The organism is Sphingobacterium sp. UGAL515B_05 (genome assembly GCF_033097525.1).
Taxonomy (GTDB): domain Bacteria; phylum Bacteroidota; class Bacteroidia; order Sphingobacteriales; family Sphingobacteriaceae; genus Sphingobacterium.
Map to the genome: position 1 here is coordinate 2,768,233 of NZ_CP109907.1, position 57,671 is coordinate 2,825,903.

Annotated in this window: 42 protein-coding genes, 2 tRNA genes and 3 rRNA genes (2 of these 47 only partly in view); 34 read left to right on the forward strand and 13 right to left on the reverse strand. The window is 40.6% G+C overall.

What is annotated here, in order from left to right; genetic code table 11:
* On the forward strand, positions 1-1,788 hold the 3' portion of the coding sequence (locus tag OK025_RS11085) for a TonB-dependent receptor plug domain-containing protein (protein ID WP_317669512.1). The gene continues 537 nt to the left of window position 1, outside the view; only the last 1,788 of its 2,325 coding nucleotides appear in the window; its start codon lies off the left edge, out of view; the stop codon is at positions 1,786-1,788.
* 99 nt (positions 1,789-1,887) lie between these two features.
* Here the strand turns inward: OK025_RS11085 and pth are convergent, their stop codons facing one another.
* From pth to OK025_RS11100, 3 genes are all read right to left on the reverse strand, one after another.
* Positions 1,888-2,451: an aminoacyl-tRNA hydrolase gene (pth, locus tag OK025_RS11090; RefSeq protein ID WP_075994222.1), complete on the reverse strand. Its 564-nt coding sequence runs from the start codon at positions 2,449-2,451 to the stop codon at positions 1,888-1,890.
* Between the two features lie 81 nt (positions 2,452-2,532).
* Positions 2,533-3,129, reverse strand: coding sequence for a 50S ribosomal protein L25/general stress protein Ctc (locus OK025_RS11095; protein WP_075994221.1), 597 nt, complete (start codon positions 3,127-3,129; stop codon positions 2,533-2,535).
* A gap of 522 nt (positions 3,130-3,651) precedes the next feature.
* Positions 3,652-4,608, reverse strand: a complete 957-nt coding sequence (locus OK025_RS11100) for a ribose-phosphate pyrophosphokinase (protein ID WP_046672755.1) — start codon at positions 4,606-4,608, stop codon at positions 3,652-3,654.
* Between the two features lie 803 nt (positions 4,609-5,411).
* Between OK025_RS11100 and OK025_RS11105 the strand changes: the two genes are divergently transcribed.
* From OK025_RS11105 to OK025_RS11155, 11 genes are all read left to right on the forward strand, one after another.
* A complete protein-coding gene (locus OK025_RS11105; protein ID WP_317669513.1) occupies positions 5,412-8,426 on the forward strand; it encodes a DUF2723 domain-containing protein in 3,015 nt (1,004 codons plus the stop codon).
* Between the two features lie 148 nt (positions 8,427-8,574).
* Entirely contained in the window at positions 8,575-9,975 is a 1,401-nt protein-coding gene (locus OK025_RS11110) for an APC family permease (RefSeq protein ID WP_317669514.1), read from the forward strand.
* Between the two features lie 246 nt (positions 9,976-10,221).
* Positions 10,222-10,785 carry a bifunctional pyr operon transcriptional regulator/uracil phosphoribosyltransferase PyrR gene (pyrR, locus tag OK025_RS11115; RefSeq protein ID WP_317669515.1) on the forward strand — a complete coding sequence of 188 codons (564 nt, stop codon included), beginning with the start codon at positions 10,222-10,224 and terminating at the stop codon, positions 10,783-10,785.
* A gap of 96 nt (positions 10,786-10,881) precedes the next feature.
* Entirely contained in the window at positions 10,882-11,820 is a 939-nt protein-coding gene (locus tag OK025_RS11120; RefSeq protein WP_317669516.1) for an aspartate carbamoyltransferase catalytic subunit, read from the forward strand.
* 381 nt (positions 11,821-12,201) lie between these two features.
* Entirely contained in the window at positions 12,202-15,240 is a 3,039-nt protein-coding gene (locus tag OK025_RS11125) for a tetratricopeptide repeat protein (RefSeq protein ID WP_317669517.1), read from the forward strand.
* A gap of 6 nt (positions 15,241-15,246) precedes the next feature.
* Positions 15,247-16,989, forward strand: a complete 1,743-nt coding sequence (locus OK025_RS11130; RefSeq protein ID WP_075994216.1) for a TonB-dependent receptor — start codon at positions 15,247-15,249, stop codon at positions 16,987-16,989.
* A gap of 40 nt (positions 16,990-17,029) precedes the next feature.
* Positions 17,030-18,478, forward strand: coding sequence for a hypothetical protein (locus tag OK025_RS11135; protein WP_317669518.1), 1,449 nt, complete (start codon positions 17,030-17,032; stop codon positions 18,476-18,478).
* Positions 18,479-18,503: 25 nt separating this feature from the next.
* Positions 18,504-19,211, forward strand: coding sequence for a MotA/TolQ/ExbB proton channel family protein (locus tag OK025_RS11140; RefSeq protein ID WP_317669519.1), 708 nt, complete (start codon positions 18,504-18,506; stop codon positions 19,209-19,211).
* Positions 19,211-19,621, forward strand: a complete 411-nt coding sequence (locus OK025_RS11145) for an ExbD/TolR family protein (protein WP_046672748.1) — start codon at positions 19,211-19,213, stop codon at positions 19,619-19,621. Before OK025_RS11140 ends, OK025_RS11145 begins: the two co-directional genes overlap by 1 nt.
* A 58-nt stretch (positions 19,622-19,679) precedes the next feature.
* A complete protein-coding gene (locus OK025_RS11150) occupies positions 19,680-20,507 on the forward strand; it encodes an energy transducer TonB (RefSeq protein WP_317669520.1) in 828 nt (275 codons plus the stop codon).
* A gap of 11 nt (positions 20,508-20,518) precedes the next feature.
* Complete coding sequence (locus OK025_RS11155; RefSeq protein ID WP_317669521.1) at positions 20,519-21,823, forward strand: folylpolyglutamate synthase/dihydrofolate synthase family protein; 1,305 nt, start codon at positions 20,519-20,521, stop codon at positions 21,821-21,823.
* Positions 21,824-21,937: 114 nt separating this feature from the next.
* On the opposite strand, the gene OK025_RS11160 is transcribed toward OK025_RS11155, so the two are convergent.
* Both OK025_RS11160 and OK025_RS11165 read right to left on the reverse strand, forming a co-directional pair.
* Entirely contained in the window at positions 21,938-22,957 is a 1,020-nt protein-coding gene (locus tag OK025_RS11160; protein ID WP_070561234.1) for an asparaginase, read from the reverse strand.
* Positions 22,958-22,969: 12 nt separating this feature from the next.
* Positions 22,970-23,737: a TatD family hydrolase gene (locus OK025_RS11165; protein WP_070561233.1), complete on the reverse strand. Its 768-nt coding sequence runs from the start codon at positions 23,735-23,737 to the stop codon at positions 22,970-22,972.
* A 361-nt stretch (positions 23,738-24,098) separates the two neighbouring features.
* On the opposite strand from OK025_RS11165, the gene OK025_RS11170 reads away from it, so the two are divergent.
* From OK025_RS11170 to OK025_RS11180, 3 genes are read left to right on the forward strand one after another with little or no spacing between them, the layout of a single operon-like run.
* Positions 24,099-25,493, forward strand: coding sequence for a TolC family protein (locus OK025_RS11170; RefSeq protein WP_317669522.1), 1,395 nt, complete (start codon positions 24,099-24,101; stop codon positions 25,491-25,493).
* A gap of 1 nt (position 25,494) precedes the next feature.
* Positions 25,495-26,451 (forward strand): HlyD family secretion protein, encoded by a 957-nt coding sequence (locus OK025_RS11175; RefSeq protein WP_317669523.1) that lies wholly within the window; start codon positions 25,495-25,497, stop codon positions 26,449-26,451.
* 11 nt (positions 26,452-26,462) lie between these two features.
* Positions 26,463-27,635, forward strand: coding sequence for an ABC transporter permease (locus OK025_RS11180; RefSeq protein ID WP_317669524.1), 1,173 nt, complete (start codon positions 26,463-26,465; stop codon positions 27,633-27,635).
* An 80-nt stretch (positions 27,636-27,715) separates the two neighbouring features.
* Here OK025_RS11180 and OK025_RS11185 read toward each other — a convergent pair whose 3' ends face one another.
* The 3 genes from OK025_RS11185 to OK025_RS11195 form a co-directional block, all read right to left on the reverse strand.
* Positions 27,716-28,738, reverse strand: coding sequence for an FKBP-type peptidyl-prolyl cis-trans isomerase (locus OK025_RS11185; RefSeq protein ID WP_070561229.1), 1,023 nt, complete (start codon positions 28,736-28,738; stop codon positions 27,716-27,718).
* 23 nt (positions 28,739-28,761) lie between these two features.
* Entirely contained in the window at positions 28,762-29,772 is a 1,011-nt protein-coding gene (locus OK025_RS11190) for a DHH family phosphoesterase (protein ID WP_070561228.1), read from the reverse strand.
* A gap of 118 nt (positions 29,773-29,890) precedes the next feature.
* On the reverse strand, positions 29,891-32,530 hold the full coding sequence (locus tag OK025_RS11195) for a hypothetical protein (protein ID WP_317669525.1): 2,640 nt from the start codon (positions 32,528-32,530) through the stop codon (positions 29,891-29,893).
* A gap of 412 nt (positions 32,531-32,942) precedes the next feature.
* Here OK025_RS11195 and OK025_RS11200 point away from each other — a divergent pair, with 412 nt between their 5' ends.
* From OK025_RS11200 to OK025_RS11220, 5 genes are all read left to right on the forward strand, one after another.
* Positions 32,943-33,332 (forward strand): DUF423 domain-containing protein, encoded by a 390-nt coding sequence (locus OK025_RS11200; RefSeq protein WP_317669526.1) that lies wholly within the window; start codon positions 32,943-32,945, stop codon positions 33,330-33,332.
* A 241-nt stretch (positions 33,333-33,573) separates the two neighbouring features.
* Positions 33,574-36,057, forward strand: coding sequence for a primosomal protein N' (gene priA, locus OK025_RS11205; protein WP_317669527.1), 2,484 nt, complete (start codon positions 33,574-33,576; stop codon positions 36,055-36,057).
* Positions 36,058-36,291: 234 nt separating this feature from the next.
* Positions 36,292-36,948, forward strand: coding sequence for a protein-L-isoaspartate(D-aspartate) O-methyltransferase (locus OK025_RS11210; protein ID WP_317669528.1), 657 nt, complete (start codon positions 36,292-36,294; stop codon positions 36,946-36,948).
* A 105-nt stretch (positions 36,949-37,053) separates the two neighbouring features.
* A complete protein-coding gene (locus tag OK025_RS11215) occupies positions 37,054-38,877 on the forward strand; it encodes a MutS-related protein (RefSeq protein ID WP_317669529.1) in 1,824 nt (607 codons plus the stop codon).
* Positions 38,878-38,945: 68 nt separating this feature from the next.
* A complete protein-coding gene (locus OK025_RS11220) occupies positions 38,946-39,347 on the forward strand; it encodes an acyl-CoA thioesterase (protein ID WP_317669530.1) in 402 nt (133 codons plus the stop codon).
* A gap of 161 nt (positions 39,348-39,508) precedes the next feature.
* Here OK025_RS11220 and OK025_RS11225 read toward each other — a convergent pair whose 3' ends face one another.
* A complete protein-coding gene (locus OK025_RS11225; protein WP_317669531.1) occupies positions 39,509-39,883 on the reverse strand; it encodes a DUF779 domain-containing protein in 375 nt (124 codons plus the stop codon).
* Between the two features lie 120 nt (positions 39,884-40,003).
* The gene (locus OK025_RS11230; RefSeq protein WP_317669532.1) at positions 40,004-41,506 is read right to left on the reverse strand and encodes an aldehyde dehydrogenase family protein; all 1,503 of its coding nucleotides are present in this window, start codon (positions 41,504-41,506) and stop codon (positions 40,004-40,006) included.
* 173 nt (positions 41,507-41,679) lie between these two features.
* Between OK025_RS11230 and OK025_RS11235 the strand changes: the two genes are divergently transcribed.
* Positions 41,680-42,582, forward strand: coding sequence for an AraC family transcriptional regulator (locus OK025_RS11235; RefSeq protein WP_317669533.1), 903 nt, complete (start codon positions 41,680-41,682; stop codon positions 42,580-42,582).
* 1 nt (position 42,583) lies between these two features.
* Here the strand turns inward: OK025_RS11235 and smpB are convergent, their stop codons facing one another.
* Entirely contained in the window at positions 42,584-43,039 is a 456-nt protein-coding gene (smpB, locus tag OK025_RS11240) for an SsrA-binding protein SmpB (RefSeq protein WP_317669534.1), read from the reverse strand.
* Between the two features lie 410 nt (positions 43,040-43,449).
* On the opposite strand from smpB, the gene spt reads away from it, so the two are divergent.
* The 13 genes from spt to OK025_RS11305 all read left to right on the forward strand — a co-directional run bounded on the left by spt (position 43,450) and on the right by OK025_RS11305 (position 55,723).
* Entirely contained in the window at positions 43,450-44,649 is a 1,200-nt protein-coding gene (spt, locus tag OK025_RS11245) for a serine palmitoyltransferase (RefSeq protein ID WP_312792860.1), read from the forward strand.
* 11 nt (positions 44,650-44,660) lie between these two features.
* Positions 44,661-45,782 (forward strand): hypothetical protein, encoded by a 1,122-nt coding sequence (locus OK025_RS11250; RefSeq protein ID WP_317669535.1) that lies wholly within the window; start codon positions 44,661-44,663, stop codon positions 45,780-45,782.
* Positions 45,779-46,771 (forward strand): NAD-dependent epimerase/dehydratase family protein, encoded by a 993-nt coding sequence (locus tag OK025_RS11255; protein ID WP_317669536.1) that lies wholly within the window; start codon positions 45,779-45,781, stop codon positions 46,769-46,771. Before OK025_RS11250 ends, OK025_RS11255 begins: the two co-directional genes overlap by 4 nt.
* A gap of 9 nt (positions 46,772-46,780) precedes the next feature.
* The gene (locus OK025_RS11260; protein WP_317669537.1) at positions 46,781-47,473 is read left to right on the forward strand and encodes a CDP-alcohol phosphatidyltransferase family protein; all 693 of its coding nucleotides are present in this window, start codon (positions 46,781-46,783) and stop codon (positions 47,471-47,473) included.
* Positions 47,473-47,871, forward strand: coding sequence for a GtrA family protein (locus OK025_RS11265; RefSeq protein WP_317669538.1), 399 nt, complete (start codon positions 47,473-47,475; stop codon positions 47,869-47,871). The genes OK025_RS11260 and OK025_RS11265 overlap by 1 nt, the downstream gene beginning before the upstream one ends.
* Positions 47,872-48,792: 921 nt before the next feature.
* Positions 48,793-48,954, forward strand: coding sequence for a hypothetical protein (locus tag OK025_RS11270; protein WP_317667786.1), 162 nt, complete (start codon positions 48,793-48,795; stop codon positions 48,952-48,954).
* Positions 48,955-49,067: 113 nt separating this feature from the next.
* Positions 49,068-50,597, forward strand: a 16S ribosomal RNA gene (locus OK025_RS11275).
* A 120-nt stretch (positions 50,598-50,717) separates the two neighbouring features.
* Positions 50,718-50,791, forward strand: a tRNA-Ile gene (locus OK025_RS11280).
* Positions 50,792-50,802: 11 nt separating this feature from the next.
* A tRNA-Ala gene (locus OK025_RS11285) sits at positions 50,803-50,876 on the forward strand.
* Between the two features lie 228 nt (positions 50,877-51,104).
* Positions 51,105-53,986: ribosomal RNA gene (locus OK025_RS11290) — 23S ribosomal RNA — on the forward strand.
* A 126-nt stretch (positions 53,987-54,112) separates the two neighbouring features.
* A 5S ribosomal RNA gene (rrf, locus tag OK025_RS11295) occupies positions 54,113-54,224 on the forward strand.
* Together the 16S, 23S and 5S rRNA genes with 2 tRNA genes alongside form the textbook arrangement of a ribosomal RNA operon.
* Positions 54,225-54,361: 137 nt before the next feature.
* A complete protein-coding gene (locus tag OK025_RS11300; RefSeq protein ID WP_317669539.1) occupies positions 54,362-54,646 on the forward strand; it encodes a hypothetical protein in 285 nt (94 codons plus the stop codon).
* 135 nt (positions 54,647-54,781) lie between these two features.
* Entirely contained in the window at positions 54,782-55,723 is a 942-nt protein-coding gene (locus tag OK025_RS11305) for a TIGR01212 family radical SAM protein (protein ID WP_120333202.1), read from the forward strand.
* A 152-nt stretch (positions 55,724-55,875) separates the two neighbouring features.
* Here the strand turns inward: OK025_RS11305 and OK025_RS11310 are convergent, their stop codons facing one another.
* Together OK025_RS11310 and OK025_RS11315 are read right to left on the reverse strand one after the other, a co-directional pair.
* The gene (locus OK025_RS11310) at positions 55,876-56,343 is read right to left on the reverse strand and encodes a nucleoside triphosphate pyrophosphohydrolase family protein (RefSeq protein WP_046671593.1); all 468 of its coding nucleotides are present in this window, start codon (positions 56,341-56,343) and stop codon (positions 55,876-55,878) included.
* Between the two features lie 94 nt (positions 56,344-56,437).
* Positions 56,438-57,671 carry the 3' portion of a pseudouridine synthase gene (locus OK025_RS11315; protein WP_317669540.1) on the reverse strand. 374 nt of this gene lie beyond the right edge of the window, so the window shows 1,234 of its 1,608 coding nt (coding positions 375-1,608); its start codon lies off the right edge, out of view; it ends in the stop codon at positions 56,438-56,440.

Below are 57,671 nucleotides of genomic sequence, written 5' to 3' on the forward strand. Positions count from 1 at the left end.
TTTGAAATGATATTGGTGTGTTGTTGGTACAATCCTTTCGTCTGGTTCATGCGCAGAGCCATTCGCCAAAATTTGGAGTTCTTGACTGATCAACAGGTTCTCGATAAAGGAATTGACAAGCAGACGTACCAATACAGCCTATTGAATGTGTCCAAAAAGGGCACTTCAGTAGGATTGAGCAATCAATTTAATTTTAAACTTTTAAAACGTCGAATTATGATGATGAACAAGAAGCGATCATCGAAAATAGAACTGAGTAAATACGCCTTTCTTTTACCTGTATTTTTATTGACGGGAGCAGCATTTACGGTAAGTAAAGCGGAGGGAAGCATAGAAGGGGTAGTTGAGAAAGTAAATGAGACAGTATTACCTATTCAGTTACCAACAGTTGATTTACGATCTCAGACAGATCAATCAAATATGAAAACTACTGTATTGGCGGATACTTTGGCTAAAGCAAATCAAGTGGCGACGAGAGATTTTAAGGAAATCAAGAGATCTGCTATTGATTTTTCTAAAAATCAAAAGTATTTTGTGGATAATAAATTGGTCTCTAAGGCTGAATTTTTGGCTATTCCTGAAGGAAAACTGGCGAAGTACTGGTTTTCGAATGACAGTGATATGATCAAGTATCGGACGAAGTCTTCAATTGATATTTCTGGCGGAGCAATTTTGGCCAATACTGTTGAAATGCAACAACATTCGGATATAGCACAAAAAAAATTACGCTGTGTTATGAATGGTATTGTGCAGGAAAAAACTTTTACTGTGGATGATATCGATCCTAATGCTATAGCGTCAGTCTCGGTATTACAAGGTAAGGCTGCTATTGATAAGTATGGTAAAGATGTTGGGAAAGATGGTATCCTTGAAGTGAATTTGAAGGAAGGAGCTCATATTGGTAAAGATATGACCAAACTCAAAGGTCTTACGATTGGGGTGACGTATCGTGATGATCTGCTAACGAATGATAAGTCAACTGATGTGGTGTACGTTATTGATGGCAAAAGGGTAGATCAAAAAATGGTGAAGGAGTTGGCCCTGACGCCGGATGGAATCGCGACACTATCGGTGTGGAAGGATGCTGAAGCGATTAAGAAATATGGTGAAGATGCTAAGAATGGTGTTTTAGTTATTACGACAAAAAAATGGGCTCGTGAGAATCCGGATAAGGTGAATAATAAGTTTCGTTTCATAGGGCAGGAAAATAAAAAAGGGGATGATGTCGTTACCGTCGTTGGCTATAAGAGAGACAACAGTGTGGATGATAAGATTAGTTCGACGATTGGTTCTAAGAAAAACGAAGGACAGGGTGAAAAAGTTGTTGGCGTGGTTGGTTATAAGAAAAGTGAGACATTGGATGACGCGAAACAAATTACTTTGATGGATAAATCAGAAACGGCTAATCTTGAAGCAAAAACAATTGGTCTCTTAGCGAACAAACAGGCAAGTCAGTCGATCGGAACAGATTTTCCATCGGTCAGAATACGTGGTTACGATGGAAAAGTCAAGCCATTAATTGTGGTTGATGGGGCTGTTAAGAAGGAGGCCAGTTTGCAAAGACTTGATTCGAAAGATATTGAATCTATAGAGATTTTGAAAAATGCAAGTGCGACTGCATTGTATGGGAGTGCAGGCAAAGACGGTGTCATTATCGTTACGACCCGAATGAAAGCAAGCGAGCAGAAAAACGATGTGCAGGCGAATGGAAAATTAAAAGAGAAGATAAGCGGAGCGATTAAGATGGAGATAGAAAAAGAAAAGATCAGGGTAGAAAGCAGTAATTAATGTGAAATTCTCTGATTTATAAAAAAAAGACCGATTATCGGTCTTTTTTTATAAATCAGTATCAATACACAGTACGTCAGTCTGCTTTAGTGACTTCTACTATTTTGTGTTTAAATTAGTCATCGTCAGCTCGATGCCGATATTGACAAAACTTTGGATCATTTTAACGGAATGGTCAATTAAAGCCGGTAGTTCAGCTTGTTCTTCTTTGTCAAAAGGGCCCAGTACATAATCTACTTGTCTACCTTTTGGGTAATTGTCTCCGATGCCGAAACGTAAGCGCGGATAAACCTGTCCGCCACAAAGCTGCTCAATGGATTTAAGTCCGTTATGACCGGCGCTGCTTCCTTTGGGTTTCATCCGTAGCGAACCAAATGGAATGGCCAGATCATCCACAATCACCAATACATTCTGAATAGGAACTTTGCATTGTTGCATGTAGTAATTAACAGCCTTGCCACTTAAGTTCATGTAGGTCGTAGGTTTAATCACAGTGACATTGTGCCCCCTTTGCTTAAATTCGCTATAATAGGCCAACTTGAGCAAGGAGAAACTGGCACCAGCCTGTTTAACAAGCTCGTCGGCAACCATAAACCCTATATTATGTCGTGTATCGGCATATTCACTGCCAATGTTGCCCAATCCAACGATAAGATAATTCATGCTGCAAAAATAAAAATTTTAATAAACAAAAAAGCACCGAAATTCGGTGCTTTCTGTAGTATTTTAAGAATCTTGTTCAGATTATTTTTTACCACCTTTAGATGCTTTCGCTGCTTCTTGTTCAGCTTGACGCAATGCACGAGACATGATTACTGATACGATTGTATCATCAGCATTGTTTAATACTTTTGCGTTTTCCAATTGAATTTGACCTACACGAACTGATTTACCAACTTCTAAAGATTCCATTGGTACAGCAATTTCTTGTGGTAGGTTTGCAGGTAATGCTTTTACGCGTAAATTACGTAATTTTTGAACTAATTTACCCCCCATTTTAACACCTGGAGAAGTTCCTGTTAATTTGATAGGAATATTCAATGATACTTCTTTATCATCAAATAATTCTAAAAAGTCAACGTGCGTAACTAAGTCAGTTAATGGGTGGAATTGTGCGTCTTGAACGATAGCTCTTTTAGTTTGACCTTCAATGTTTAATTCAACAATGATTACGTCTGCAGTGTAAAGAACTGGTTTCAAATCAGCTGCGGATACAGAAAGAGCTGTTTGCTCTGTACCACCGTAAAGTACTGCTGGTACTAAACCTTGGTAACGCAATTCTTTTGCATCTCTTTTCCCTACGTTCTGTCTTACAGAACCGCTAATAGCAATTGATTTCATCTTTTAATTTTTTATAAATTTGAGGTGCAAAGATAATCTAATTTCTGATATTATCAAAAAAAATACGGCCGCTATTAGTTCGGAAACAGGCACTTATTCTATGTTTTCGATTTTTCCATGTTCGTGACTATGCCTAGACACGGCTACTTGTTTACCCGAAAGCATGACTTAATTGATGCCACTTCCATCTTTAAAAGGGAAATAAAACTCTTTTAACTCGGGTATAACAAGGGGTTAACTGGGGTAGACCCCTGCTATACCCCTGTTAACCCCCTGTTAACCCCCTGTAAATCCCCTGTTATTATCGAATTTGACAGCAGTCAATTGCTAACCTATATACTCAATAAAAATGCCCATCCGTCTATGGTTAAAAGATAAGAACCAAGCGAAAGAGTGTTTTTAAATGTTTGTTGTTTTTTGGGAGAAGGTGGGGTGGTGGCGCAATACAAAAAAAAGACCCTGGCCGTTGAGCTAAATGCTTTCTGTACCAGGGTCCAATATCTAGGATGTAAAACTCAAAGATTATTCTACTTCAAATAAATCAGAGATTGAAGAGTGCTGATTTACACTTGTGATTGCTTTTGCAAATAAATCAGCTGTTGATAATACTTTGATTTTGGTCGATTGTTTTGCTTTTTCTGGATCTAATTGAATGGTATCGGTTACGATCATTTCTGACAAGACCGAGTTTTCAATTGTTTCATATGCCTTGCCTGACAACACAGCATGTGTACAAACAGCTCTTACAGATTTTGCACCATTTTCCATAATCAGTGCTGCTGCTTTTGAAAGTGTACCAGCAGTATCGCAGATATCATCGATCAAAACAACGTCCTGACCTGTTACGTCACCGATGATAGACATCGATTCGATTTCGTTTGCACGTTTACGACGTTTGTCACAGATAATAACTTCTGCATTGAAAAATTTAGCAAATGTACGTGCTCTATATGAACCACCCATATCTGGTGAAGCAATCGTTAGATTTGGAAGTTTTAACGATTTGATATAAGGAACAAAAATGATAGAGCCATCTAAATGGTCAACAGGGATATCGAAAAAACCTTGGATTTGTGCTGCGTGCAGGTCCATCGTCATGATGCGGTGGATACCAGCTGCAGTCAACAGATTGGCGATCATTTTTGCGCCAATTGCAACTCTTGGTTTGTCTTTTCGATCTTGTCTTGCGAAACCGAAATAAGGGACTACCGCTGTGATATAATGCGCTGAAGCTCTCTTCGCTGCATCTGTCATCAATAATAATTCAAAAAGATTGTCGGTAGGTTGGTTGGTAGATTGGATAATGAATACATCGCTTCCGCGAACTGACTCATTGTAGAAAGGTTGAATTTCACCGTCGCTAAAACGTGACAATGTTTTGTCTCCTAGTGGTTTCCCGTAAGATTGTGCGATTTTTTCGGCCAGTTCTGTAGTGCCAGAACCTGCAAATAATTTAACCGTGTTGAATTGCAAAGGCATGGTTTTGTATATTTATGTTGGGTTATTGTATTGTCGTTTATTCAATATTTTTATTCCCTTACTATTTTTTAAAGTTAAACATTAAAAAAAATGGATTGTTTTCACAATCCATATACTCTTAACTTTAAAAGTTGTCCGACCTGGATTCGAACCAAGACAAACAGAACCAAAAACTGTCGTACTACCCTTATACTATCGGACAATGTCTCTAAAAAGTCAACGTTACCGTCTTTTTCTTTTTGACGACGCAAAGATAGAGATTTGTTTTAAAAATCAAAATGCAAATTTAAAAAAATCTTAACCCTTTTATAAATAATAAGCCTTGCATATAACGCAGAAAAGGCTTGCATCTGCAAGCCTTTTCTATTGTTTGTTGTCCGACCTGGATTCGAACCAAGACAAACAGAACCAAAAACTGTCGTACTACCCTTATACTATCGGACAAACAATTCAAAAGTGATTGCTATCGTGATGATGTCGTTCACATTTGATGATGCAAATATACGGACTATTCTTATTTCTGCAAATAAAAATGTGTTGTAAAGTGTATTGGGGCTGATTTTCAAAGAAATAATTTTTTTTCGACCATGGAAATTCGGTTTGCTAGCCTTTTTTCAATAAGCGGATCCGTCGACAAAAGTGTACGCCTGCAGTTGGACATGCTTTCCTTTCAGCCAATATTGGATCGGGTAATGAAATTTTTTCAATTAATATGTGTTAAAAAATCAGAATAAAGTTCATTTCTTATTAACTTATCCTTATTTTCGAGCCGTATTAATAATACTTTTTACAGTTATCATTTTATGAACTATACTAAAATCAACAATCTTTTAGGATGGATATGTGCGCTAATAGCAACTGTAGCGTATGTCATGACTGCCGAACGATCGACGAGTTGGTGGGACTGTGGCGAGTTTATCGCTTCGGCCTTTAAACTTCAAATTGTGCACCAGCCAGGAGCACCTTTATTCTTAATGATTCAAAATATATTCTCAAACCTTGCTGGTGGAGATGTTACACGAATTGCTTTCTGGATGAACGTAGGATCGGCGGTATGTAGTGGTCTGACCATTTTGTTTTTATTTTGGACAATTACAGCTTTAGCAAAGAAAATCGTTGTAAAAGGTGTTGATGGATCATATACATCCACCGATTTAATCAAAATATTCGGCTCGGGCGCTGTTGGTGCACTGGCTTATGCTTTTACGGATACTTTTTGGTTCTCAGCAGTAGAGTCCGAAGTATATGCCATGTCTTCTTTATGTACAGCCGTCGTATTTTGGGGTATTCTAAAATGGGAAAATCATGCCGATGAAGCTGGTTCGGACCGCTGGTTAATCTTTATCGCTTATGTGATGGGGCTTTCTATTGGGGTACACTTGTTGAACCTTCTGGTAATTCCGGCAATTGCTTTGGTCATTTATTTTAAACGTTCAAAAACTGTAACATCCTCGGGGGCGATCAAAGCTTTCTTAATTGGTGTCGTTGTTTTGGCGCTGATTTTATGGGGTATTATTCAATACACTGTTAAAGCCGCCGCATATTTTGATCTGTTCTTTGTGAATAGTTTGGGAATGGGCTTCGGTACCGGATTTAACCTTTTCATGATTTTAGCGGTAGCTCTTTTCGTATATGGGATCTGGTATTCGATCAAAAAGGTAAAACCCATGTTAAATCTGATCTTAATCAGTGCAGCATTTATCATTTTTGGATATAGTTCCTTTGCCATGATCATGGTGCGCGCCAAAGCGAATCCGACGTTAAATAACAGTGACCCAGATAATGCATTCTCTTTTGTGAGTTATCTTGGACGTGAGCAATATGCAAGTGAGCCACTTTTGAATGGACCTACATTTGATGCACAAGTGGTTGATGCCGAGCCTACATATACGTACAGAAAAGATAAGGACAAGTATACCAAAGTGGAGAACGGTATGGACTACAAATACGATAAAACGATGTTTTTTCCACGTGTTTACAGTTCAAGGGATCAAGGACATATCGAATACTATCGTGATTACTTAAAAATTCCGGAAGGCCAATCGCCGACTTTCGGTGATAACCTGAAGTTCTTTTTCAGTTATCAGATCGGACATATGTACGGCCGTTATTTCTTATGGAATTTTGCCGGTCGTCAAAATGACCAACAAGGGCAGGGTTCATTTACCGAAGGTAACTGGATTTCAGGTGCTAAACCTGTTGATCAGTTGCATGTTGGTGGACAGAATGCCATTCCAGATTCACTGAAAACTGATCCTTCAAACAATAAATATTATTTCTTGCCTTTGATCATTGGTTTAATCGGTGCATTCTGGCATTTTGGAAAGAGACAACGCGACGCAGGAATCGTGGGACTGTTGTTTTTCTTTACAGGATTAGCAATTGTACTCTACCTAAATCAAAGTCCACTTCAACCACGTGAGCGCGACTATGCGTATGCAGGTTCTTTTTATGCCTTCGCCATCTGGATCGGGCTCGGTGTTTTCGCCATTGCGGATTATCTGAGCAAAAAAGTGGATGGTAAAATTGCCGCCGGTGCTGCTACAGTAGCCTGCCTATTGGGCGCTCCAGTATTGTTGGGCTTCCAAAACTGGGATGATCACGATCGTTCGGAGAAAACAACTGCCCGTGATCTTGCTAAAAACTATTTGGCGTCATGTGCACCCAATGCGATTTTATTTACTTATGGTGATAATGATACCTATCCTTTATGGTATGTTCAGGAAGTCGAAAATTATCGTCCGGATGTACGTGTCGTAAACTTAAGTTTGTTGAGTTCGGACTGGTATATGCGCCAGATGAAACAAAAAGTGAATCAGGCAGATGGTTTACCGATCAATATCGATGATGAAAAGTTCAAGAAAGGTGTTCGCGAAGTGCTTTATTATCAGGATATGAAAGTTCCAGGACATGTGGATCTGGATTTGATCATGCAGATTTTATTGTCTGACGACCAAAAGAACAAATTGGAATTGAGAGGTGGTAAGTTTGAAAACTTCCTGCCAACCAAAAACTTTAGCCTTCCGGTGAATAAAGAATCTGTTCTGAAAAATAATGTCGTCCCTAAAGCTTGGCAAGAATCTATTGTTGATACCATGAGCTGGACCTACAATAGAAATTATATCTCTAGAGCTGAATTATCTATCTTAAACGTGTTATTGAATAACGATTGGAAACGTCCAATTTATTTTGCGGCAACAGTTCCAAATGATAACTACCTTGGTTTAGATAAATATTTAGTACAAGAGGGCTTCGCGCTGCGCTTGATGCCGATTGCAACTCCTGCCGGAGCAGAAGGTACATTGGTTGATACACAGTCTGCTTATAAAGACATTACTACGAAATACCAATGGGGTAATATGGCACATGCTTCCTACCTGGATCCTGAATCTTACCGCATGATTACCATGATTACAAATACAGTAATGGGTGGTACAGCGACACAGTTGATGATGGAAGGTCATAAGGATGAGGCGCGTAAAGTCGCTGTTGAAACTTACGAGAAAATGCCAAAACGTGTTTATTTGATGCGCGATATTTTAGGCTATATTCCAATTGTCAATGTGTTGTATGAAACTGGTGAAACGAAGCGTGCAAATGAAATCGTAAACCGTAACCTGAAGTTTATGACCCAAAACATGCGTTGGTATCAGGATATTGCACAAACAAAACCTGAGCTGGAATATTCAAATATAGGTACAGCATTACGTGCTTTGGGGGCCTATAAGAGTATCTTGGCCTCTACCTCGGAAAAACAATTGCTACAGCAAGTGACTGATTTAGAAAAATCGTATAAACAACAGTATGGTGTTGAGTAACAATTAGAGACATCATTTTAAACGAAGGAGCTGCCCTTTACTACAGGTATTCGAAAGGAAATACACTTTTTGATGCGATGTAGGAAAGGGCGGCTTTTTTTTGATTATTTTTTCTTAGCTTAACGCCATATAAAACCAACCTTAAGTTATGATGAAACGTCAATTAAAATTGTGGGATGCAGTGATGCTGGTCATGGGGTCGATGATCGGAAGCGGTATTTTTATTGTATCGAGTGATATGATGCGGCAGCTTGGATCCGGATATTGGTTGGCGATCGTTTGGTTATTGACCGCATTAGCAACTGTTGCGGCGGCAATCTGCTATGGCGAATTGTCGTCTATGTATCCGAAGGCTGGGGGACAATATACCTATCTGACAGAAATATTTGGGAAGCCAATTGGCTTTTTATACGGCTGGAGTTTATTTACAGTCATTCAAACGGGAACGATAGCAGCTGTAGCTGTCGCCTTTGGTAAGTTTACAGCCTACCTTATTCCGCAGTTAAATGATGCAGCACCCCTATTTCAGCGTGGAGAGTTTAAGATTACCTGGATACAGATTGTCGCTATGGGTGTTATTATCCTCCTCACCTTTATTAATACAAGAGGGATCAAGAGTGGAAAAGCTGTTCAATCTTTCTTTACTTCAGCAAAAATCATTGCGCTGGTTTTATTGATTTTAGGTGGCCTGTTCTTGATTAAAGAAAATCATTTTTCAGAAAATATGGCGTATGGCTGGGACTCTTTCCAAAATTTGAAAGGTGCTGGCTGGTCTCAGATCTCGGGGGGCGTACTGATGGGGGCTTTAGCTGCTGCGATGGTGGGTTCGGTATTTAGTAGTGTGGCCTGGGAAAATGTAACGTTTGTTTCCGGAGAGATTGTCAATCCACAGCGTAATGTTGTTCGGGCATTGGTTATCGGAACAAGTTTGGTGATGTTGCTCTATATAAGCTGTAATTACATTTACCTGGCGGCATTAAATCGAGAGGAAATTGCTTTTGCGGCAAATGATCGTGTTGCCATAGAGGCGGCTGAAAAAATATTAGGACATACGGGCACGATAGCGATGGCGATTTTGGTCATGATCTCGACCTTTGGTTGCGTTAACGGGCTCGCGCTATCAGGTGCGCGAGTTTTTCAAACTATGGCAAAAGATGGATTGTTTCTGAAACAAGCGATTCCCAATAACAAATATGATGTGCCGGCACGATCGTTATGGCTTCAGGGGATCTGGGCTTCATTGCTTTGTCTAAGTGGGCAATATGGCAATTTACTGGATATGATATCTTTTGTTATTGTTATATTCTATATGATTACAGTGCTAGGGGTTATTATTCAGCGTGTACGAAGACCCGATTTGGAACGTTCCTATAAGACATTTCTATTTCCTGTCACTCCGATCTTGTACCTGCTGATAGGTACTGTATTTTGTGTATTATTAATTATCTATAAGCCACAATATACCTGGCCAGGCTTTATACTTGTATTAATCGGTGTACCGGTGTATTTTTTTGCACGGAATAATAAACGTGCCGAGCTAGATGAATAGTCTTTATCTATAGCATTTCGATGTTATGGAATTTGCTGTAAATGGTTGGCAATGTGTATTGTATATAACTTCAAAATCTGTTAATGTGCTGGAATAATTGGTTTGTAAATTTCCCTGAAAGGAAGATATTCTTTGTTTAAATCACTTTTTGTTATTGTGCCAGTTGGATGCAAATATTGAAATTAATTGCCCTTCATGGCTTCGTTTTTGTTAAAAAAAGTGTAGCTTTGCTCAAACATTCCCATAATGAAACAGTCGATTTTATTAGACGGACCAAAATTTCAAATCACAATTCAAAGACTATGTCGTCAATTGATTGAGAATCACGGTGATTTTTCAAATGCTGTCGTCATAGGTATCCAACCCCGAGGAACTTTCTTAGCGAGACGTATCGTCAAAGAGCTTGAACAAATGATCGGAAAAGAGATTTTAGTTGGCGATTTGGATATTACCTTTTATCGCGATGACTTCCGTACCAAAGGGAATACAGGTCCACTCTTAGCAAATAGCACAAATATCAATTTTATTGTAGAAGGTAAAGAGGTCATTTTTATAGATGATGTCTTATGGACAGGACGTACTATTCGTGCGGCAATGGATGCTGTGCAGGCATTTGGCCGTGCAAGAAGAATAGAATTGCTTGTTTTGGTCGATCGCCGCTTCTCTAGACAGATCCCTATTCAGCCTGATTATATCGGAATACAGGTAGATTCTATTGATTCTCAAAAAGTAATTGTTAACTGGAAAGAATCAGAGGATCAGGATAGTATTATCTTGATTACAGAAAAGAAGACGTCAGCTAGCGATTAATAGCGGTGTCATGACGTTACTGAAGGTTATTGTTGACCTTCGGAAACAGGCACTTTCAATAAAAAATGATTAGTAAATATTTGAATATACTATAAAATGTCATCTGGAGCAGAACAATTAAGTACCCGCCATTTATTGGGGATCAAAGATCTAAATGAGAACGATATCCAATTGATCCTGGATACAGCAAGTAATTTCAAAGAGGTATTAAATAGGCCAATCAAAAAGGTTCCGTCGTTAAGGGATATTACGATTGCCAACGTGTTTTTTGAAAATTCAACACGAACACGTCTATCCTTTGAACTTGCTGAAAAGAGACTTTCTGCGGATATCGTGAATTTTGCGGCTTCCTCCTCTTCGGTAAGTAAGGGGGAGACACTCATCGATACGGTGAACAATATTCTTGCAATGAAGGTTGATATGATTGTGATGAGACATCCATACGCGGGAGCTGGGGTATTTCTAAGTAAACATGTTGATGCACAAATTGTCAATGCAGGTGACGGAGCACATGAACACCCTACACAAGCTTTACTTGATTCATTTTCGATCCGTGAACGCTATGGTGATGTAGCTGGTCGTAAAATAGCTATCGTTGGGGATATTACACATTCACGCGTTGCCTTGTCGAATATCTTATGTCTTCAAAAGCAAGGTGCAGAAGTGATGGTTTGTGGTCCAACCACATTAATTCCTAAACATATTACATCGTTGGGTGTAAAAGTGGAGCATGATTTGCGGAAAGCGTTGAACTGGTGTGATGTTGCAAATATGTTACGGATTCAATTGGAGCGTCAGGATATTGCCTATTTCCCTTCCTTAAGAGAATATTCCATGCTATATGGATTGAATAAAGAGATTTTGGATTCTTTAGAGAAGCCAATCACAATTATGCACCCCGGACCAATCAATCGGGGGGTCGAAATCACATCGGATGTCGCGGATAGCGAACATTCAATTATTTTGGATCAGGTTGAAAATGGTGTTGCTGTGCGCATGGCTGTCTTGTATCTATTAGCAGGGCAACGCGGATAGTCTAAATTGGTTTTAACGTGCGTTAATGTACGTGTGAGACTAAATAGCACTGTTTTCTAATGCAACTAAAGTATGCCTGACTTTATTTTTTGTCGGGCATATTTTTTGTGCAAAATTTCCGTTATAATACAGGATTATTCACAGATGTTAATAACTTTTGTGTAAAATAGCTCAATTAAAGTATAATTTAGTAAAATGAATAAAACTATCTCCCTGAGAAGTGGAGGTTTGAATTGATTTTCAATAAATTTGGGGCTATCTTAAAGCCTTTAATGGCAGAGAGGCTTTCGATAAGTTTGCTTTGAAATGCGAATTTATCGCGGTTTGGAGGGAGATTCATTTACATTTGCAGATAAATAACATATTAAGGTTTCACATATTATGTATAAGAAGATTTACCAGGTGGGAGTTGCATTAACCGTTATGGCGACGCCAGCATTAGCGCAACAGACAGAATGGCAACAAATCAACAAGGCGTACAAAACAGGGATGGAATTGTATGAACGCGGAAAATTTAGTTCTGCTTCAGCCCAATTTGACCGTGTTGAAGCTTTGCGGACAAAATCCAACTTGCAATTGGACGAAACAGAGGAACTGTCTTTGTTGAAAGAGAACGTACGGTATTATCAAGCGGTTTGCGCACTGGAATTGGGCGAATCCGATGCCGAAAACCGTTTTCTGAAATACATTAAAGATTTCCCTGTCAGTGCAAATGCTAAAGCAGCTTATTTTCAAATCGGTAAATCCTATTATGCTAAAAAAGATTATGTTAAGGCCTTAGAGTGGTTTAACAAGATCGATAGCAAAAATTTAGCAGGCAAAGAAAATGTAGAATATCGCTTTAAATATGGATATGCTTCCTTTATGACAAAGGATTATAAAACGGCGAAACCATTATTTGAAGGATTGAAAGATCAGAAAACTGAATTTCAGGAAGCTTCAATCTATTATTACGCGTATCTTTCTTACTTAGACGCCGAGTATAAAACAGCGTTGAATGAATTTGAACGCCTAAATGGATCGAAACAATTCGAAAATAGTTACCCTTATTATATTACTGCTTTGTATTTCCTGGATAAACGCTACGACGATGTGTTGGATTATGCGTTGCCAATTTTGTCGCGAACAAAACAAGAAAATGAAACAGAGATGTTCCGTATTATCGCGGCAACATACTTTATCAAAGGTGATTTAAAAACATCCAAAGAGTATTACGATAAATTCCAGGCACAGGACCAAGGTAAAACACAGAATAATCAGGATAGCTACCAAATCGGTTACATCGCTTACAAGTTGAAAGATTACGACAAAGCGATCACTGAATTGGAAAAAATGACCGATCCAGACGCATATTATCAATCTGCGATGATTACCCTAGGGGATGCTTTCTTGAAGAAAGGCAATAAGCAATCTGCGCGTAACGCATTTTTCCGTGCTTCGAAATTGGATTTTGATCCAGCAATGCAAGAAGAAGGCTTATTCAACTATGCTAAACTTTCATATGAATTGGAATTCCACCAAGTGGCTTTGGCTTCGACACAAGAATACCTGAAAACGTACCCAAAATCGAAACGCTTAGAAGAAGCAAAAACTTTGCTTGCTGAAGTATTGTTGAGTACAAAAAACTACCGTGAGGCAGTTGATATTTTGGAATCTATTCCTAAACGTGGAAAAGAAGCAAACGCTGCTTATCAAAAGGTAACCTACTACAGAGGTTTGGAGTATTATAACGAGCGTGCTTTTGAAAATGCAATTTCCCTATTCATGCGCTCTGAAGAGTTTCGTTATGACGAGGAAATTTACGCTTTAGCCACCTATTGGAAAGCGGAAGCAATGTACGAAGTGCGTAAATACGGTGAAGCTGTTACAAATTTTAATAAATTCCTACGCTTGCCGGGAGCTAGCAAAACGGATGTGTATGGGTATGCAAATTATGCGTTAGCCTATGCGGCTTTCCGTAATGGTAACTACAGCACGGCGGCCAATTACTTCGAGCGTTTCTTAGCGTCCGGTGGTTCGAAAGGAATAGAAATGAATACACGTAATGATGCAATTGCACGTTTAGGCGATTCTTATTTCTCTTCGAAAAACTATGGCAGAGCATTAACAGAATACAATAAGTTAATCTCTTCTAAAGCGCCTAGTCAGGATTACGCGTTATTCCAGCGCGGTATTATTCAAGGATTACAAGGGGATAACAACGGTAAAATTTCAACATTGAATGCTGTTATTGCACAATTCCCGAGTTCTAATTATGCGGATGATATTGCGTTTGAGATTCCTTACACACGTTTCTTGATGGGAGAAAGTGACCAAGCAATTGCTGGCCTTCAAACAATGGTGGAAAAATACCCGCGCAGCAGTTATGTGCCACGTGCTTTGGTGACGATTGGTCTGGTTCAGTATAATCAAGATAACAATGATGCTGCATTGGCAACCTTCCAACGTGTAGTTGACCAGTATGCATCAACAGATGAAGCAAGACAGGCCATGCGGTCAATAGAGAACATCTATTTGGATAAAGGCGATGCAACGGGGTATATTAAATATGCTACGGGGACAAATTTAGGTGACGTTTCGAAATCTGAGCAAGACTCGCGTTCATTCTCGACTGCGACGACTTTATTCTCTAGAGGTAATTACCAAGGGGCGGTGGAAGCTGTAAATGCGTATTTCGATAAATTCCCGAAACCAAATCAAGAGAAATACGCGCGTTTTGTTCGTGCTGAAAGTAACGCAGCTTTGGGCAATACAGAAGATGCATTACATGATTACAATATTATCTTGAATGACTGGACGTCTCCTTATACAGAACGCACGTTGATTTCGGTGTCAAATTTATATTTGAAACAAAAGAAATATAACGAAGCGACACAGTTGTTGAAAAAATTGGAGCTTACCTCTGAATACAAGGCTAACTATGGTTTTGCAATAAATAACCTAATGGTTTCTTACTTCCAAATTGGAGATTATAAAGAAGCATTAAATTACACTAACGCTGTTAAGAACTACGAAAAATCTTCTGAAGAAGAGATTGCAAATGCCTTCTTATATGCCGGTAAATGCTATGTGAAGCAGAACAAGAAAGCTGAGGCAATGAAAGAATTCAGTTTAGCTGCATTGAAGAGCCGTACGGTATATGGTGCCGAAGCAAAATACAATGTTGCGGTATTACAATTGGAAAATAAACAATACGATGCTTGTATCAAAACAGCAATGGATCTATCCGATAATTTCTCTTCGTACGAATATTGGGTGGCGAAAAGCTTTATTACCATGGCTGATGCTTATGCAGGCAAGGGAGATTCTTTCCAGGCGAAAGCTACACTTGAATCGATTGTGGATAACTATGATGCGAAAGACGATATTTTGCCAGCAGCAAAAGAACGTCTAAATAAATTGAACAACAAAAAGAAATAGGATACAATGAAGAAGTTGCAAAATAGAAACGTGAAGAAATATACTTTAGCAGCGCTTTTGATGGGCGTGGGATTGAATTCTTTTGCACAGGAAACAGGCAAGAAGAATGATCCTGAGAAACCGGTCACTATCGATTCTTTTGATGTTGTTCGTGATTATAAGCCAATTCTTGCGGATGCTGTGAAAATCCGCCGCAGTCCGGATATGACCAATAAAAGGGAATACCAGCCCAAATTGTCCTACAACAATATTTTGGACAAGAAATTGGATATCAATACCGGTTTGAAACAATTGAATGTACAGGAGATTCCTTTTGCACAACCTTTTGAACATAGTAGCAACTATGTTAAATTTGGTATCGGTAACTATAACAGTATATTGGGCGAAGCTTATTTGGCTTCTGAACAGTTTGAAAATACACGATTTGGTTTATTTGCAAAGCATTTGAGCCAAAAGGGTAATATTGACGGACAGAAGTTCAGTACACAGGATATCGGTATTTTTGGTCGCCGTGTATTGGATGCGGTAACCGTTAAAGGTACCATCGGATACAATCGTTATGGCACAAACTTCTATGGCCAGACTTTTGATCAATCGGGAACAACCTTGTTGAATACGACTCCGGATAAACAGACCTTTACAGATATCTATTTGAATGGAGAGCTGTCAAGTAATGTGGATCCAAAAAATGAGCAAGCCTTAAGCTATTCCGCAAAAGTTGATGGTTATTTGTTTAAAGACGCTTATAAAGCCAAAGAAAATTCCATCGCATTATCCGGTTATTTGAATAAACGCCTAAGTGCATTCAATGTTGGTGCGAATTTGAGCGTGACAATGAATAATGTGAAAGATAGTGCTGAAGTAAAAAATCATTTGGCGGTCATCAATCCATATATTCGTTTTAAGGGCGACAACTATAACGTAACCTTGGGTGCGAATTTAACTTCTGAATTTGGCGATAGCTCAAGATTCAATATTTTCCCATCCGTAGAAGCTGATTTTGCTTTGGCACCTGAATATATCTCTTTGTTTGCCGGAATCAATGGCGGAGTGAAGCAAGCTTCTTTCCGTAGTTTCGCTAAAGAAAATCCGTATTTGGCTCCTAATGCTAAAATGATAAACTCGATTGAGAAAATGAATGTTTACGCGGGTTTAAAAGGAAATGCTGGCGCAACATTTGGTTATAAAGTAAAGGTATTCTACAAGCAGATTGAGGGATTGCCTTTATTTAAAAACAGTGCATTTGGCGATAGTCAAAATGGCTATGTTCCTTGGGCTTTTGATGTCGTTTATGACGGCGTAATCAATAAAGCTAAACATATGGGATTGGAAGGAGAAATCAATGTACGTCTTTCACAACTGGTTAATCTGGGCGGAAAAGTGTATATAGACGATTATAAATTGAGTGATGAGGAAGAAGCTTGGGGATTGCCAAAATTCCGTATGCAGGCTAATGCACGCTTCAATATCTCCGATAAATTTTTCGTAGATGCTGAACTTTCTACACAAGGCAATACCTATGCATATATTTATGACTATAATGCAGATGGCAGTCGTATTGCCAACAGTGGACATAAGGCAACAATAGCGTCGTTTGCTGATCTTAATGCAGGCGCAGAATACAGAATCAAAAAACAATTTGGTATTTTCGTCAAAGCAAATAACATTTTTGGAAAAGAATACGAACGTTATATGTATTACCCAAGATTGGGCTTTAATGTAATTGGTGGTCTTAATTATTCGTTTTAACGAATTAAGATTATAAATTTGCATCTTAAAATAGTGCGCGATGAATCTAGGCAAAAACATCAATAGTTTATTAAAACGTTATGCGGAAGTATACGTGCCCGGAATAGGTGTGTTCAAACGAATTCATTCTCCGGCTCAGTTCGATAAACAGAATAATGTGTTTTTGCCCCCGATTTCCTACGTCGAACTGGACTATTCTGCTCAACACGGATTTAATATTGTTCATTATATCCAACAACAGGAAAATTTAGGCCTCAATCAGGCACAGCAGATTTTATCGGAAGCTGTTGATAACCTAAGAGCTGATTTAGGTCAGTTTGGACAGGCTAAACTTGATGATCTTGGCTTATTAATTAGTTATGGTACAAGTTTAGTATTCAAACCCCTAGATCTATCGGGATTCGACTTCCAGCCGGTTACAAATCTTGTTGCACCAGAGATTGAAACAGTCGTTTCTTCTTTGGAAGAAACCAAAGAAGAAGAACTTACGACCTTAGCGGTTGAAGAAGACCCTGTTGTAGAAGAAGATCCTGTAGTGGAAGCTAATGATAAGGTGGAGCTTGTGGAAGAGTCTATGCCGGATACGGTGGATCAAGATGAAACGATCGAGGTTGAAGAGGTCAAAGAAGAAACTGAAACAGCACAGGAACCGGTCGTGGTAACGGATCCAGCAGCGGATGAGCTTTCGCAGGAGACAGCACCAACAAACGATCGTACTGATCTTGAAGCTGAAGAATCGTCGTTAGCGCAAAAGGAAACTGAAGAGTTTGAGCCTGTGGATACAACTGTGATAGCTGATAGCAATCATTCGGTTACTCCGAAAGAAGACAACACTTTAAAAAAAGAAATCGGTGCTATTGCGTCGGCTAACGCCAATTCAACATACGCGCCAAATATCTATGAGGAAGAGCCGCGTAATTCAAATGCGATCTGGTATTGGATGACTGGAATTATTGTGCTGGCAATGGTTGCTGTTGCGGTCGTTTACACCAATCCTGCGTTGAAGAATTCGTTATTTGGGCCGACCAAACCTGTTGTAAAAGCGGCAGATACGCTTGTTCAAAAACAGCCGATCATGCCTGCTGATACCTTGTTCAATACAATGCAAGCAGATAGTTTAAAGCAAGTCGATTCATTGGCTAAAACTGGTGTGAAAGATTCTGTTAAAAAGACAACAACTGTACCTGCGACCAATGCGGCAGCAAAACCTCCGGTTTTGGAAGCAAATCCTGTGATCAAAGAGTCTATTCCTGTTGCACAACCCAGATATCAATTGGTAATAGGTTCTGCAAAGACAATGGCACAAGCAGAGCAGGAAGCCAAGCGTCTTCGGGAAATGGGCTATAAAACAGCACGAGCTGTAGAGGGAAAGTTCAAAAGAAATAGAAAGAAAATCATCTTAAACACCTACATGACAAAATCGGAGGCAGACCTCGCTAAGAAATCTGTAGAGAAAAAGATTGAAGGTGCTTGGGTAGAAACATTATAGAAACTATATAAAACTATTAATAATTATGTCATTAGTACAGGAGACAGCACGAGTTGCTGTGGATTCACTTAGTCAAGCTGCACAACAACCATTACCTGCTGCTGCGCCTACAGAAAACATGAGTTTGATCGATATGATGATCAAAGGGGGATGGATCATGGTTCCAATCCTATTGTTGTTCTTTATTGGATTGGTTATCTTTTTTGAGCGTTATTTGACTATCCGTCGTGCCGCAAAATATGATAACAGCTTAATGTCGCAAGTAAAGGCAAATGTTCTGTCCGGAAATTTGGATTCGGCATTAGCTGTAGTTCGTTCAAGTAACTCAGCTTTGGGACGTATGTTGCAAAAAGGCTTATTGCGTGTCGGCAGACCGATCAAAGATATTGAAGGAGCGATCGAAAACGTGGGTAAATTGGAAGTTGCCAAGTTAGAAAAGAACATCAATATTTTGGGTATTATTGCTGGTATTGCCCCGATGCTTGGTTTCGTGGGTACGATTTTTGGAGTAATTAAGATTTTCCACGACGTCGAATTAGCTGGTGGTATTGATATCGCTTCTGTATCTGGTGGTCTATATGTAAAAATGGTGTCTTCTGCATCAGGTCTTGCGGTGGGTATCTTAGCTTATTTGGGCTACCATATCCTGAATATGATGGTGGAGCGATTGATTTTACGTATGGAAACGGATGCAGTAGAATTTATTGATTTATTGGATGAACCCGGAAGATAATGAACTTACGAAGTAGAAAAAATAAACCATCTGCGGAAGTACATACTTCAGCGCTGAATGATATCATGTTTTTCCTGATGTTGTTCTTCCTGTTGGCTTCTGCGGTTTCTAATCCGCAAGTGGTGAAGCTATTGTTGCCAAAGTCAAGTGCGGGAGAACAATCTGTTGCTAAAAAGACCGTCACGGTATCGATTACAAAAGATTTGGGCTATTTTATTGACAAAACTCCAGTTCCCATTGAAGGATTGGAAGCAGCAATTCAATCGCAAATGGCTGCGGGTGAGGAAGTGACAATTATGCTCTATGTCGATAATACGGTTCCCATTCAAAATGTTATTTCTGTAATGGATGTCGCTAATCGATTGAAGATTAAAGTGGTATTGGCAACAGAACCAAAAAAAGATAAATAGGAAAAATTAAACTTTTTTTAAGTTTATTGGTCAGCTATTAATATAGGAGATTAATGCGATGAGATATCACCTTCAACATGAAGAAAATAACTTCCCCAAAGCATTGGGGATATCGACTTTGGTCATGGCATCGTTGCTCTTGATTGCATTTTTTGTTGTTTTTAAAGCGCAGGCACCTGATAACATTGGTATGGGTGGGTTGATTGTTAATTACGGTACTTCACCTGAGGGAATGGGAGATGACTATATGAGTGTTGAGGAACCATCGGTGGACCCCAACGCCAATAATGAACGCCCTGACCGTATTGATCCTGTTGAAACACCTACCCCAACTCCAACGCAGCAAGTTGCGGAGAAAGCGGTTGTCACACAGGATTTAGAAGATGCCCCTGCGGTAACAAAAACGGAAAAGAAGGTCGTTTCAAAAGCACCGGAAACAACCAAAGCTGTAAAAGAAGTGGCGCCACAGGCCAATGCCAAAGCGCTTTTTAAAGGCAATAAAAATAACGGCACTGGGGCTGGTGATGGTACAGGGACAACTCCTGGAAATCAGGGTTCCAAACTGGGTGATCCTTTAGCAAGTAACTACGGCGAAGGGGGATCTGGAAATGGTAACATGATGTTGTCTATTGAAAACCGAAGTTTTACACAACGACCAAGTATCGACGATAATGGACAGCAAGCAGGAAAGGTTGCTGTGGAGTTTAGAGTGAACAAGCAAGGGGTTATCACCTATGCGCGTGCTGGTGTAAAAGGAACGACGATTACCGATCCATCCTTGTTGGAGAAATGTGAGCGTGCTGTACGTGGCGCTCGGCTAAACCAATTGCCAAATGCTCCCGACTCCCAAACAGGACGGATTGTATTCAATTTTAGATTAAGATAAAAATCATTCACATGAATGCTTATAATGAGGCAATCGAGTATCTGTATACTCGATTGCCTATGTTTACAAGGGATGGCGCCTCTGCCTTCAAAAAAGACCTTGACAATACCATCAAACTTTGCGCTGCTTTGGACAACCCACAGCGAAAATTCAAAACATTACATATTGCCGGTACAAACGGAAAAGGATCCACCTCCCATATGTTGGCCGCTATTTTGGCCGAAGCAGGATATAAGACAGGTCTCTATACTTCACCACATTTACTGGATTTCAGAGAACGTATTCGTGTCAATGGTCAGTTATGTGAGAAAGAATTTGTTGTTGATTTTGTCAATACCCATCGCGAGCTTATAGAAGAAGTCAGTCCATCGTTTTTCGAAATTACTGTAGCCATGGCTTTTGATTATTTCGAGAAGAATAAGGTTGATATCGCTGTCATTGAAGTCGGCCTTGGTGGGCGTTTGGACAGCACCAATATTATTCAGCCTTTGCTGTCGGTAATTACCAATATCGGTTTTGATCACATGAATCTTCTTGGTAATACACTGGCGGAAATTGCTGCTGAGAAGGCGGGAATTATCAAAAGAAATACACCTGTCGTTATTTCGGAATATGCTGAAGAGACAGCAGCCGTGTTTTTGGATAAAGCAGCGATCGAGCATGCACCGATCCAATTCGCTTCCGACAACTATGAGACGAAAATGCTGGGCGTGGACCAAGATTATTTGACGGTACAAGCGAGGGATACTGCAGGTCATTCAGCAGACTATCAACTGGATTTAAAGGGCTCCTATCAGGTTAAGAACCTCGCCGGCGTCCTGTTAGCTGTGGATGAGTTACGTCAACAGGGCTTTGAGATCAGTGATCAACATGTGCATCAAGCGCTAAAAAATGTGCAGGCAACCACAGGAATTCAAGGCCGATGGCAACAATTGTCTAAGGATCCATTTATCATCTGTGATACGGGGCACAATGAGGACGGAATTCATGAAGTGCTCAAAAATCTGGCTACAACCGCTTATGATAAATTGCACTTTGTGATAGGGGCCATGCGCGATAAGGATTTATCACATATGTTGCCTTATCTACCCAAGGATGCAACCTACTATTTCTCTGCTCCGGATATGCCGCGTGCAATGCCATCCGAGGAGCTGCGGAAAGAAGCTATGGAATTTGGTCTAACGGGACTTGATTATGCATCGGTAGGAGCTGCGTTTGATGCAGCAAAAGAAGCGTATCAACAAGGGAACCTTATTTTTGTTGGCGGAAGCAATTTTGTTGTTGCGGAAGTGCTTGCTCGTTTGACGCAGGAATAAGAATATCACCTTTCCTCGCAAATAAATCTGCGGGAGGAATTCATAGAAACCGATCACAAAAAGGGAGCTGCGTGAAGTGCAGCTCCCTTTTTTGTGATTTTGTGCCGTTGGTCATTAGTCATTGATCGTCAATTCACCACGGATATCCTTTTCAATCCAATAAGCGACTTCTTTTTGATCTTCTAACTCGCCTTGAAGATACATTAATTTGGTTACTGCCGCTTCGAATGTAAGGTCGTAGCCATTGAGCACGCCGATGGATTTAAGTCCTTGTGAAGTCTCATAGCGACCTAATTCAACAGAGCCTACTTTACATTGCGAAATGTTGAGGATATTTTTACCTTGTTCAATTGCTTCTTTCAATAGATCCAGAAACCAAGTGTCGGTGGTGGTATTGCCTGACCCAAATGTTTCCATCACAATGGAACGGACATCGGAGTCTAAGACGGCTTTGATCGTTTGTGCAGAAATTCCGGGGAATAATTTCAATACCGCAACGCGATTGTCCAGTTTGGTATGTAGGATAAATTCTTTATCAATATTATTTAATAAAGCATCTGTATTATATTTGAGGTGAATACCTGCTTCAACCAATACGGGATAGTTTGGCGATCTAAAGGCCTCAAATTTGGCCGAATTATATTTAAATGAGCGATTGCCACGGAATAATTTATTGTCGAAAAGAATGCATACCTCTTGTATGATAGATACGCCATCTTGTTTTGCTGAAGCAATTTCAAGGGCTGTCATCATATTTTCCCGCGCATCCGTTCGGATCTCTCCGATAGGCAGCTGAGAGCCAGATAAAATGACCGGTTTTTGGAGTCCCTCCAACATAAAGCTCAATACTGATGCTGTAAAAGCCATTGTATCGGAACCATGCAGAATAACAAAACCGTCGTAATCTGCATAGTTATCCTTAATAATTTGTGCCATTTCAATCCATATCTCGGGCTTCATGTTGGATGAATCGATAATGGGTTCGAAAGAGTGCACGGTCAGCTTATAGTCTAAGCGACTTAAATCAGGGAGATTACGTTTGATCAATTCAAAGTCGAAAGGAACGAATGTTCCTGTTTCATCTTTAACCATTCCAATGGTCCCACCTGTGTAGATAATAAAGATATTATGCATTGAGTTTTGAAATTATATACCAAATATACGTTTTGAATTTTCTGTTGTGATTTCGGCTACCTTCTCGACGGAGATCTGGTGAAGGTCAGCTACTTTTTGTGCGACGTAAACCAAATAGCTACTTTCATTTTCTTTACCGCGAAAGGGGACAGGAGCCAAATAAGGTGCATCTGTTTCCAGAACAATATGTTTTAAATCGATTTCTTTGACCACCTGATCTAAGCCCGCTTTTTTAAAGGTAACGACTCCGCCAATACCAAGCGCGAAACCTAAATCGATAGCCTGTTGGGCCTGCTCCAGGGAACCGGTAAAGCAGTGCAGAACGCCAAATAATTTGTCGTCGTGAAGTTCTTCCAATAATTCGAACAGTTCAGTGAAGGCTTCCCGGCAGTGGATATCGATCGGTAAATTTAATTCCTTAGCCCATTGAACCTGAGTTCGAAAGGCGTCTTTTTGAATTTCAAGTGTGCTTTTATCCCAATAAAGATCCAGTCCGATTTCACCTATGGCATGGACTTTGTGTGTTTCCAAGCTCTTTCGGATGGTTTCTAACTCTTCCACATAGTTTTCTTTTACATCGCATGGATGTAATCCAAGCATGGGAAAACAATGTTCTGGATAAGCTGCTACGGTATCAAATACAGGTTTTATGGAAGCGCTATTCACATTCGGCAAAAAAAGACGTTGGATGCCATTATCAAAGCAACGTTGTAGATGTTCTTGCAGTTTTTCGGTTCCTGCATGGTAATAAATGTGTGTATGTGTATCTGTAAGCAACATAGTTTTCTGCGTGGAGGCAGCGGGCTAGGGTAAAAACTTGTTTTTATTATTATCGAATAAAGTGGTAGACTTAATTACCAAAATTTCAATTCGATCTCCAAAGATAACTTATTAATTAGCAAAAATGAAAATTAATACAGGATTCCTTCTACAGAAACGAATTCCTTTTTTTTATCTTGGAAAAGTTAACAGGTGGAGGTCAGTCTTTCATGCCGTGAATGCATAAGCGAGCATTGTTATTGGCCGTTGAAGAGATACGTTTAATTAAAAAGAGTCAGAAGTCAAACATACCGTCCGATTTACTGTTAAACAGATAAAAGAGGCGGTTGTTGTCCTATTTTTATAAGAATAAATGAATCATATGATGAATAAGAAAGTATGCCTGGGTTTATTGACTTTGGCGTCGGTTATGTTTTTGAACAAACTACATGCGCAATCATTGATTGACCCATCGGTAAAAGATATTATTCAAAAAGCCTTCCAGACAAATAAAGAATTGAAATTGAAGGCTTACGAAGTCGATAAAGCACGTCTGGAAGCCGACGGGGTAAAAGCAAACCGGCTCCCACATGTCTCCGCACTCGGATTATACGGTTATGTACATAGCAATGGGAGTATTGATATTCCTACGGTTAATATCCCTTTATTGAACCTCGGCTTGTTTGAAGGCGCAACAGGATTTAGTATGCATGGGCAAGCGGCCTATGCGGGGGTGTCTGTAAAGCAGATTATCTTTTCGGGATTACAGATTCCGAATGGAATAAAAGCATTGCAGGAGAAAGCTGTGGCTCAACAATATTTAGAATCTGCCGGTCGAGAAACACTTTCAAAGGATATTATTGCTTCTTTTGATCAGCTGATGTTGTTGGATGAGGTGGATAAACTGATTGTCGATTCTGAAAAGCGATTAAAGAAAGAACAGGAAAAGGTCAATAAAGCGATTCAAAACGGCCTAGCAATACCGTATGATAGAGATAAGTTGAAATTAGCCTTGCTGGAGTTGGAAGAGAAAAAGGTCGAGGTTTCTGGCAATCGGGATTTGTTGTGCCAAAAGATCGAACAGGAAACAGGGGTATCTTTTCAGGAGGTTGGCGGAATTCATTATGGACTTAAACCTATATTTTTGTCGGATCTTCCACGTGATGTCGAACAAAGATCCGAATTGAAAGCACTGGATGCTTCGTCAAAAGCATATGAGTATCTGTATAAAAAAGAAAAGGGGGGAGCTCTTCCTGCTGTCTTTGCCTTTGGATCTGCGAACTATCTGAATGTATTCAACTCCAAACTCACGGTGAAAGACCAGCCGCTATTTGGTACCGTCAACTTACCGCTTAATTCCATCAAGGGGAGCCCCAATTTAATGGTCGGGGTAGGGGTTAAATGGGATCTCTATACGGGCGGAGAGCATCATAATAAGATAAAGCAAGTTAAACTTGATCAAAATATCAATGCCACCAAACGGGAAGATACAGCGGAAAAGTTAAATCTTTTGCTGAGCAAAAATACCGTTACCTATACGACAGGCAATCAAAAGTTGAAAGTGGGGGAACAGCAATTGAAAGTTGCGGAAAATAACCTTTCCATGGCTGTTAAACAGTACCAAGCGGGCTTAATAGATGTTACAGAGTTATTGGCTGCTGAAAACGATTGGTACAAAGTTAATTTGGGTTATTTTAACAATGTTTTGCAGCAACGTACAGCTGCAGTTGAATTACTACATACATCAGGAAAATTATTACAAACTATACATGAGTAACATGAAGAATTTATATGGGATATTATCTCTGTCTATTTTTGTTTCTTGTACAAATCAAGTGAAAGAGAAGCCTATTGAAGGCAAGGTGGAGCGAGAGCAAGTGACGGTTGTGACAAAGGTTCCGGGGAAAATTGCGAAGCTTCTGGTTGAAGAGGGTGACTTTGTGCATGCGGGTGATACCTTGGCTATTTTGAGTATTCCCGAGGTAGATGCGAAAGAAGAGCAGGCAAAGGGAGCGCTGCAGTCTGCTGACGCTCAATATAATATGGCAGTCAAAGGGGCTACGAAAGGGCAATTGGTACAATTGCAGGCAAAGGTAGACGGACTAAAGGAACAATATGAATTTGCGAAAAAATCAATAGGTAGGCTGGATGCCCTTTTGCAGGACAGCCTGATTCCACAACAAAAGTACGACGAGACCTACGCTAAATTTCAGGGGGCTAAAAATCAGTATCTTGCAGCACAAGCTGAATTAGCTGAAGCAAAAGGTGGAGCTAGACAAGAACAGCAGATTATGGCCTTGGGGCAAAAAGAACGTGCGCTGGGAGCAGTATCTGAAGTTAATGTCGCTGCCCAGGAGAAATATATCATTGCTCCACAGGACATGAGTGTGGAAACGATTAATCTGAAAGTCGGTGAATTGGCTATGGCAGGCTATCCGATTATCAATGGCTTCCTTGATCGATCAACTTATTTTAGATTCACACTGCCTGAAAATCAAATCGGAAAACTCCAAAAAGGCGCTGCTGTAGAAGTAGAAATTCCCTATTTGAATCACAAAAAGGTTAAAGCAAAGGTGATTAGTATCAAAGCCTTAAATTCGTACGCAAGCATTGCCTCAGCTTATCCTGATTTCGATCCGCAACAGGCTGTGTTTGAATTGAAAATTGTTCCTGAAGATGTTGCCGGTAGCAAAGATTTGTTAACAAAAACGCTTGTGGTTCTCCATGCGAATTAAAGAGCTTGACTGTGAAAAAATTTTTAGAATTGATCCAACGGGAGTTTAAGCTCTTCTTCAATAATAAAGTGCTATTGATGCTTTTTCTAGGTGCACCTGTATTGTATGGTGTCTTGGTGGGGCATGTTTATCAACAAGGTAAGGTAACTCAGATGCCGGTCATTGTGGTTGATGAGGATAATAGCCCCTTAAGCAGTTCATTTATTGATATGCTTTCAGATAATGAGAGTATTGAAGTTGCCCGTGTATTACCGTCCTTATTTGATTCAAAAGATATTGCTATGCAATATGAGGCAACTACGATTGTTCATATTCCCAAGGGATTTACATCCGGAGTACAACAGGGGCGTTTGCCCGAAATGACTGTTTTTGTAGACGGTGCCAATACATTGACCTCCAATACCGCCATGATGGCTGTCAATGTGTGTGCCTCGACGTTGAAAGCGGGCATACAGATTCAGGCGCAAATGAAACGTGGTGTTCCGGCAAAGATCGCTGCACAGCAGTACGAACCCTTTAAGACAACTTTTGTTAAGCAGAATATTCGAAGTGGAAATTACCTGTATTTTATGCTACCGGGAGTGCTAATTACTGTGCTGCAGCAGGTATTGCTCTTAGGCTTGGCTTTATCTTTTTCCTCAGAATTTGAAGGCAATACATTTCCGGAGCTGGTACGTAAAATCGGTAATCCCATCGGACTTATTCTTGTTAAGATATTACCTTATGTTTTGATGTCTGTCGGTATTCTGGTTTTATATTGGGGTTTTGGCCAATATTACCGTATGCCTTTACAAGCCGAATTTGGTCGCTTTGTACTCTGTACTTTCGTCTTTTTGCTTGCGGTATGTTTCATTGGTGTTTTGGTGAGTATTATACTGCCCTCACAATTGAAATCTACCGAGGTACTCATGGTTATCGCGACGCCAGCATTTATCTTAAGTGGCTTTACCTGGCCGTCGAGTCTAATGCCAGGATGGGTACAGGCTATTGCCAATGTTATTCCGTCTACGCACTACCTTCGGATTTTTAGGTTACTGTTTATTCAGCATGCTGAAAATTATCATACCGATAAGGCACTGATCGCATTGACCATCATCATGATCATCAGTTTTATATTGGCGGTAATAATACTATGGTTGAAAATACGAAAGATAAAAAAAGAAGATAAGAAGGTTAGCGCATAGTGAATAAAAAATACGAACAACAAAAAAGCGGTTTCATCTCGATGAAACCGCTTTTTTGTTAACTGAAATTTACAGTCGAATTATTTTTTTGCTGCAGGAGCTTTAGTTGCAGGAGCGGTTGCCGCTGGAGCTGTAGTTCCTGTAGGCGCTACCATGCCTGGAGTTGTTGCTGTAGGAGCAGGAACTTTTCCAGGTTTGATATCCAATACTTCTACTTCAAATACTAAAGGAGCATATGGAGGGATAACACCTGAAGGGCGATCGCCATAAGCCAAAGATGAAGGAATGACTAAAGTTGCTTTTGTACCTTTGTTAAACAATTGGAATGCTTCAGTCCATCCAGGGATCACACCATCAACACCTAATTGGAATTTTAATGCTTCATAAGGACGTTGAGGGTTGAAAATTTTCTCTTTTTTAGCTACATCTGGAAGGTTTGTGTCAAATACTTTTCCTGTAGTTAATGATCCTACGTAGTTTACATGAATAGAGTCACCTACTTTCGCATTTGTACCTGTTCCAGGTTTAGTAATTACATATTGAAGACCTGAAGCTGTTTTCGTTGTTTTCAAGCTTTTATCTTTGATGTATTTTTCAAGTTTAGCTGGTTCAGCAGCTTTGTGTTTGTTCAACTCTTCTTCAAAGTATTTCTGAACTTGTTCACCCAATTGTTGGTCTGTTAACTTTCCTTTTTTGAAGTGTTTTTTGACCTTGATCGAATAAACAATGAATTTATCTGCAAACTCTGGTTTTGGTTGATGTGTTTTAGCTGCCATAGAATCCAAATTGATTTTGAATACCAAGCTATCGCCTTCACCCACGTATTTGAATAAACCTGTAGGGTCACCTGGATTTTTTGCAATGATACTGTCTGGATATAATTGAACGATCTGAGGGACTCCCATGTCATACGTACTTTGCATTGTAGAATCTCTGTCCGTTTTCACAACCATGTCAAGTGCTAATAAATCGCCTGATACTGCTTTTTCTTTAGCATTATCATCCACGATTTTATACTCAAGACCACCTTCAGCCTTTTTGAATTTTTGGCATGACGTCATCAAAAGACCGGCAGCCGCGAAAAATAGAATTGCTTTCTTCATTTTCTAATGTATGTTACGATATCTTATTTTGTTAATATTTCTTTATAATTTGGTAAAACCGATTTGAATTTGGCAATTACTGCTTCTAGGCTCTCTTTCGAATTACCTCCCGAAGCATTCAGATGTCCACCCCCATTGAAATACAATTTGCAGATCTCATTGCAGGGAACTTCTCCGATCGAACGCAAAGATAGTTTAATTTGTTCATTTCTGTCAATAATTAACGCTGCCAATCGAATTCCTTTTATAGAGAGTGCATAGTTGACCAATCCTTCGGTATCACCGGTGATCACTTCAAACTGCGTGAGATCCGCTTTGGTTACATGGATAATGGCGGTGTTATATTCATGGATAACCTCTAGACGATTCAATAGACAGAACCCTAAGAATTTCAGGCGGCTTTCTGACGAGCTATTGTAAATCTCTTCGTGAATAGCCCAGTTTTGTGCACCGCAATCAATGAGTGATGCAATGATGCGATGAATTTCAGCAGTGGTAGAACGGAAGCGGAAAGAGCCCGTATCGGTCATAATACCGGTATATAGGCATGTCGCCATGTCAGCACTGATATGGTCTGGATCTTGCATCTCATGGACTAAGAAGCGATAGATCAATTGTGCAGTCGCTGCAGCAGATGGATCCCAAAATGCGTAGTCTTCAAATCCTTCCGGATCTAAATGGTGATCAATCATGCATTTGATTCCTTTCGCTTGACGAATAGGTTCACCCATTTCGTGAATCCGGGCAAGGCCATTAAAATCTAAGCAGAAAATGAATTCAGCTGCGTCAATCTGTTGATTGTGCAGGTCAATATCCTGCGTATAAATTTGTACATTTTCTAAGCCAGGTAACCAATCCAAAAAGGCTGGAAAGTCTGACGGTACAATGAGATTTACGTGGTGTCCTTTCGCGGTCAACCAAAAATATAATCCTAAAGATGAACCCAATGCGTCCCCATCTGGTTTGTAGTGCGTTGTAATTACAATACGTTTTGGTTCAGCTAATAATTCTTTTAATTCTTCCGATTTCAGCATAGTCATATTAAGTCTGCAAACCTACTATAAAAAAATTAGATTAGACAAATTTTTTATAAAGATCTTTTAGCATCTTATAGCGTTTGGTGTTGATTTTAAAAAATTGATTTTCAGGTTTTTAAAACTTATAAACATAGATCTTGAAATCCCGCTTCATGCAGATTAAATAATTGGCATTGTCGCCATAGTTAATCGGTCCATAATAGAACTTTGAAAAACCTTCTACAGGGAATCCCTCCTGGACCAAGCCATCGGATCCGAAAACATAAATCATGCGGTTGTCAGTTCCAACACCTATGATATCAGATTTACCTATTCGTTTAAAAAACAGCGGTCTGTTACTGGCCTCTTCGATGAATTTATATTCAAAGTAGGAAGACGAGTCTCTTGAACTGTAGGCATTCAGTTTGTTGTTGGCTAGAATAACAAAATCTCTGTCAGCACCACCGCTAATATCTTCAAAATTAAAGAACGCATCTTTACCCCAATCACCTAGTTTTATTTTTTTGGTTTCGCCTTCGAAAGGAATTTTGAATACGCTGCCTTTATTGTTTGCCAAGTAAATGAAGGAGTTTTTTTCATCCGACGCCGCAACTAAACCAATTGGATTTTTAACACTTTCCCCATCGGTATCCATTGTTTTTTTACGGATGATCTTACCATTTTGATCGAAGAAATACACGGAAGCAGTGCTTGTACCGGCAATAATATAATTTGTCTGTCCCAGGCTGGTTGTTTTTAGATCGAATAAAATTCGGCCATCCACGCTATTATTTTCAAAGCCCTCCACTTTTTTGCCATCCAGGGTATACGCAAGAATGCGGTCTGTTGCCGGAATGTAAATACGTTGTTCTTTATTGAAGGTGGCGATTGCAGCTCCGTAAGTTGCCGAGTATGGAAGTTCAACGGAGAAGCCAGTTCTGTTTTTACCATCGGGCATAAAGCGATACAAGCGGTTTTTTGTAACGGCGACAATACTGAGATCCTGTAACTGAATTGGCTCGCCCAAAATTTCACCTTGGAAGAGGTTTTGCCAGAGTTCTTTTCCATCTGGCGAAAATGCATGTACCGTATGATCTTGTTCTTGAATCAGGATAAACTTGTTCTTCCCATCTTGATCGAAAATCCAAGGTTTATTGATAATTCGGTTATCCAGCTGGACTGTCCATTCTGGTTTGCCGCCTAATCTCGTATCACTCTTAAAGAGGGCATATAAACTAGACGAAAATGTGCCCTGATTGCCACTCAACTGGTAAGACCAGGAGTAGAAATTTTGAAAGCCATATGCATCCTCATCTTTAAAGTTCTTTGCAAAGTCAGCTTTTAAGTTATCTAGAATATTGCTTTTACCAGCTTTAGGTTCTAAATAGAAAGTCACGTTGCTGCGGCTATTCTGCAATGCTGCATGATTTTTGAAAATAGCCGTTCCGGAAAGAAATTGCTTTTCCCGGAAAGATTCCCGATAATCTCTCAAGATGCCCGTCCGTGTAGCTACCACCATAATGTTATCTACAATGGTAAAATAGGGGCGGGTAAAGCTTTTGAAAGGTTCACCAAATAGCGCATGTAAGAGATTCGAATATTTAAATTGATAGATTGAATCACCTACAGATGAGCTGAATTTCTTGAGATTATCAGCAAACTGCGTTGAATCCGAAATGCTGATCAAACCTATTGCATCCTGATTATCTAATTCCGCAAGCGCAAATTCATCGTTGAAAATTGGCGCGATGATACTGTCAAATGATACTTTGCTGTCTTCTTCAAAGTTCTTTATACTTTTAGCCAATCGGCCGTCTTCTTTTTGCTGTACCAACAATGCTTTCAGTCCGCTTCGAAAACTATGGGGATCTGAAATACTAAAGTCTATATAAGATGCAGCATTTTTAGGCAGATAATTCCCCAGAGCTTGCACTTGAGCCGTCTGCGTTGCAAATAACTGTAGGTAGCTATTTTTGCTCGCCGTGAGATCTGTTTCACCCTTAAAAATAAAAGCGTCCTTTTTGAAATTCATGTTCCAGGACGTTTGGCCCTTCAGCGAATCGATTAAGTTGAGATAAGTGCCAAATTTGGATTTCATCAATATTCGAGCAATTTGCGACAATTGTTCATTGAAAAAATAGAGACTAAGTGGCGTGTTTTTATTGTTATGGTTTACGAAGAACTCGATTTGTTTGGTACTTATTTTCTTAACCTGTTTATCAAAGATCTGGGAAAGTACCTGTTTGGAGTAGCTGGCGAAAATGATTTCGTGGGAATAAGCGCAATAAAGTGTACTATCCTTGCTGCCTTGATTAAGCCCATAAAATCGTTGCCCTAAGGTGTCAAAAGGTTGTATTTTATAGTTTTTACCGACGTTTTCAAGCAATGTTGCCAGCGAGTTATTATCAATGCTTTGACCAACCTGAACGCTGTATAACGGAGTAATTTGGTCTTTTTCCTGGTGAAAAGAGAGTAATATTTGCTGTCCCGCTACAAGAGGCGCTAACTGTTCACTACGTAATAATTCGTCTTTAAGACGCTCCAGGTTGCCAAAATTGCGTTGACCTATAATGGCTTTAAAGAGCTCATAGTCGTTGAAGATCGTATCTACAGTCTGATCATTGGCAAACGAGGCAATTGCTAATGTACTTTCAGGAAGATATTGTAAAGCTTTAGAATCTTGTTTATTGTTTTTATTGAAGTCTCCAAAAAGATAGATCGTAGCCGCGATGACCGCGATGAATAATATAACAGTGATGATGATTGTTTTTTTCATCCTTTTTATTTTTTTCAATGTCTGATAGGAACTCGAATAAATCGCCACTACCACGCTGGTCGATGCGATTAAAAATCGAGTTTTAGCAGAACAACTATTTATGAGGTACTTATTTTCTTGTCAGCAGATAAGTACACTAAACTTGTTTTTTTAATGGTGATGAAGCGATCATGCGGCAAATGTTTATCAAGGATATGCAAATCCTTTGAGCTGTTCCAATATTTCTGTGAGCAGCACGATGCTCATGATGATCCATACGTAAAACAAACCTAATAAAAATATATGGGAAGAGATAGAAAATCGTTCCAATAATGCGCCTTTGTAATATAATTTTAACAAAAAATTCCTTATTTTGCTCTGTTTTTAATACATTTATCGCTAGAAACTCATTTTCAGCATTCACTTTAACATAATGAATAAGAAAATCATTTTAGCCGCTTCGTTGTTGGGAGCATTAGCTGTAATATTAGGCGCCTTTGGTGCTCATGGTCTAGAAGGAAAGGTAAGTACATATCATATTGAAACTTGGAAAACTGCAAATCAGTATCATTTCTATCATACCTTCGCCCTGTTATTTTTATCCACTTTTTCGCGAGCAAAGACGTACTCCATTAAAGTATCATTTATAGCTTTCCTCATTGGTATACTTTTTTTCTCGGGATCGTTATATGTCTTAAGCTTGCGCGAAATAACCGGCTTTGGAAATCCGTCTATTTTAGGACCTATCACCCCTTTGGGAGGATTGTCGTTAATCGTTGGCTGGGTTGCATTATTTATTGCTGCACTAAAAAATAAATCGTAATCGTATTTAATTGCCTATGTTCATACGAAATCATATTCGTATATAATTATAACGGAGCCTTCTTGAATAGATTTCAGGAAGGCTTTTTTAGGTTACAATTGATTGAGCTTTGATCTCTTGGTTTTTTCACTCCGATATCGCTTTGAGGCCGCATGGTTGTTGTCGGTTTTATGTATCGCCGGGGTCGTTTGACCTCTTTTCCTGAAGGTTTTTTTGTACTTTTATACCATAATTTGAATTTATGTCCAATCCACAATCTACGATTTTTAGTGAAAGAGATACGCTGTTTGTTGATGTGGTTCTACCACTAGCATTGGCAAGAACATATACTTATCGTATTCCGCTTGACTGGAATGATCGTGTGCAGGTCGGTGTACGTGTCATTGTGCAATTTGGAAAGAATAAGATCTATTCTGCGGTTGTGAAGTCAATTAGTCAGGAAGCACCAAAGCACTATGAAGCAAAGTATATTTTGGACATCATTGATGACAAACCCATTGTCAATTTGGCTCAATTTAAACTTTGGGATTGGCTAGCCGATTATTACATGTGTAGTTTAGGCGAGGTCATGCAGGCTGCGCTACCTTCGGCATTGAAGCTGGCCAGTGAAACCAAAGTCGTTTCATCAATTGCGGCAGAGTTTGACCGTTCTACACTTTCGGATAAGGAGTATCTGATTATCGAGGCTTTGGAGGTGGCGGGAGAACTTAAAGTCAATGATATTGTGAAATTGCTGGGACAAAAAACAGTCTTCCCCATATTGAAGCAATTATTTGACAAAGGAATTGTTCTGATTTCTGAAGAGATTACAGAAAGATATAAACCCAAGACCAAAGCATTTTTACGTTTTGCTCCCGACTTTAGAAATGAAGATGCAAAAAGAGAATTGTTGGATAGCTTAAACCGTGCGCCAAAACAACAAGATGCGGTATTGGCATTTATGCAGCTGGTCAAAAAAACCGAGGAGATCACGCGGCCCATGTTGGCTGAGGCCTCGGGCTGTGGTAACGGTGCTATTACGGCTTTGATTGACAAAGGTGTTTTTGAAATAAAGGAAAAGGTTGTATCCCGGTTCCAGGGGGAAGATATCGAACTGGATGCCAATTTTCAATTTAATGAAAACCAGCAAAGGGCCTATACTGAAATACAAGAATCGTTTGAAGAGAAGGAAGTTACCCTGTTGCATGGTGTCACAGCTTCCGGAAAAACACAGCTTTATATACGGCTTATCGAACAAGCAATCGCAGCGGGAAAATCAGCCCTATATCTACTGCCTGAGATTGCGCTGACAGCACAGATTACGGCGCGCTTAAAGCTGCACTTTGGCGATAAATTGGGTGTGTACCACTCCAAGTTTAATGATAATGAACGTGCCGAGGTATGGCATAAAGTAATGAAAAATGAATTTCAGGTCGTGATTGGGGCCCGTTCTTCAGTTTTTCTGCCATTTCAGGATTTAGGGATTATCATCGTTGATGAAGAGCACGAAAGCTCCTATAAGCAGTTTGATCCAGCCCCACGTTATCATGCCCGCGATACGGCTATTTACCTCGGGTTTCTACATCAGACCAAAGTGCTACTGGGATCAGCGACGCCTTCTTTGGAAAGTTATTACAATGCCAAGGCTAAGAAGTATGGTTTTGTGCAACTGCTTGAGCGTTATGGCAACGCACAATTGCCAAGTATTGAGTTGGTGAATATTCCCGAAGAAGGAAGAAAAGAAAATATGTTTTCCTATTTTTCTGGCACCTTGTTAAAGGCAATTGAAGAAGCCGTAAAAAATAAAGAGCAGGTTATATTATTTCAAAATAGACGTGGGCACACGACAATGATCCAGTGTAATACCTGTGGATTCGTTGCAAAATGTGTCAATTGTGATGTCAGCTTAACCTATCACAAGAGCTCGAATATGATGCATTGCCATTATTGTGGTCATGTGGAGCCTCCACTTCGTGTTTGTCCGGCCTGTGGAATGCCGCATATCGAAAGTAAAGGGTTCGGTACAGAACGGGTAGAGGAAGAGCTTGAAATCCTGATGCCCGAAATTCGCATCGGTCGGTTGGATCTAGATTCCACAAAAGGTAAATACGGTTTCGACAAAATTATCACGGCTTTTGATGAGCATGAATTTGATGTTCTTATTGGAACGCAAATGGTCGCTAAGGGGCTCGATTTCGGAAGAGTAAGCCTCATCGGTGTTGTCAATGCAGATACGATCATTAACTTTCCGGATTTCCGTTCGTATGAACGATCTTTTTCGTTGTTTTCCCAGGTAGCAGGACGAGCAGGTCGGCGTGAAGCCGGAGGAAAAGTGATTATCCAAAGCTACACCACGAATCATCGGGTGTTAGAACAGGTGGTCAATAACGATTATGAAGGGATGTTTATGACAGAAATTACAGAACGAAAAAACTATCTTTATCCTCCTTTCTACCGTCTTATTCGGATTGATATTAAACATACGGATTTTCAGAAATGCTATGATTCGGCCAATCGTTTTGCCTCGGCGCTGCGTCAACAATTGGGCGCAAGGGTATTGGGTCCGGAGCCGCCTTTAGTTTCACGCGTGCGGAATAATTTTATCCAGACGATTACCTTGAAGATTGAACGCACAAATATTAGTATTGCAAAGGTGAAGGAATTGATCCGCTCGGTTCTCCTGGATTTTGAAATAGATAAAACCAATGCTGGTGTACGCGTTCAGGTCGATGTAGATCCATATTAGTGACAGCTATTACTGGTATTAGCTTTTAAGGATTTGCGTTCTTGGTAAAGTTAAATCACATGTGTTTATTGCTTTTTTTGCGATCAAATTTAAGAAGTTAGCTCAGATTGGGTATAAGGACAGATGATTTGGAAAATAAAGCAAATTGACTTGAAAATGTGTACTGTATTGGTATTGAATTATTTGTGATTAATTCTGCTTAATATGCCTTTTAAAAGGTAAATTTGAAACATCATGGCGTACAAGTTTATTGATAATTATCGAGAAAAAGGTGCTCGTAAGAAATTGGTTGAACATCTTAAAAGCCGAGGTATTGCGGACCAGAAAGTATTAGATGCCATTGGCAAGGTACCACGTCACTATTTTTTTGATGAAACATTCTGGAATCAGGCCTATCGGGATATTGCTTTTCCAATAGGTGACGGGCAAACAATTTCACAGCCTTATACAGTTGCTTATCAGTCGGAATTGCTCCACGTGAAAAAAGGGGATAAAGTGCTGGAAATTGGGACTGGCTCCGGGTACCAAACCTGTATTCTATTGGAACTTGGCGCTGATGTCTATACCATTGAACGTCAGGAAAACCTGTATCATCGAACAATTCAAGTATTGCCTTACATGGGCTACAAACCTAATTTCTTTTTGGGTGATGGCTCCAAGGGAATTGAAGAGCACGCTCCTTATGACAAGATCATTGTAACTGCAGGTGCGCCATTCGTACCAGAGGTTATGTTAAAGCAGCTGAAGATGGGCGGAATTTTTGTGATCCCTGTAGGAGACGAAAAATCACAAAAGATGATGACGATCATTCGGGTAGGTGAAAATGATTTTGACCGTATCGAATTAGATACTTTTCGCTTTGTTCCTTTGGTGGGAGATCAGGCCTGGTAGGATATCCATTCAACCAGCTTAAACGACTTCCCCCAAGGTCTTTAAGCGACGCTAAAACATCCATGATTAAATTGAAATGAACGTGAAAGAATAAATATTCACCTTATGACCCCAACTGCAATATTATATGACCAGAAGCACCGCGAAATCGCTTCCACTGTCCTCAAATTAAATAAACAAGTCAATACGCTCAGCTTGTCGCGGCTATTTGTGATACTCGGTGGCGGAGCGTTATTATTTTATACCTTTCAACTGGAAAGCCTTCCGCTGGTGTTTTGCTGTTTTTTTGCATTATTGTTCCTATTCGCCTATCTCGTGCGAAAGCAGAGCCAGCTGGAGCTTCAGAAGAACTATTTTGAAGCCTATCTGAAAGTTTTGGCAAATGAACAGGCCTTGGCAGACGGAAAATTAAATATGTATGATCATGGCCAGGATTTTGAAGATGGCGCGCATCCTTATAGCTCCGATATGGATGTCTTTGGAACATACTCCTTATTTGCACAGATAAATCGGGCAACGACCAAACAGGGGATTGATCTTTTGGCTTCTTGGCTTGATAAACCTCTCCCTAAAAATCAAATACTAGCTAATCAGGAAGCTGCTCAGGAACTGGAAAGTGAATCGGCGTGGATTTGGGATTTTCAGGCAAAGCTTTTGGCCAATCTGAACCATAAATTGGATATCAAAGCATTTTTGATAAATTACTTTCAAGATCGAAATTTTCAGTTCGGAAATGCCTTCATGCGAGTCTATCTCAAAGTAGGGCCTGTTTTATTTTTGGTCGCTTTAGTGGGCAGTTTTTTTGTGCCAAAATTGGCTGGGGTGGCAACATTGATAGGGCTATTCCATATTCTTTGGGCTTTGGCCAAAGCAGGAAGTGTTAGCATGTTCTCCTCTCGAATAGACAAGATAGGTGGCGTGCTTGGCTCATACGCAGAGGCGATTCAATCTATTGAAGACCACGCATGGAAGTCTATTGCTATGCAGGAGATCGCGGGAGAGCTTAAACAAAACCAGGGTACTGGATCTATTTCCCTAGCCTTTAAAAAACTTGCTGGTCTTATTAACAATTTGGATGCCCGGAATAACGTCTTTGTAGGGATATTTCTAAACCTGTTTCTGCTTTGGGATTTTAGACAGGTATTGGCTATTGTTGACTGGAAGAATAAGTACGAACACGAGATTCTAAATTCATTCGATACCTTAGCTAAGGTTGAGGCTGTAACTAGCCTTGCCATTTGGAAGAGAAACCATTCGTCGTACATTTATCCAGTAATTTTGGATAACCCACTGGAAAATAAGATTGACGCGCAAGGGGTATATCATCCATTGATTCCAAGCAATCAGGTCGTAGCCAATGATTACAGTAGTATAGATCATCGAGTTGCTTTGGTGACAGGTTCAAATATGGCAGGAAAGAGTACGTTTCTGCGGACAGTTGGTATTAATGCAATTTTGGCTTATGCCGGAGCGGCGGTTGCTGCAGCTTCTTTTCAGCTCCCGATTTATAAACTGATATCCTATATGCGAATCAAGGATAATCTGAATGAAAGTACGTCGACCTTTAAAGCTGAATTGAATCGGATGAAATTTATATTGGATACAGTTTCAGCACATAGCGATAGTTTTTTCCTAATCGATGAGATGCTTCGTGGGACAAATTCTGTCGACAAATATCTTGGCTCCCGTGCAATCATAAAGAAACTGGTTCGATTGGATGGTAAAGGTATGGTGGCTACACATGACTTACAGCTGTCCAGTTTACAAGAGGAATTTCCGGGAGATATCAAAAATTACCATTTTGACATTCGTGTCGACGAGGGTCAGATGCTGTTTGATTATAAGCTGAAGATAGGAGAATGTAAAATATTCAATGCTTCGCTTTTATTGAAAGGTATAGGAGTGGATATCGACGAAAATATGGAATAAAAATGACGGAACTGGAGCTAGATTGGTTTACATTTGTCTCCTCTTAAATCCACTTAATAAAAAAATAAATGACTTTACAAGAACGTATTGATTTATCAGAAACACACGTCTGCACGACCGTGTTTCCGTTTTTGACGAATCATCACGATACTTTATTCGGCGGCAAGGCGATGTCCATTATGGACGAAGTATCGTTTATGGCTGCAACACGATTTTGCCGCAAAACGTTGGTGACTGTGTCGACAGAGCGTATAGACTTCAATAAGGCAATTCCTTCCGGAAGTATTATTGAAGCTATCGCAAGGGTTCAGAATGTAGGCCGGACCAGCTTGAAGGTGAAGGTCGAGATATTTTTGGAACATATGTACAAGGAGGGAAGAGAACTGGCCATTGAGGGTGTTTTTACATTTGTTGCCCTAGATGAAAACAAACAGCCAATTCCAGTCCTTGAAGGCTTGGATATTGAATAAAATTTTAGCTTCCGAATGCGGAAACTCAAGGGAGAATTTTTTAAAATTATAACATCGAAAAAGGGACGCATCTGCACCCCTTTTTTCTTTGAGAGAGTGATCCAAAAATTCTATAGGTCATCTCTACAGTGTTGTGTTCTATGGTGTTTTATGCTTTTTAGTCATTCGTTTCGCTTGATTGGGCTGAGATCATTAAGCTCTTCGACTGTAAATAGGCGATAATGAACTTTGAAAGTTTTACCCAGTGGAGTTTCCAATGAGAATCCTCCGGGACCAAACCCATCTAGTACATCGAGGGTGAAATGTGCATGTTTCCAATATTCAAAGAGATCACGATCCACCCAGAATTCATATCCTTCAGCTAATCCGATCATGGCGTCATTCGTCCTTGGAAAATACCCTCCTTCCTCAAAACACTGTGGTTGCGTACCCTCGCAGCAGCCTCCGGCCTGATAAAACATTAATTTACCATGCTTCGCTTCAAGTTCATGAATGAGCTCCTTTGCTTTTTCAGTGATGTCTAATCTATTAATCATGGTGAAATCCGTTTCTATATTTTAGCGTTGGTTCATATGAAATTCAGCGGAAGGGGCAGCATTTGCTCCCCCTAAACTCGGGTACTAAGCTGTTCGAAAAGTATACCCAGTTTTTTTTAGTTAAAAGAAACCAAGTTTTTCTTTACTGTAGGAGATCAACATATTCTTGGCCTGTCTGTAGTGGGCAAGCATCATTTTATGGTTTTCTCGTCCAATTCCTGATTGTTTGTATCCGCCAAATGGAGCACCGGCTGGGTAGGAGTGGTACTGATTTACCCATACGCGTCCAGCTTGTATAGCACGTGGAACCTGATAAAGCTGATGTGCATCTCGGGTCCATACACCTGCTCCGAGACCATACATGGTATCGTTAGCGATGGCAATTGCTTCTTGTTCGTCTTTGAACGTGGTCACTGCAAGCACGGGGCCGAAGATTTCTTCCTGGAAAATGCGCATGCTATTATCTCCTTTGAATAGGGTGGGTTTGATGTAGTAGCCTTCTTCAAAACCAGCACCAACATTGTTTTCATCTCCGCCAGTCAATACTTCGGCTCCTTCTTCTTTGCCAAGTTTGATATAGGACATGATCTTATCTTTTTGAATCTTCGATGCCTGAGCACCCATCATTGTTGTTGGGTCTAATGGATCCCCAACTTTGATCTGATTAACCCGATCGATCACTTTAGCAATGAATTTTTCATAAATATCCTCCTGGATCAGTAGGCGAGAGGGGCAGGTGCAAATTTCGCCCTGGTTGAGCGCGAATAATACCGCCCCTTCAATTGCTTTGTCCAAAAATGCATCATCTGCATCCATTACCGAACTGAAGAAAATATTGGGCGATTTTCCCCCCAATTCCAGGGTTACCGGGATGATATTTTCAGTCGCATATTGCATGACCAAACGTCCTGTTGCTGTGGAACCTGTGAATGCTGCTTTGGAAACCTTTGGATTGGTGACCAAGGAACGACCAAGCTCTGCGCCGAAACCGTTGACGATATTGACCACTCCGGCAGGAATCAAATCACCGATGATTTCCATAAGAACAAGAATAGATGCTGGTGTACTTTCAGCAGGTTTTAACACGACAGTGTTCCCTGCAGCAAGGGCCGGAGCTAGTTTCCATACAGCCATTAGAATCGGGAAATTCCATGGAATAATCTGTGCAACAACCCCGATTGGTTCGTGTACAATCAGCGACACCGTATTGCTGTCCAGTTCGCTTATGGCCCCCTCTTCAGCACGGATTACACCAGCAAAATACCGGAAATGGTCGATGGCTAATGGGATATCCGCATTGAGTGTTTCACGTACCGCTTTTCCGTTGTCTATCGTTTCAACGGCTGCGATATATTCTAAATTAGCTTCAATGCGGTCAGCAATTTTATTGAGGATAATACTTCGTTCTGTAGCGGATGTTTTTCCCCAGGTTTCAAAAGCTTTGGCTGCAGTGTTGACAGCGAGATCCAGATCTTCTTTTGTTGAATGGGCAACTTGAGTAAACACTTTTCCGTCTACCGGCGAGATATTATCGAAATATTTTCCTTGAATTGGTGCAACAAATTTACCACCAATGTAGTTGTCATATCGTTCTTTGAACGATGGTCTTTTAATTGCGCTCATATGGTTTATTATTAATTATTTTTATTCCCTTCTTATCAAAGTTAGCCAGCAATTATTCAATAGCGTAGCAGAATTGATCCAAAACATAGCACAATTGTGGCAGATGAATTTCGACTACAATTTATTTTTTTGTTATATTTGATTGACTGCCAATTGTATTTATTTATTGCACTATGGGAGACAGAACGCTGATTCATACATTGCCATTTTCTCGGGCACGGGAGCTTAGCACATTGGTAGAGAACCGACGTGCATTTACGTTGGATAGTTTGGAGCTTAATATCTACGAAACCTATCGGGTGTCGCAGCATGTACCTTTATGTTTTGATGATTTGGTTATGATTAACATGATCCAAGGTAAAAAGATCATGCATTTGGAGAATGTAAAGGCTTTTGACTATCTGCCCGGTCAGATGATGGTGTTGCCTGCATCGGTGGCTATGCATATTGACTTTCCGGAAGCGACGCTCGACCAGCCCACACAATGTACTGCTTTAACGATTCATAAAGAGAAGATAGCAGCAGTCTTGGACTATCTTAATGAGTTTTATCCGAAAGAACAATTTAATCAGTGGCGGCTTGATCCGGATTTTTTTCATCTGTACAATTCGACTGAGCTCGCCGACCTGGTAAATAAGTTGTTTCAAATTATTATTAGCGAAAATCCGTTGAAAGATGTACTTGCAGATTTGACTTTTAAAGAGCTTACGATTCGGCTACTTCAGTCACAGTCGTTGATTGCATTAAAAATTGGGAAGTCGCCCAACAAGGTACTGTTACATGTGCAGGAATTTATTCAGAAACATATTACCGAGAAAATTTCAATTGGTTTATTGGAGCGGACTGCCCACATGAGCAAAGCGAGTCTTACGCGGATGTTTAACCGTGAACTTGGACTTAGTCCGATGGAATATGTGATCCAACAGCGTATCGAGAAGGCAAAAAAAATGCTTTTACTCACCCGGAATGTAAAGGAGTCTTGCTATGGGGCTGGATTTAATGATGTCAACTACTTTGTCCGGCTTTTTAAAAGCAGGGTAGGAATGACGCCAGGCGCATTTGTCCTGGCGCGTTAATCTAGAATTTCATCACGCGATTAAGCTCACGTTTAATATCTTTTTCTTTGATGTTTTCTCGTTTGTCAAAATCTTTTTTACCCTGTGCCAAGGCAATTTCAACTTTGGCAAAACCCCGGGAACTGATAAAGATGCGTAAGGGTACAATGGTAAAACCACGTTCTTCCCCCTTCTCTTTCAGTTTTTTTAATTCTCTTTTTGTCAATAGCAGTTGACGGTCACGTTTTGCCTCATGGTTATAGAAAGATCCCATGGAGTATTCGGCAATGTGCATGTTACGGATGTATAATCCGTCCTCAAAAAAACTACAGAAACTATCGTTAATATTTGCCTTTCCTTCGCGTATGGATTTTATTTCTGTACCCAATAATCGAATTCCTGCAATGTACTTGTCCAGTAAGTGGTATTCAAAAGAAGCTTTTTTATTTTTTATATTGATATCTGAAGATAAAGCCATATATTGTTGTATATTAGTAAGTCTATACCATTGCTATTGCAATGAACCTAAATGTAACTAATTATAGGATAATTTAAAGTTCGCAAATATAATTATTAAAATTGTCTTATTTTAAAGTAGAATTGTGTGGGCAGATGTTAGCGGAGTATTAAAATAAAATTAACGGTTTTGGGCGATGTGTTAAAAATATGACTAAATTTAAGTGAAAGTCAGATTATGTTTTCGTATGTTTGCAACGTTTTTTGGAATTATTGTGAATATATACAACGTAGAATTTCAACTTACATTGTGGATATAGCAGATTTTTAGTCGGAGACCGAGTTTTTTATATAAAAGTCCAATTCGATAATTTTGTTTGTTACAATAACATCTAAAAGTTAGAAATAGTTTTAGAAATACCTTTTTATCGCATGAGTAAAGGAAAGTTAGGCGAAAAAATATCGCAATTTAAGATTGTTGAGGAGTTGAAAGCTAAGGGCTTATATGCCTATTTTAGACCTATTCAATCAAAACAAGATACCGAAGTAAAAATCGATGGTAGACGTGTATTGATGTTTGGTTCTAACTCTTATTTAGGGTTAACGACTGATACACGTATTATAAAGGCAGCGCAAGATGCTTTGGAAAAGTATGGTACTGGATGTGCTGGATCTCGTTTCTTAAACGGTACGTTGGATATTCACGTGGAACTGGAAGAAAAATTATCTGCTTATGTAGGTAAAGAAGCCGCGATTCTTTTTAGTACAGGATTCCAATCAAATCTAGGCCCTTTGTCATGTCTAATGGGACGTAATGATTATATTTTGTTGGATGAACGTGACCACGCGTCAATTATTGATGGTAGCCGTTTGTCTTTTTCCAAAGTAATCAAATACGGTCATAACAATATGGAGGACTTACGTGCTAAGTTGTCACGCCTACCTGAGGATAGTGCAAAGTTAATTTGTACGGATGGTATCTTTAGTATGGAGGGTGATATTGTTAATTTGCCTGAGCTTACAGCGATTGCCAATGAGTTTGATGCTGCCGTAATGGTCGACGACGCACACAGTTTAGGTGTTATTGGGCACAAAGGAGCTGGTACAGCTTCTCATTTTGGGCTTAATGATGATGTAGACTTGATTATGGGTACATTTAGTAAATCGTTAGCTTCTTTAGGTGGATTTGTGGCTGGTGATGCAGATGTGATTGATTTCTTAAAACATAATGCGCGCTCTGTGATGTTCAGTGCTTCAATGACTCCAGCTTCGGTGGCTTCAACATTGAAAGCTTTGGAAATTATTCAAAATGAGCCAGAGCATATTGAAAAATTATGGAAAAATACAGATTATGCCAAAGCACAATTACTGGATCATGGGTTTGATTTAGGTGCTACGGAAAGTCCTATTTTACCAATCTTTATTCGTAGCAATGAAAAAACGTTCTGGGTAACTAAAATGCTCCAAGATGATGGTGTGTTCGTTAATCCAGTTGTTTCTCCGGCAGTTCCTGCGGAAGAGTCTTTGATCCGTTTTTCATTGATGGCGACACATACTTATGACCAAATCGACGAGGCTATTGAGAAGATGGTTAAAGTATTCAAACAAGCTGAAGTTGAAACATTAATATAAAATCTAATCGTATGATTCAGATTATACCCGTTGAAACAAAGAAACAAAGACGGCTGTTTATAGATTTCCCTCATAGTCTCTATGAGGGAAATCCTAATTATGTACCTGCCTTATTTCTTGAACAAAACGATTTGCTTTCCCCTGACAAGCATCCCTTTTATAAACATTCCCAAGCACAACCTTTTCTAGCTTATCGTAACGATAAGATTGTTGGTCGTATATGTGCCATCTGGAACAACAACCATAATGCCTTTAATCATGTGAATGAAGGACAGTGGGGTTTTTTCGATTGTATAGATGATCAAGAAGTCGCAAACGCGTTGTTTGAGACCGCAGAGAAATGGGTTAAAGCTAAAGGGGGGGATACGATCGTTGGGCCGATCAATTTATCAACCAATGATACCGTTGGTTTATTGGTTGACGGTTTTGATAAGCCTCCAGTGGCCATGATGCCCTACAATTCGCCTTATTACATCGACTTGATTACCAATTCAGGCTACGGACATAAAGTGGATTTGAGAGCTTATTTGGTTATGGAAAAGTCTGCGGATAAGCGTTCTGTTTTGCTTTTGGATAGGCTGGAAGAACGTTTGAAAAGATCTGGCATTACATTGCGTCAGTTCAATGTGAAGGATTTTAAAAACGAGGCAGCAAAAGTTCGTGACATTTATAATAGAGCATGGGATAAAAATTCGGGTTTTGTTCCGATGACAGAGGACGAATTTAATTATACGGCCAAAGATTTAAAAATGATTCTCGATCCACGTTTTGCTATCGTTGCAGAGAAAGACGGTGATCTTGTTGGCTTTGGTTTAGGGATACCAGATATCAATCAGATCCTTATCAAAGTGAAGCGCGGACGTCTACTTCCTACGGGTATTTTTAAATTGTTATTTGGAAAGAAAAAAATCAACTTGCTTCGTGTACTTATGTTAGGGGTATTGGAAGATTACCGTAAGCTTGGTATTGAAGCATGTTTGTACGGCCGAATTATAAAAGAATCAAAAGATTCTAATATTAAGGGGGCCGAATGTTCATGGATGTTGGAGCATAATTACATGATGAACCACGCTATTGAACAGATGAATGGAGAATTGTACAAACGTTATCGTTTGTATCAAAAATCATTATGATAGAAAAAGTATTAATCACCGGAGCGAGTGGTTTTGTAGGCTATCATTTGACAAGAGCAGCGAAAGAGGCGGGGATGGAAGTTCATGCCGCGGTGAGGAAGTCAAGTGATGTTTCAGAAATTCGCTCCGTTGTAGATAAATTTGTTTATCCGGACTTCTCTGATGAAGAGTCTATCAGAGAATTACTGGAAGCGGAAAACTATACCTATGTTGTTCATGCTGCGGCAATGACTCGTGCCAAACATGAAGAAGATCTCGAAAAGGTCAATGTTGGTTATACAAAAAACTTGGCATCAGCTTGTTTTTCTTTAAAAACTCCCATCAAAAGATTTGTTTTCGTTAGTAGTCTTGCGGCTATCGGTCCTGTTAACTACGATGCTAACCTTATCGATGAAAGTAACCCTTATCGTCCTGTTACGGCATATGGTCGTAGTAAGCGGCAAGCGGAGCTCGCGTTGAATGATTTTAAAGATCAGCCACTAACGATTTTGCGCCCTACTGCGGTATACGGCCCTCGTGAAAAGGATATTTTTATTGTTTTTAAAACAATGAATGGAGGCCTGGATGCCTATGTTGGTCGCTCTCCTCAAAAGCTTAGCTTTATTTATGTTGCCGACTTGGTACAGGCGATTATTCATGCCTGTCGTTTTGACCAAGGTGGAAAGCAGGTGTATAACCTCAGTGATGGGCAGGTATATGGGCGTTATGAGTTGGCTAGGTTTTTCAGAGAGTTTAGCCAAAAGAAAATGATTCGTATGCATATTCCTTTGGGTGTCGTGAAGACTATCGCGGTTATTTTTGAACGTTTGTATAAAAATTCTAAAGCAATACCTGTACTATATCCTGAACGGCTGAATGAACTTACAGCTGAAAACTGGGGCTGTGATATCTCGGCGGCTCAACGTCAGCTACAATACCAACCTAAATATGATTTGAAGAAAGGCCTAATGGAGGCATTGGCTTGGTATAAAGAAAATAAATGGCTATAATCGCAGATAATGAGTGAGTTAAAAATAAATAAAAAACTTTTTCAGGATAGAAAGAGAACAAATATCTTAAGTGAACCCGAACAAAAACTTATTTCGTACCTCGTTCCTAGAATCCCCAATTGGATTACTTCGGATGGACTCACGGCAATTGGATTTTTAGGTTCCTTAATGATATTGGCGAGTTTTATATTGGCTGAATATGTTGATATTCGCTATTTGCTTTTAGGGATCCCTGGTTTCTTTGTGCAATGGTTTGGTGATTCATTAGATGGGCGTATCGCATTCTACCGCAATAAATCCCGTCGCTGGTACGGTTTTGCGCTGGATATTGTAATGGATTGGATCAGTACGGTTTTTATCGGATTGGGATATGTGCTGTATACCGTGGGTGACTTTAAGTATCTGGGATTTACATTGGTCGCATTATATGGCTGGGCAATGATCATTTCTCAGCTCAGGTATAGAATTACAGATAAGTATACGATTGACGCCGGAATTTTGGGACCGACTGAAATTCGGGTGATTATTTCATTGGTTATGCTCTTCGAAGTTTTAATGCCAGGATCTATTAATTGGTGTGTACTGGTAATCTGTATTGCACTTTTTATAATTAATACAAATGATACACGCCTACTTCTTAAATTAGGCGATGAAAAAGATAAAGAGGATAAATTGAAAAAACAGCAGGAGGAGGCTATTTAATGATGTCTTCAAAAGTTATTACTTTTTTAAAAGCTCAACTTTCCGCCTTTTTAGGCGGATTGTTTGATTTTGGAGTATACTCTGCTTGTTATAAGCTACTTCATATCAGTGCTCCTTTTTCTAATGCGATTAGTGGTAGCCTTGGTGCTGTTGTTAATTTTTTGATCAATCGATACTGGTCCTTTGGTAGTACGCAAAAGTCTGTAGGGAGTCAGCTATGGAAATTTGTGATTGTCGTCTGTGGTAGTATTACATTGAAGTCTACGGGAATTCATTTTCTGGTGGATGTATATCATGTAAACTTTTTGTTCTCGAAACTAGTCGTTGAGCTGCTCGTTTCTTTGGGCTTCAACTATACACTTCAGCGTTTTTGGGTTTTTAAAGCGGAGGAGAAATAGTAATTACCTAGTTTTGGTTTTGTAGGATGTTAGTTTGGCTCTTGTTCTACACTAAAAGGGTTCTTAGCGTCTTATCTCTGTTATATTCCTTCAAATCGCTGTGGTTTTCTGTTTCTCTGGAGCAAATTCGAGGTGAAGCGTGCTACTGTCTTATTTGTCGATTATATTTATTCGCTTTTATTTAGTTCTTCTTTAAACTAGATTTTAATTGGTATTTAGTTAGCTTTAAGTTAGGGTTAGTTTAGCTATAACCTAAGCTATACCTAAACTAACCCTAAGTAAACCCTAAGTAAACCCTATACGAAAACGAAAGTTGATCAAAGTTTACAATAAGTAATTCCTGGACCAAAATGTCGGGATCTGGAACCCTGCATAAATTCTAAAAAGAATCCCGGGCAAGTATTAAGGTAGTCATGCCATCCTCTGTTTCGCTGCGGTTGAGGGTCCCGGTCACGTCCTATCTCTATTATATATATCGATGGTATTAAACGTGGCGGATCTCTGTTGTTCTCTGTTCGGCTATGTTTGCGTTTTCCAATCTCCCTTTGCTATGTCGGTGGGGCCGTAGATCCGGCAGGTGCAATTCAGCATGTTTTCGTTACCAGATCCCGCTATCTGGCCCAATCTGGCGGCCGGATCAGCCATTCCAGCCCTCCGATCACCTGTTTTACAAAAAGAATCTCGCACCGTTACAGGCAGTTAAGGGGAAAATGAAATAAATAAGAACAAAAGGCTTGGAAGTTTGTTCCTAAACTCCCTATCTTTGCACCACTCCGCAAGGGAGGGACGGTTACCCCGAAAGAGGGAATCATGAAAAAAGAAGGGTTTAAGAGAAGTCTGGCAGGATCTAAAATCCCGCTCAGTTTATTTTAAACGCGGAAATCGAAAAAAGAGGAAAGAAAAAAAAACTTAAAAAAGTTTTTGGAAGTTCAGAAAAGATTTCTACCTTTGCAGTCCCAACGGAAACGAAGGGAAAAACAAAACGATAAAGAGTGGCGCAATGCCCATCGGAATAAAGCGGATACGGAAGTTGAAGCGACAGAGTTCTTTAAGAAAACACAATCATGTAAGCGTGACGAGTAGACAAACGAAAGTCATGAACAAATTCAAGTAATTCGTTCAATTCGATCCAAGATCAGAGATATAAAAAAAGAATTCTGATTATTATAAATAGTTGGAATCAAAAACTTCATTTTACAATGGAGAGTTTGATCCTGGCTCAGGATGAACGCTAGCGGCAGGCCTAATACATGCAAGTCGGACGGGATCCATCGGAGAGCTTGCTCGAAGATGGTGAGAGTGGCGCACGGGTGCGTAACGCGTGAGCAACCTACCTCTATCAGGGGGATAGCCTCTCGAAAGAGAGATTAACACCGCATAACATCAACAGTTCGCATGTTCAGTTGATTAAATATTTATAGGATAGAGATGGGCTCGCGTGACATTAGCTAGTTGGTAGGGTAACGGCTTACCAAGGCGACGATGTCTAGGGGCTCTGAGAGGAGAATCCCCCACACTGGTACTGAGACACGGACCAGACTCCTACGGGAGGCAGCAGTAAGGAATATTGGTCAATGGGCGGAAGCCTGAACCAGCCATGCCGCGTGCAGGATGACTGCCCTATGGGTTGTAAACTGCTTTTGTCCAGGAATAAACCTAGATACGTGTATCTAGCTGAATGTACTGGAAGAATAAGGATCGGCTAACTCCGTGCCAGCAGCCGCGGTAATACGGAGGATCCGAGCGTTATCCGGATTTATTGGGTTTAAAGGGTGCGTAGGCGGCCTATTAAGTCAGGGGTGAAATACGGTGGCTCAACCATCGCAGTGCCTTTGATACTGATGGGCTTGAATCCATTTGAAGTGGGCGGAATAAGACAAGTAGCGGTGAAATGCATAGATATGTCTTAGAACTCCGATTGCGAAGGCAGCTCACTAAGCTGGTATTGACGCTGATGCACGAAAGCGTGGGGATCGAACAGGATTAGATACCCTGGTAGTCCACGCCCTAAACGATGATAACTCGATGTTGGCGATAGACAGCCAGCGTCCAAGCGAAAGCGTTAAGTTATCCACCTGGGGAGTACGCCCGCAAGGGTGAAACTCAAAGGAATTGACGGGGGCCCGCACAAGCGGAGGAGCATGTGGTTTAATTCGATGATACGCGAGGAACCTTACCCGGGCTTGAAAGTTAGTGAAGAGTGCAGAGACGCACTCGTCCTTCGGGACACGAAACTAGGTGCTGCATGGCTGTCGTCAGCTCGTGCCGTGAGGTGTTGGGTTAAGTCCCGCAACGAGCGCAACCCCTATGTTTAGTTGCCAGCATGTAGTGGTGGGGACTCTAAACAGACTGCCTGTGCAAACAGAGAGGAAGGTGGGGACGACGTCAAGTCATCATGGCCCTTACGTCCGGGGCTACACACGTGCTACAATGGATGGTACAGCGGGCAGCTACATAGCAATATGATGCTAATCTCTAAAAGCCATTCACAGTTCGGATTGGGGTCTGCAACTCGACCCCATGAAGTTGGATTCGCTAGTAATCGCGTATCAGCAATGACGCGGTGAATACGTTCCCGGGCCTTGTACACACCGCCCGTCAAGCCATGAAAGTTGGGGGTACCTAAAGCATGTTACCGCAAGGAGCGTGTTAGGGTAAAACCGATAATTGGGGCTAAGTCGTAACAAGGTAGCCGTACCGGAAGGTGCGGCTGGAATACCTCCTTTCTAGAGTATCGAAGATCGGTGCTCGTCGCGTTACATATGATTGCAGAAGAAAAAACATCAGAAGAAAGTGCCCGCCCCTAAGGGAGCAGGACCGAGAGAAAGAGATGAACAAGATAAGCTAGTCCCGTAGCTCAGTTGGTTAGAGCACTACACTGATAATGTAGGGGTCAGCAGTTCAAATCTGCTCGGGACTACGAAAACGTTTGGGGAATTAGCTCAGCTGGCTAGAGCACCTGCCTTGCACGCAGGGGGTCAACGGTTCGAATCCGTTATTCTCCACATCTCCGGGGAAGTATATAGCGATATACTTCATCTATACCGGAAAAAGAGTTCTTTGACATATTGAAAGAGAAAAAAAATTACAAGAGAAGACAACAGTATAGAGACAATACGTGTATGTGTTCGATGTAGAGAGGAGACCCTCGGTGAATGCCGAACGAATCTTTACGTAGCATACGGGTATATATATCAAAAGCAGCCGCATAGTAGCAAAAGGCTATGCCGGTGAAGAAAGTAAATAAGGGCACACGGGGGATGCCTAGGCTCTCAGAGGCGAAGAAGGACGTGATAAGCTGCGATAAGCTTTGGGGATTGGCAAATGCGACTTGATCCAGAGATTTCCGAATGGGGCAACCTGACTATTTGAAGAATAGTCGTATAAAACGCGAACGCGCTGAACTGAAACATCTAAGTAGGCGTAGGAGAAGAAAATAACAATGATTTCCCAAGTAGTGGCGAGCGAACGGGAAAGAGCCCAAACCGGTCATGTTACGGCATGACCGGGGTTGTAGGACCACGACATTGTACAGCGCTATGAACTGGAAGCAGGTGGGAAACTGCGCGACAAGGGTGAGAGCCCCGTACAGGTAAAGAATGTTGACATAGTGGTATCCTGAGTACCGCGGGACCGGAGAAATCCTGTGGGAATCCACCAGCACCATCTGGTAAGGCTAAATACTCCTGAGAGACCGATAGTGAACCAGTACCGTGAGGGAAAGGTGAAAAGAACCCCGAACAGGGGAGTGAAAAGAACCTGAAACCGTGTGCTTACAAGCGGTTGGAGCAGGCAGGTCCTGTGACAGCGTGCCTTTTGCATAATGAGCCTACGAGTTACTCTTGTCTGGCAAGGTTAAGTCCTTCAGGGACGCAGCCGAAGCGAAAGCGAGTCTTAATAGGGCGCATAGTCAGATGAGGTAGACGCGAAACCTTGTGATCTACCCTTGGGCAGGTTGAAGTTGCAGTAACATGTAATGGAGGACCGAACCGATAAACGTTGAAAAGTTTCCGGATGACCTGAGGGTAGGGGTGAAAGGCCAATCAAACTGGGAAATAGCTCGTACTCCCCGAAATGTTTTTAGGAACAGCGTCGGCGTAGAGTTTGATAGAGGTAGAGCTACCGATTGGGTGCGGGGGAGTCAAATCCTACCAAATCCAGACGAACTCCGAATGCTATCAAATATAGCCGGCAGTGAGGCTTTGGGTGCTAAGGTCCAAGGCCGAGAGGGAAAGAACCCAGACCATCAGCTAAGGTCCCCAAATTCGTTCTAAGTTGAACTAACGAGGTCCGGTTGCCCAGACAGCTAGGATGTTGGCTTGGAAGCAGCCATTCATTTAAAGAGTGCGTAACAGCTCACTAGTCGAGCGGCCGGGCGTGGATAATAAACGGGCATCAAGAACGGTACCGAAGCTATGGATTTGTACTGAAAGATGTACATCTGGTAGGGGAGCATTCCATCGCCGGAGAAGCAGTTTGGCAATGAACTGTGGAGGTTATGGAAAAGCAAATGTAGGCATAAGTAACGATAAGGCGGGTGAGAAACCCGCCCACCGAAAGACCAAGGTTTCCTGATCAACGTTAATCGGATCAGGGTCAGTCGGGACCTAAGGCGCACCCGAAGGGGGCAAGCCGATGGACAACTGGTTAATATTCCAGTACTCTTCATAACTGCGATGTGGTGACGGAGTAGTGACACTGCCGCGAACTGACGGAATAGTTCGTTGAAAGGCGTAGGTATAGGGACGGTAGGCAAATCCGCCGACCCTGCTGAAACCCAATAGTACAGCAAAGCTCCGGTGGCGCTGATAGAGCAGGTAAACAGACTTCCAAGAAAACCCGCTAAGCTTCAGGTTATGAAGACCCGTACCGCAAACCGACACAGGTGGTCGAGGAGAGAATCCTAAGGTGCTCGAGTGAGTCATGGCTAAGGAACTCGGCAAAATGGCCCTGTAACTTCGGGAGAAGGGGCGCTGTCTCGTAAGAGCAGCCGCAGTGAAAAGGCCCAGGCGACTGTTTAACAAAAACATATGGCTTTGCAAAATCGCAAGATGAAGTATAAGGCCTGACACCTGCCCGGTGCTGGAAGGTTAAGAGGGGATGTCATCGCAAGAGAAGCATTGAATCGAAGCCCCAGTAAACGGCGGCCGTAACTATAACGGTCCTAAGGTAGCGAAATTCCTTGTCGGGTAAGTTCCGACCTGCACGAATGGTGTAACGATCTGGGCGCTGTCTCAGCCATGAGCTCGGTGAAATTGTGGTATCGGTGAAGACGCCGATTACCCGCAACGGGACGGAAAGACCCCATGCACCTTCACTATAGCTTAACATTGAGATTGGGTACAGGATGTGTAGGATAGGCGGGAGATGTTGAAGTGGCTTCGCCAGGAGTCATGGAATCAACCTTGAAATACCGCCCTTTCTGTATTCGGTTTCTAACTCGGCTATGTCGAGGACATTGTTTGGTGGGTAGTTTGACTGGGGTGGTCGCCTCCAAAAAGGTAACGGAGGCTTTCAAAGGTAAGCTCAGTACGCTTGGTAACCGTACGTGGAGTGCAATGGCATAAGCTTGCTTGACTGTGAGACCGACAAGTCGAACAGGGTCGAAAGACGGACATAGTGATCCGGTGGTTCTGTATGGAAGGGCCATCGCTCAAAGGATAAAAGGTACGCTGGGGATAACAGGCTGATCTCCCCCAAGAGCTCATATCGACGGGGAGGTTTGGCACCTCGATGTCGGCTCGTCACATCCTGGGGCTGGAGAAGGTCCCAAGGGTTGGGCTGTTCGCCCATTAAAGTGGCACGCGAGCTGGGTTCAGAACGTCGCGAGACAGTTCGGTCCCTATCTGTTGTGGGCGTTGGAAGTTTGAGTGGATCTGACCTTAGTACGAGAGGACCGGGTTGGACAGACCTCTGGTGAACCTGTTATGCCGCCAGGTGTACGGCAGGGTAGCTACGTCTGGAATAGATAAGCGCTGAAAGCATCTAAGTGCGAAACTAGCCACGAGATGAGACTTCCTTATAGGGTCGTAGAAGATGACTACGTTGATAGGCCATAGGTGTAAAGGTTGAGAGACCAAAGCCAAGTGGTACTAATAGCCCGAAGCTTTCTCAAGCAGACAGACACTGTTGTCTTCCTCTTTAATTTTTGAAACATACAGGAAACGAACCTCTTTCAATACATATGTCAGTTGGCATGATAACATGATAAGAATATCATAGATCATGCCAATAAAGATTTTTAGGTGCCTATATCGGCGGTGTCTACCTCTTCCCATTCCGAACAGAGCAGTCAAGCCCGCCAGAGCCGATGGTATTGCCGTAACAGGTGGGAGAGTAGGTCGGTGCCTTTTTTTACACGGAAGCCCTTGCTGGAAACAGTCAAGGGCTTCTTTCGTTTAGATACTTTCCTTATTAAGCATCTCGCCTGTTCTAGAACTCTCGTATCTAGGTTTTTTGTATATTGCTGTACATATTACTTACTGGCCATATGAGAAATTGTTTGATCATCGTCTATCTTTTCTTGTTTAATCTGAGATTAGGTATTTGCCAAGACAGACAGGATTACATTTTTGTTTCTTATGAAAACTATCTTCCAACCCCCAAGATAGGTATTGTTGATTTTTATAGGCAGTTAAATGAAAAATGGAAACGTGATAGGGATATGCTTAATGATGAAGCACATGTGGGATTCAAGGTCAATAAGGATAGCACTGTCAGCGTTGTTTCTAACAATTTTGATCATGTAGATATTATCTTGGGAGGATTTTCGTGACGGCTGTATCAGTTTAACATTTGATCCTGTAGATATTATCTTGGGAAGATTTTCGTAATGGCTGTATCAGTTTAACATTTGATCCTGAGAAAGTAATGGTCACATATGATTTTTATTGAGTAACTTTGCAGCGCAATGGGTACATTATTGGACAACGGAATTAAACCGTATAATCATTACGGGGCTTATTTAAAGCAAAAGTATAACGGACAGAAAGTGTTTAAAGTGATTGTGGATGGTAATTTTACTTGTCCCAATCGTGATGGTAGTAAGGGCTATGGTGGTTGTACTTACTGTAATGTAGATTCTTTTACACCGGATACTGCCCGGAAAATTCCTTCGATACGAGAGCAGGTAGAATCGGGTATTGAAAGAGCACGCAATAGCTATGGCGCCGAGAAGTTTATTATTTATTTCCAACCAAATACAAATACATATGCGCCGACGCATCTACTGAAAATGATGTATGATGAGGCCTTAAGTATTGATCCTGAAAATACTTTGGGGCTTTCTGTTGGTACACGTCCTGATTGTTTGGATTTTGAAAAGATTGCATTGTTGGAGTCTTATACAGATCGTTACGATGTGGATTTGGAAATGGGTATGGAATCGATCTACAACGATACATTGGAGCAGATCAATAGAGGCTGTTCTCACGACGAATTTGTTCAGGCCATGGATATGCTGAAAGATACCCCTTTGGAACTTTGTGTACATACAATCTTTGGCTTCCCATGGGAATCTGAAGAAATGATGTTGAAATATGCAGATGAAATCAACCGCTTCCCACAGATCAAATTTGTGAAGCTGCATCACCTACATATTGTAGAGGGATCTATTATGGGGGTTAAGTTCAAACGTGAGCCCTTTGAACTTTTTTCGATGGAAGGTTACACCGAGTTCTTAGCGAAGTTTATTCCTCGATTGCGTCCTGATCTGATCATTCAACGTATTTTCGGGATTGCAGATAAAGAATTGTTAATTGCCCCGAATTGGGGCTTACCGAAATCAGGTATTCAAACATACATCGATAAGGGATTGGAAGCACGTCAGGTCGTGCAAGGAAGTCTTTTTTAGTCGCCTCCAATAATTTCTACTCTTTTGATAGATCATTGGATGCTATCGTGTTTAATAAATATATTCCGCGCTATAAAAAACAGCAAAGGCTTCTCTAAAGAAGCCTTTGCTGTTTACCTATAAAAAAATAGGGTACGATCACCATCTTTTATTTAGCCCTCAACAATCGTTTTTAGATCGGCTGGAGAGTAATTGATAGATTTTAACGTTTTATTGTCGGCTGTTCTGAATACCAGAAATTTGCCATCAACTTCTTTATAATAGGATTCTACACCTTTTAATTTATAGTGCTCTTGTGTAGCGATGGCTTCTGCTTCGTCTTTACATGCCTTGCTCATATTGGAACGTTGAACTTCATCAAAAAGAGCTGAGAATTTATCTTTTAAACCAAATTCTAATACCGCTCCAGCAAGTACATATTGAATGTCACATAGTGCGTCTGCAATCTCTACCAAATCCTTATCCTGGATGGCTTCTTCTAATTCTTTTAATTCCTCAGCGATCAATGATACCCGTAAGGCACATCTTTGTTCAGATGGAATCGTAGGGGTGTCTAGGATTGGATGTTGGAATGTTTTATGGAATTCCGCAACGGATGAAAGTGTTTTCGGATCAGTCATATTCTTTGTTGTTTTATTTGAAAGAGCAAATATAAAAAATAAAGGACGGTTAACTGAATGACCGTCCTTTATTTTTATTTATCTTCTTAAGCGATTAAATCAGGTGCTTTAATTGCACGATTTCACGTTCCTCTAAATATCTCCAACGGCCACGTGGAAGATCTTTTTTCGTCAAGTTTGCATAAACCACACGGTCCAATTTAACGACTTCATATCCTAATGACTCAAAAATACGACGTACGATACGATTTTTTCCTGAGTGGATTTGGATGCCAACTTCACGTTTTGATCCACCTTGAACATAACTCAAGTCATCGGGTTTGATTACACCATCTTCTAATTCGATACCAAAGCTGATTTTGTTAAAATCACCTTGTGTAAGGCTTTTGTTTAACTCGACATTATAGATTTTGCTGATGCTGTTGCGCGGGTGTGAAAGTTTTTCAGCAAGACTACCATCATTTGTCATTAAAAGAAGTCCCGTCGTGTTTCTGTCAAGACGACCAACAGGATAAATTCTTTCTTTTGTCGCTTTAGAAACAAGTTCCATTACGGTATGACGCTCCTGAGGATCATCTGTAGTCGTGATATAATCTTTTGGTTTGTTCAACAGAACATAAACATTTTTTTCACGTTTTAAACGTTCGTTGTTGTAACGGATTTCATCTGTTGCAGGATCTACCTTGGTACCCAATTCAGTAACAGGTTCTCCATTTACCCAAATGACACCAGCAATGATAAGTTCATCAGCTTTACGTCTTGAACAAATACCAGCATTGGCGATGTAACGATTTAAACGAACTAAGCCGTCATCCTCTGCATCCTCTGCTTTTTTCTTTGGACGTTTAATATATTGTTTATCACCAAAGTTTTTGTTGTCATCAAAATTTCTACTTCTTTCGCCATCAAACTTTCTGTTAGAAGGTCTTGAAGAGTCATTTCTGTCTGAACGTTTGAAACTGTCTCTTTTATCAAAAGAACGCTCTGATCTATCGAATGATCTTGGGCTGTCATTTCTTTCTGAACGTTTGAAGTTATCTTTTTTATCGAAAGAACGCTCAAAAGATCTTGGAGAGTCATTTCTGTCTGAACGTTTGAAACTATCTCTTTTGTCAAAAGAACGTTCTGATCTATCAAAAGATCTTGAGGAGTCATTTCTGTCTGTTCGTTTGAAGTTATCCTTTTTATCGAAAGAACGCTCTGAACGGTCAAAAGATCTTGAGGAGTCATTTCTGTCTGTACGTTTGAAACTATCTCTTTTATCGAAAGAACGCTCTGAGCGGTCAAAAGATCTTGAAGAGTCATTTCTATCGGAACGTTTGAAGTTA

What these genes read in the sequence shown, in the direction of transcription:
- pth (WP_075994222.1), bottom strand. Translation starts at nt 2,451, where the DNA reads ATGAATTATCTTATCGTTGGATTGGGCAACATTGGCAGTGAATATGCC.
- OK025_RS11095 (WP_075994221.1), bottom strand. Translation starts at nt 3,129, where the DNA reads ATGAAATCAATTGCTATTAGCGGTTCTGTAAGACAGAACGTAGGGAAA.
- OK025_RS11100 (WP_046672755.1), bottom strand. Translation starts at nt 4,608, where the DNA reads ATGCCTTTGCAATTCAACACGGTTAAATTATTTGCAGGTTCTGGCACT.
- OK025_RS11105 (WP_317669513.1), top strand. Translation starts at nt 5,412, where the DNA reads ATGAACTATACTAAAATCAACAATCTTTTAGGATGGATATGTGCGCTA.
- OK025_RS11110 (WP_317669514.1), top strand. Translation starts at nt 8,575, where the DNA reads ATGATGAAACGTCAATTAAAATTGTGGGATGCAGTGATGCTGGTCATG.
- pyrR (WP_317669515.1), top strand. Translation starts at nt 10,222, where the DNA reads ATGAAACAGTCGATTTTATTAGACGGACCAAAATTTCAAATCACAATT.
- OK025_RS11120 (WP_317669516.1), top strand. Translation starts at nt 10,882, where the DNA reads ATGTCATCTGGAGCAGAACAATTAAGTACCCGCCATTTATTGGGGATC.
- OK025_RS11125 (WP_317669517.1), top strand. Translation starts at nt 12,202, where the DNA reads ATGTATAAGAAGATTTACCAGGTGGGAGTTGCATTAACCGTTATGGCG.
- OK025_RS11130 (WP_075994216.1), top strand. Translation starts at nt 15,247, where the DNA reads ATGAAGAAGTTGCAAAATAGAAACGTGAAGAAATATACTTTAGCAGCG.
- OK025_RS11135 (WP_317669518.1), top strand. Translation starts at nt 17,030, where the DNA reads ATGAATCTAGGCAAAAACATCAATAGTTTATTAAAACGTTATGCGGAA.
- OK025_RS11140 (WP_317669519.1), top strand. Translation starts at nt 18,504, where the DNA reads ATGTCATTAGTACAGGAGACAGCACGAGTTGCTGTGGATTCACTTAGT.
- OK025_RS11145 (WP_046672748.1), top strand. Translation starts at nt 19,211, where the DNA reads ATGAACTTACGAAGTAGAAAAAATAAACCATCTGCGGAAGTACATACT.
- OK025_RS11150 (WP_317669520.1), top strand. Translation starts at nt 19,680, where the DNA reads ATGAGATATCACCTTCAACATGAAGAAAATAACTTCCCCAAAGCATTG.
- OK025_RS11155 (WP_317669521.1), top strand. Translation starts at nt 20,519, where the DNA reads ATGAATGCTTATAATGAGGCAATCGAGTATCTGTATACTCGATTGCCT.
- OK025_RS11160 (WP_070561234.1), bottom strand. Translation starts at nt 22,957, where the DNA reads ATGCATAATATCTTTATTATCTACACAGGTGGGACCATTGGAATGGTT.
- OK025_RS11165 (WP_070561233.1), bottom strand. Translation starts at nt 23,737, where the DNA reads ATGTTGCTTACAGATACACATACACACATTTATTACCATGCAGGAACC.
- OK025_RS11170 (WP_317669522.1), top strand. Translation starts at nt 24,099, where the DNA reads ATGATGAATAAGAAAGTATGCCTGGGTTTATTGACTTTGGCGTCGGTT.
- OK025_RS11175 (WP_317669523.1), top strand. Translation starts at nt 25,495, where the DNA reads ATGAAGAATTTATATGGGATATTATCTCTGTCTATTTTTGTTTCTTGT.
- OK025_RS11185 (WP_070561229.1), bottom strand. Translation starts at nt 28,738, where the DNA reads ATGAAGAAAGCAATTCTATTTTTCGCGGCTGCCGGTCTTTTGATGACG.
- OK025_RS11190 (WP_070561228.1), bottom strand. Translation starts at nt 29,772, where the DNA reads ATGCTGAAATCGGAAGAATTAAAAGAATTATTAGCTGAACCAAAACGT.
- OK025_RS11195 (WP_317669525.1), bottom strand. Translation starts at nt 32,530, where the DNA reads ATGAAAAAAACAATCATCATCACTGTTATATTATTCATCGCGGTCATC.
- OK025_RS11200 (WP_317669526.1), top strand. Translation starts at nt 32,943, where the DNA reads ATGAATAAGAAAATCATTTTAGCCGCTTCGTTGTTGGGAGCATTAGCT.
- priA (WP_317669527.1), top strand. Translation starts at nt 33,574, where the DNA reads ATGTCCAATCCACAATCTACGATTTTTAGTGAAAGAGATACGCTGTTT.
- OK025_RS11210 (WP_317669528.1), top strand. Translation starts at nt 36,292, where the DNA reads ATGGCGTACAAGTTTATTGATAATTATCGAGAAAAAGGTGCTCGTAAG.
- OK025_RS11215 (WP_317669529.1), top strand. Translation starts at nt 37,054, where the DNA reads ATGACCCCAACTGCAATATTATATGACCAGAAGCACCGCGAAATCGCT.
- OK025_RS11220 (WP_317669530.1), top strand. Translation starts at nt 38,946, where the DNA reads ATGACTTTACAAGAACGTATTGATTTATCAGAAACACACGTCTGCACG.
- OK025_RS11225 (WP_317669531.1), bottom strand. Translation starts at nt 39,883, where the DNA reads ATGATTAATAGATTAGACATCACTGAAAAAGCAAAGGAGCTCATTCAT.
- OK025_RS11230 (WP_317669532.1), bottom strand. Translation starts at nt 41,506, where the DNA reads ATGAGCGCAATTAAAAGACCATCGTTCAAAGAACGATATGACAACTAC.
- OK025_RS11235 (WP_317669533.1), top strand. Translation starts at nt 41,680, where the DNA reads ATGGGAGACAGAACGCTGATTCATACATTGCCATTTTCTCGGGCACGG.
- smpB (WP_317669534.1), bottom strand. Translation starts at nt 43,039, where the DNA reads ATGGCTTTATCTTCAGATATCAATATAAAAAATAAAAAAGCTTCTTTT.
- spt (WP_312792860.1), top strand. Translation starts at nt 43,450, where the DNA reads ATGAGTAAAGGAAAGTTAGGCGAAAAAATATCGCAATTTAAGATTGTT.
- OK025_RS11250 (WP_317669535.1), top strand. Translation starts at nt 44,661, where the DNA reads ATGATTCAGATTATACCCGTTGAAACAAAGAAACAAAGACGGCTGTTT.
- OK025_RS11255 (WP_317669536.1), top strand. Translation starts at nt 45,779, where the DNA reads ATGATAGAAAAAGTATTAATCACCGGAGCGAGTGGTTTTGTAGGCTAT.
- OK025_RS11260 (WP_317669537.1), top strand. Translation starts at nt 46,781, where the DNA reads ATGAGTGAGTTAAAAATAAATAAAAAACTTTTTCAGGATAGAAAGAGA.
- OK025_RS11265 (WP_317669538.1), top strand. Translation starts at nt 47,473, where the DNA reads ATGATGTCTTCAAAAGTTATTACTTTTTTAAAAGCTCAACTTTCCGCC.
- OK025_RS11300 (WP_317669539.1), top strand. Translation starts at nt 54,362, where the DNA reads ATGAGAAATTGTTTGATCATCGTCTATCTTTTCTTGTTTAATCTGAGA.
- OK025_RS11305 (WP_120333202.1), top strand. Translation starts at nt 54,782, where the DNA reads ATGGGTACATTATTGGACAACGGAATTAAACCGTATAATCATTACGGG.
- OK025_RS11310 (WP_046671593.1), bottom strand. Translation starts at nt 56,343, where the DNA reads ATGACTGATCCGAAAACACTTTCATCCGTTGCGGAATTCCATAAAACA.